Source organism: Micromonospora sp. MGP-C2 (genome assembly GCF_057766525.1).
Window position 1 is genome coordinate 1132777 of the sequence record NZ_JBYMEN010000002.1, and the last position, 54994, is coordinate 1187770.

The 54994-nt window shown below is 72.2% G+C and carries 56 protein-coding genes and 2 pseudogenes (2 of these 58 running past the window's edge); 20 read left to right on the forward strand and 38 right to left on the reverse strand.

Going from position 1 to position 54994, the window contains the following annotated elements:
• Positions 1–255, forward strand: partial view of a cytidylate kinase family protein gene (locus AC3CF1_RS04890; RefSeq protein ID WP_488449656.1) — the 3' end only. Its footprint begins 420 nt before the window's first position; 255 of the gene's 675 nt are visible here — the last part of the coding sequence; its start codon lies off the left edge, out of view; its stop codon occupies positions 253–255.
• Positions 256–323: 68 nt separating this feature from the next.
• Here AC3CF1_RS04890 and AC3CF1_RS04895 read toward each other — a convergent pair whose 3' ends face one another.
• The 4 genes from AC3CF1_RS04895 to AC3CF1_RS04910 form a co-directional block, all read right to left on the reverse strand.
• Positions 324–737 (reverse strand): type II toxin-antitoxin system Phd/YefM family antitoxin, encoded by a 414-nt coding sequence (locus tag AC3CF1_RS04895; protein WP_354983749.1) that lies wholly within the window; start codon positions 735–737, stop codon positions 324–326.
• Between the two features lie 39 nt (positions 738–776).
• On the reverse strand, positions 777–1349 hold the full coding sequence (locus AC3CF1_RS04900) for a GNAT family N-acetyltransferase (RefSeq protein WP_488449657.1): 573 nt from the start codon (positions 1347–1349) through the stop codon (positions 777–779).
• A gap of 80 nt (positions 1350–1429) precedes the next feature.
• Positions 1430–1870, reverse strand: a complete 441-nt coding sequence (locus tag AC3CF1_RS04905; protein WP_330466906.1) for an EVE domain-containing protein — start codon at positions 1868–1870, stop codon at positions 1430–1432.
• A 33-nt stretch (positions 1871–1903) separates the two neighbouring features.
• Positions 1904–3130 carry a hypothetical protein gene (locus AC3CF1_RS04910; RefSeq protein WP_488449658.1) on the reverse strand — a complete coding sequence of 409 codons (1227 nt, stop codon included), beginning with the start codon at positions 3128–3130 and terminating at the stop codon, positions 1904–1906.
• Between the two features lie 181 nt (positions 3131–3311).
• Between AC3CF1_RS04910 and AC3CF1_RS04915 the strand changes: the two genes are divergently transcribed.
• The gene (locus AC3CF1_RS04915; protein WP_488449659.1) at positions 3312–4871 is read left to right on the forward strand and encodes an NAD(P)/FAD-dependent oxidoreductase; all 1560 of its coding nucleotides are present in this window, start codon (positions 3312–3314) and stop codon (positions 4869–4871) included.
• 49 nt (positions 4872–4920) lie between these two features.
• Here the strand turns inward: AC3CF1_RS04915 and AC3CF1_RS04920 are convergent, their stop codons facing one another.
• Entirely contained in the window at positions 4921–5418 is a 498-nt protein-coding gene (locus tag AC3CF1_RS04920; protein ID WP_328374307.1) for a YcxB family protein, read from the reverse strand.
• 132 nt (positions 5419–5550) lie between these two features.
• Between AC3CF1_RS04920 and AC3CF1_RS04925 the strand changes: the two genes are divergently transcribed.
• The gene (locus tag AC3CF1_RS04925) at positions 5551–6084 is read left to right on the forward strand and encodes a DUF6817 domain-containing protein (RefSeq protein ID WP_488449660.1); all 534 of its coding nucleotides are present in this window, start codon (positions 5551–5553) and stop codon (positions 6082–6084) included.
• A gap of 83 nt (positions 6085–6167) precedes the next feature.
• The gene (locus AC3CF1_RS04930; protein WP_488449661.1) at positions 6168–6536 is read left to right on the forward strand and encodes a pantetheine-phosphate adenylyltransferase; all 369 of its coding nucleotides are present in this window, start codon (positions 6168–6170) and stop codon (positions 6534–6536) included.
• 28 nt (positions 6537–6564) lie between these two features.
• Here the strand turns inward: AC3CF1_RS04930 and AC3CF1_RS04935 are convergent, their stop codons facing one another.
• Positions 6565–7380, reverse strand: a complete 816-nt coding sequence (locus tag AC3CF1_RS04935; protein WP_488449662.1) for a hypothetical protein — start codon at positions 7378–7380, stop codon at positions 6565–6567.
• Between the two features lie 257 nt (positions 7381–7637).
• Here AC3CF1_RS04935 and AC3CF1_RS04940 point away from each other — a divergent pair, with 257 nt between their 5' ends.
• Complete coding sequence (locus AC3CF1_RS04940; protein WP_354983758.1) at positions 7638–8390, forward strand: GNAT family N-acetyltransferase; 753 nt, start codon at positions 7638–7640, stop codon at positions 8388–8390.
• Positions 8391–8469: 79 nt separating this feature from the next.
• On the opposite strand, the gene AC3CF1_RS04945 is transcribed toward AC3CF1_RS04940, so the two are convergent.
• Positions 8470–9315 carry an SAM-dependent methyltransferase gene (locus AC3CF1_RS04945; protein ID WP_354983759.1) on the reverse strand — a complete coding sequence of 282 codons (846 nt, stop codon included), beginning with the start codon at positions 9313–9315 and terminating at the stop codon, positions 8470–8472.
• 238 nt (positions 9316–9553) lie between these two features.
• Here AC3CF1_RS04945 and AC3CF1_RS04950 point away from each other — a divergent pair.
• The 3 genes and pseudogenes from AC3CF1_RS04950 to AC3CF1_RS04960 form a co-directional block, all read left to right on the forward strand.
• Positions 9554–10720 (forward strand): annotated as a pseudogene (locus AC3CF1_RS04950) (ThuA domain-containing protein); the annotation flags it as partial.
• 1 nt (position 10721) lies between these two features.
• On the forward strand, positions 10722–13019 hold the full coding sequence (locus tag AC3CF1_RS04955) for a PKD domain-containing protein (protein WP_488449663.1): 2298 nt from the start codon (positions 10722–10724) through the stop codon (positions 13017–13019).
• Positions 13020–13322: 303 nt separating this feature from the next.
• The gene (locus AC3CF1_RS04960; RefSeq protein ID WP_354983763.1) at positions 13323–13667 is read left to right on the forward strand and encodes a cupin domain-containing protein; all 345 of its coding nucleotides are present in this window, start codon (positions 13323–13325) and stop codon (positions 13665–13667) included.
• Between the two features lie 121 nt (positions 13668–13788).
• Here AC3CF1_RS04960 and AC3CF1_RS04965 read toward each other — a convergent pair.
• Positions 13789–13941 (reverse strand): annotated as a pseudogene (locus AC3CF1_RS04965) (GNAT family N-acetyltransferase); the annotation flags it as partial.
• 100 nt (positions 13942–14041) lie between these two features.
• On the opposite strand from AC3CF1_RS04965, the gene AC3CF1_RS04970 reads away from it, so the two are divergent.
• Positions 14042–14479, forward strand: coding sequence for a MarR family transcriptional regulator (locus tag AC3CF1_RS04970; protein WP_099854151.1), 438 nt, complete (start codon positions 14042–14044; stop codon positions 14477–14479).
• Positions 14466–14987, forward strand: coding sequence for a hypothetical protein (locus AC3CF1_RS04975; RefSeq protein WP_488449664.1), 522 nt, complete (start codon positions 14466–14468; stop codon positions 14985–14987). Before AC3CF1_RS04970 ends, AC3CF1_RS04975 begins: the two co-directional genes overlap by 14 nt.
• Here the strand turns inward: AC3CF1_RS04975 and AC3CF1_RS04980 are convergent.
• The 8 genes from AC3CF1_RS04980 to AC3CF1_RS05015 form a co-directional block, all read right to left on the reverse strand.
• Positions 14984–16168: a purine-cytosine permease family protein gene (locus AC3CF1_RS04980; RefSeq protein WP_488449665.1), complete on the reverse strand. Its 1185-nt coding sequence runs from the start codon at positions 16166–16168 to the stop codon at positions 14984–14986. The two genes, AC3CF1_RS04975 and AC3CF1_RS04980, sit on opposite strands and share 4 nt — an antisense overlap.
• Complete coding sequence (locus AC3CF1_RS04985; protein ID WP_488452041.1) at positions 16161–16997, reverse strand: sugar phosphate isomerase/epimerase family protein; 837 nt, start codon at positions 16995–16997, stop codon at positions 16161–16163. The genes AC3CF1_RS04980 and AC3CF1_RS04985 overlap by 8 nt, the downstream gene beginning before the upstream one ends.
• A gap of 20 nt (positions 16998–17017) precedes the next feature.
• Positions 17018–18169, reverse strand: a complete 1152-nt coding sequence (locus AC3CF1_RS04990) for a dihydrodipicolinate synthase family protein (RefSeq protein ID WP_488449666.1) — start codon at positions 18167–18169, stop codon at positions 17018–17020.
• On the reverse strand, positions 18166–19317 hold the full coding sequence (locus AC3CF1_RS04995; RefSeq protein WP_488449667.1) for a Gfo/Idh/MocA family protein: 1152 nt from the start codon (positions 19315–19317) through the stop codon (positions 18166–18168). The genes AC3CF1_RS04990 and AC3CF1_RS04995 overlap by 4 nt, the downstream gene beginning before the upstream one ends.
• 38 nt (positions 19318–19355) lie before the next feature.
• Positions 19356–20111 (reverse strand): ABC transporter ATP-binding protein, encoded by a 756-nt coding sequence (locus AC3CF1_RS05000; RefSeq protein ID WP_488452042.1) that lies wholly within the window; start codon positions 20109–20111, stop codon positions 19356–19358.
• Positions 20112–20154: 43 nt separating this feature from the next.
• Complete coding sequence (locus AC3CF1_RS05005) at positions 20155–21159, reverse strand: ABC transporter substrate-binding protein (protein ID WP_488449668.1); 1005 nt, start codon at positions 21157–21159, stop codon at positions 20155–20157.
• Positions 21160–21182: 23 nt separating this feature from the next.
• Positions 21183–22154, reverse strand: a complete 972-nt coding sequence (locus tag AC3CF1_RS05010) for an ABC transporter permease (RefSeq protein ID WP_488449669.1) — start codon at positions 22152–22154, stop codon at positions 21183–21185.
• A 165-nt stretch (positions 22155–22319) separates the two neighbouring features.
• On the reverse strand, positions 22320–23036 hold the full coding sequence (locus AC3CF1_RS05015; RefSeq protein ID WP_488449670.1) for a cupin domain-containing protein: 717 nt from the start codon (positions 23034–23036) through the stop codon (positions 22320–22322).
• A 124-nt stretch (positions 23037–23160) separates the two neighbouring features.
• On the opposite strand from AC3CF1_RS05015, the gene AC3CF1_RS05020 reads away from it, so the two are divergent.
• Both AC3CF1_RS05020 and AC3CF1_RS05025 read left to right on the forward strand, forming a co-directional pair.
• Positions 23161–24234 carry a LacI family DNA-binding transcriptional regulator gene (locus tag AC3CF1_RS05020; protein WP_328374276.1) on the forward strand — a complete coding sequence of 358 codons (1074 nt, stop codon included), beginning with the start codon at positions 23161–23163 and terminating at the stop codon, positions 24232–24234.
• Positions 24231–25244, forward strand: a complete 1014-nt coding sequence (locus AC3CF1_RS05025) for a phosphotransferase family protein (protein ID WP_488449671.1) — start codon at positions 24231–24233, stop codon at positions 25242–25244. Before AC3CF1_RS05020 ends, AC3CF1_RS05025 begins: the two co-directional genes overlap by 4 nt.
• Positions 25245–25295: 51 nt before the next feature.
• On the opposite strand, the gene AC3CF1_RS05030 is transcribed toward AC3CF1_RS05025, so the two are convergent.
• The gene (locus AC3CF1_RS05030; RefSeq protein ID WP_488449672.1) at positions 25296–25958 is read right to left on the reverse strand and encodes a fasciclin domain-containing protein; all 663 of its coding nucleotides are present in this window, start codon (positions 25956–25958) and stop codon (positions 25296–25298) included.
• A gap of 132 nt (positions 25959–26090) precedes the next feature.
• On the opposite strand from AC3CF1_RS05030, the gene AC3CF1_RS05035 reads away from it, so the two are divergent.
• A complete protein-coding gene (locus tag AC3CF1_RS05035; protein ID WP_088948515.1) occupies positions 26091–26576 on the forward strand; it encodes a GNAT family N-acetyltransferase in 486 nt (161 codons plus the stop codon).
• 53 nt (positions 26577–26629) lie between these two features.
• Here AC3CF1_RS05035 and AC3CF1_RS05040 read toward each other — a convergent pair whose 3' ends face one another.
• The gene (locus AC3CF1_RS05040) at positions 26630–27919 is read right to left on the reverse strand and encodes an MFS transporter (RefSeq protein ID WP_488449673.1); all 1290 of its coding nucleotides are present in this window, start codon (positions 27917–27919) and stop codon (positions 26630–26632) included.
• 105 nt (positions 27920–28024) lie between these two features.
• A complete protein-coding gene (locus AC3CF1_RS05045) occupies positions 28025–28585 on the reverse strand; it encodes an NADPH-dependent FMN reductase (RefSeq protein WP_088948517.1) in 561 nt (186 codons plus the stop codon).
• Between the two features lie 138 nt (positions 28586–28723).
• Between AC3CF1_RS05045 and AC3CF1_RS05050 the strand changes: the two genes are divergently transcribed.
• Positions 28724–29197 carry a MarR family winged helix-turn-helix transcriptional regulator gene (locus tag AC3CF1_RS05050; RefSeq protein WP_328374265.1) on the forward strand — a complete coding sequence of 158 codons (474 nt, stop codon included), beginning with the start codon at positions 28724–28726 and terminating at the stop codon, positions 29195–29197.
• Between the two features lie 10 nt (positions 29198–29207).
• Here AC3CF1_RS05050 and AC3CF1_RS05055 read toward each other — a convergent pair whose 3' ends face one another.
• From AC3CF1_RS05055 to AC3CF1_RS05080, 6 genes are all read right to left on the reverse strand, one after another.
• Positions 29208–31052 carry an IucA/IucC family protein gene (locus AC3CF1_RS05055; RefSeq protein WP_488449674.1) on the reverse strand — a complete coding sequence of 615 codons (1845 nt, stop codon included), beginning with the start codon at positions 31050–31052 and terminating at the stop codon, positions 29208–29210.
• The gene (locus tag AC3CF1_RS05060; protein WP_328374261.1) at positions 31049–31639 is read right to left on the reverse strand and encodes a GNAT family N-acetyltransferase; all 591 of its coding nucleotides are present in this window, start codon (positions 31637–31639) and stop codon (positions 31049–31051) included. Before AC3CF1_RS05060 ends, AC3CF1_RS05055 begins: the two co-directional genes overlap by 4 nt.
• Positions 31636–32913, reverse strand: a complete 1278-nt coding sequence (locus AC3CF1_RS05065; protein ID WP_328384003.1) for a lysine N(6)-hydroxylase/L-ornithine N(5)-oxygenase family protein — start codon at positions 32911–32913, stop codon at positions 31636–31638. Before AC3CF1_RS05065 ends, AC3CF1_RS05060 begins: the two co-directional genes overlap by 4 nt.
• Before the next feature lie 62 nt (positions 32914–32975).
• Positions 32976–34514 (reverse strand): pyridoxal phosphate-dependent decarboxylase family protein, encoded by a 1539-nt coding sequence (locus AC3CF1_RS05070; RefSeq protein ID WP_488449675.1) that lies wholly within the window; start codon positions 34512–34514, stop codon positions 32976–32978.
• 174 nt (positions 34515–34688) lie between these two features.
• The gene (locus AC3CF1_RS05075; protein WP_210923223.1) at positions 34689–34841 is read right to left on the reverse strand and encodes a hypothetical protein; all 153 of its coding nucleotides are present in this window, start codon (positions 34839–34841) and stop codon (positions 34689–34691) included.
• A 4-nt stretch (positions 34842–34845) separates the two neighbouring features.
• Positions 34846–35877 carry an ABC transporter substrate-binding protein gene (locus AC3CF1_RS05080; protein ID WP_088948521.1) on the reverse strand — a complete coding sequence of 344 codons (1032 nt, stop codon included), beginning with the start codon at positions 35875–35877 and terminating at the stop codon, positions 34846–34848.
• 236 nt (positions 35878–36113) lie between these two features.
• On the opposite strand from AC3CF1_RS05080, the gene AC3CF1_RS05085 reads away from it, so the two are divergent.
• Genes AC3CF1_RS05085 through AC3CF1_RS05100 form a run of 4 tightly spaced genes read left to right on the forward strand, consistent with a single transcriptional unit; the run spans position 36114 to position 41087 of the window.
• Positions 36114–37064: a FecCD family ABC transporter permease gene (locus AC3CF1_RS05085; RefSeq protein ID WP_088948522.1), complete on the forward strand. Its 951-nt coding sequence runs from the start codon at positions 36114–36116 to the stop codon at positions 37062–37064.
• Positions 37061–38089: a FecCD family ABC transporter permease gene (locus AC3CF1_RS05090; RefSeq protein ID WP_099854189.1), complete on the forward strand. Its 1029-nt coding sequence runs from the start codon at positions 37061–37063 to the stop codon at positions 38087–38089. The genes AC3CF1_RS05085 and AC3CF1_RS05090 overlap by 4 nt, the downstream gene beginning before the upstream one ends.
• A gap of 29 nt (positions 38090–38118) precedes the next feature.
• Positions 38119–38943 carry an ABC transporter ATP-binding protein gene (locus AC3CF1_RS05095; protein WP_141909701.1) on the forward strand — a complete coding sequence of 275 codons (825 nt, stop codon included), beginning with the start codon at positions 38119–38121 and terminating at the stop codon, positions 38941–38943.
• Positions 38940–41087: a penicillin acylase family protein gene (locus tag AC3CF1_RS05100; RefSeq protein WP_488449676.1), complete on the forward strand. Its 2148-nt coding sequence runs from the start codon at positions 38940–38942 to the stop codon at positions 41085–41087. The genes AC3CF1_RS05095 and AC3CF1_RS05100 overlap by 4 nt, the downstream gene beginning before the upstream one ends.
• A gap of 33 nt (positions 41088–41120) precedes the next feature.
• On the opposite strand, the gene AC3CF1_RS05105 is transcribed toward AC3CF1_RS05100, so the two are convergent.
• From AC3CF1_RS05105 to AC3CF1_RS05115, 3 genes are all read right to left on the reverse strand, one after another.
• Positions 41121–41738: a bifunctional 4-hydroxy-2-oxoglutarate aldolase/2-dehydro-3-deoxy-phosphogluconate aldolase gene (locus AC3CF1_RS05105; RefSeq protein ID WP_327644393.1), complete on the reverse strand. Its 618-nt coding sequence runs from the start codon at positions 41736–41738 to the stop codon at positions 41121–41123.
• A 63-nt stretch (positions 41739–41801) separates the two neighbouring features.
• Complete coding sequence (locus tag AC3CF1_RS05110; protein WP_488449677.1) at positions 41802–42827, reverse strand: sugar kinase; 1026 nt, start codon at positions 42825–42827, stop codon at positions 41802–41804.
• 85 nt (positions 42828–42912) lie between these two features.
• Complete coding sequence (locus tag AC3CF1_RS05115; RefSeq protein WP_488449678.1) at positions 42913–43776, reverse strand: S1 family peptidase; 864 nt, start codon at positions 43774–43776, stop codon at positions 42913–42915.
• A gap of 169 nt (positions 43777–43945) precedes the next feature.
• On the opposite strand from AC3CF1_RS05115, the gene AC3CF1_RS05120 reads away from it, so the two are divergent.
• The gene (locus AC3CF1_RS05120) at positions 43946–45130 is read left to right on the forward strand and encodes a low temperature requirement protein A (RefSeq protein WP_210923234.1); all 1185 of its coding nucleotides are present in this window, start codon (positions 43946–43948) and stop codon (positions 45128–45130) included.
• Between the two features lie 11 nt (positions 45131–45141).
• Here AC3CF1_RS05120 and AC3CF1_RS05125 read toward each other — a convergent pair whose 3' ends face one another.
• Entirely contained in the window at positions 45142–45714 is a 573-nt protein-coding gene (locus AC3CF1_RS05125) for a nucleosidase (protein ID WP_088948530.1), read from the reverse strand.
• Positions 45715–45865: 151 nt separating this feature from the next.
• Here AC3CF1_RS05125 and AC3CF1_RS05130 point away from each other — a divergent pair, with 151 nt between their 5' ends.
• Entirely contained in the window at positions 45866–46300 is a 435-nt protein-coding gene (locus tag AC3CF1_RS05130; protein ID WP_308159329.1) for a Rieske (2Fe-2S) protein, read from the forward strand.
• A 7-nt stretch (positions 46301–46307) separates the two neighbouring features.
• On the opposite strand, the gene AC3CF1_RS05135 is transcribed toward AC3CF1_RS05130, so the two are convergent.
• The 9 genes from AC3CF1_RS05135 to AC3CF1_RS05175 form a co-directional block, all read right to left on the reverse strand.
• The gene (locus tag AC3CF1_RS05135; protein ID WP_488449679.1) at positions 46308–49013 is read right to left on the reverse strand and encodes an Hsp70 family protein; all 2706 of its coding nucleotides are present in this window, start codon (positions 49011–49013) and stop codon (positions 46308–46310) included.
• A 104-nt stretch (positions 49014–49117) separates the two neighbouring features.
• Positions 49118–49576 (reverse strand): GNAT family N-acetyltransferase, encoded by a 459-nt coding sequence (locus AC3CF1_RS05140; RefSeq protein WP_488449680.1) that lies wholly within the window; start codon positions 49574–49576, stop codon positions 49118–49120.
• Between the two features lie 10 nt (positions 49577–49586).
• A complete protein-coding gene (locus tag AC3CF1_RS05145) occupies positions 49587–50138 on the reverse strand; it encodes a DinB family protein (RefSeq protein ID WP_355163573.1) in 552 nt (183 codons plus the stop codon).
• 146 nt (positions 50139–50284) lie between these two features.
• Positions 50285–50995: a RibD family protein gene (locus AC3CF1_RS05150; protein ID WP_210923241.1), complete on the reverse strand. Its 711-nt coding sequence runs from the start codon at positions 50993–50995 to the stop codon at positions 50285–50287.
• A complete protein-coding gene (locus AC3CF1_RS05155) occupies positions 50992–51675 on the reverse strand; it encodes a GTP cyclohydrolase II (protein ID WP_141909708.1) in 684 nt (227 codons plus the stop codon). The genes AC3CF1_RS05150 and AC3CF1_RS05155 overlap by 4 nt, the downstream gene beginning before the upstream one ends.
• A gap of 57 nt (positions 51676–51732) precedes the next feature.
• Positions 51733–52671, reverse strand: coding sequence for a lysylphosphatidylglycerol synthase transmembrane domain-containing protein (locus tag AC3CF1_RS05160; protein ID WP_141909709.1), 939 nt, complete (start codon positions 52669–52671; stop codon positions 51733–51735).
• 66 nt (positions 52672–52737) lie between these two features.
• Positions 52738–53556, reverse strand: coding sequence for a class I SAM-dependent methyltransferase (locus tag AC3CF1_RS05165; RefSeq protein ID WP_488449681.1), 819 nt, complete (start codon positions 53554–53556; stop codon positions 52738–52740).
• Positions 53553–54635: a glycosyltransferase family 4 protein gene (locus AC3CF1_RS05170; protein ID WP_488449682.1), complete on the reverse strand. Its 1083-nt coding sequence runs from the start codon at positions 54633–54635 to the stop codon at positions 53553–53555. Before AC3CF1_RS05170 ends, AC3CF1_RS05165 begins: the two co-directional genes overlap by 4 nt.
• Positions 54632–54994, reverse strand: partial view of a 6-pyruvoyl trahydropterin synthase family protein gene (locus AC3CF1_RS05175; protein WP_088948537.1) — the 3' portion only. 36 nt of this gene lie beyond the right edge of the window; only the last 363 of its 399 coding nucleotides appear in the window; its start codon lies off the right edge, out of view; it ends in the stop codon at positions 54632–54634. The genes AC3CF1_RS05170 and AC3CF1_RS05175 overlap by 4 nt, the downstream gene beginning before the upstream one ends.

Consider the following 54994-nt stretch of genomic DNA (forward strand, 5'->3'; position numbering starts at 1 on the left):
CTCATGCGCCCGGAACTGATCGACCGGTGGGACCTGCGCGTCTTCGTGTCGACCGCGCTCGAATCGACAGTGGAACGTGCCGTGATCCGGGAGCGTCGGGTGTCGTCACAGGTCGACGTCGAGCGGCGCTGGCGGGAGCGTTACATCCCCGCCCAGCAGCTCTATTTCGCCACCGTCCGTCCGACCGATCACGCCGACATCATCGTGCACAACGACGAGCCCCGACGGCCGCTCTGGGAGACCCGGACACGCTGACCGTGCTCCGGGTCCGGATGCCTGGAGACGCCGAACTGCCCGCCGTCAACCGGGCGGAGCGGAGGCGGTCAGTCGGCGAGCAGGTCGTGGTGTGCGGCGCGCAGCCGGGCCAGCGCCGGGTCGCTGCCGGGGACGACCCGGCGATCCAGCTCGGCCCACACCTCGGCCAGCGCCACGCGGACCGCACTCAGCTCGGCGGCGTGCCGCTGGCTGCTGCGTCGGTGCTGCTCGTCGAGGCGCCGGGCCCAGCCGGCGGTGACCGCGGCGAGCCGGTCGGCGTCGGCGCGGGCCTGCGCGGCGCTGCGGGCGGCCGAGGCGGGGACGATCGCGGCGACCGGGCGGGGATCGCCGTCGCGGGTGACGACGGTGACCGCGTCGGTCAGCTCGGCCAGCGCGACGAGCTGGCTGAACCGGGTGCGCGCCTCACGCAGCGGCACGGAACGCGGCGGGTCGGGATGAGGGGTGAGCGCGGGGACGGCCATGGATGCATGGTGTCGCCCGGGTACGACAGATTTGCGTCGTCAGTGGACGGTGGTCGGCGATCCGCTCGCTCCGGCCAGCCACTCGTCGGCCAGCACCGACCAGACTTCGAGGTCGATTCGCCCCTGCGGGCCGGGGATGACCTGGCGCAGCGTGCCGTCCAGGCGCAGGCCGAGTCGACGGGCGAGTGCCTTGCTGCGGGTGTTGTCGGCGTTGGTCCGCCACTCCACCCGCTGGATGCCGCGCTCGCGCACCGCCCAGTCGACGATCCGGCGGACCGCCGGCGCCACCATGCCCTTTCCCTCGGCTGCCGGCTCCACCCAGCAGCCGACCTCGCAGACACCCCGGGTCACGTCGAACGACACGAGCATGACCCCGCCGACCAGCGTGCCGCGCCGCCACATCCCCCAGATGCCGCCACTGTCGCTGGCCCACCGGTCGGCGTACCGCTGCAACACCGCACGGGCCGACGCCAGGTCGGTGGCCACGAAGGTCGGCGACACCCAGGGCTGGATGTGCTCCCGGGCCCGGTCGAGGTTGGCGAGGAACTCCTCGGCAAGCCAAGGGTCCAGCGGGCGCAGCTCGACCTCCTCGGTCAGCGGCAGGGCGAACACCGGGCCTCCCCGAAGGTGCGCTGGCAACGACGGGTAGCAGACTCGCACAGGGCCGCAGGCCGGCTGCGGGCCGGGGCCGCTCACTCCGGCAGATGGGTACGCAGGGCGGCGAACTGGGCCACTGTCAGGTAGGAGGGGTTGGCGGCCTGCGGTTGACGGAACACCTCCAGGTCGGCGAGTCGGTCATCGGCGCGCAACACCGTGCGGGGCACCCGGTCGCCGGCGGCGAGGATGGGCAGGTCCAGTGGCACCGACCAGGGCTGGCCGCCAGCGCCTGGCTCGGGCGCCCCGGTGACCCGTCCGACACCCCACACCCCGTACGGCAGTCGGGCACGGCTGCCGCTGGCCCAGAAGACCACCGGCTGCCCGGCGCGCATGAGCCGCGCCCGATAGCCGGGGCGTACGCACCAGCTCGTCACCAGTGGCTCGGCGGCGAACCGGGCGGTGAGGTCGACCAGGTCGGCGTTGCCCTTGATCAGCCAGGCACCCAGGTCGTCGAGTCGCACCCGTGGCTCGGTCATCCGCTCATCCTGCCCGGCAGACGGCCACCCCAATCAGATGATCATGTGGGTCCAGTAGCTGAGCCAGAGCACGAACAGGGCGCCCTGCACGACGGCGAGCGTCGCGGTCAGCCACACGTCGACGCTCGCGCGGCGGGCCCAGCGCGCCAGCACCAGCGCCACCGGGAAGGCGGCGAGCAGGTAGCGCAGCAGACTCTTGTACACCGCCGGGCCCATCGACAGGGGCACCAGCACCATGAGTACGCCGTACACCAGGTAGGGCAGCTCCCGGCGGCGGAACCCGGCGACCAGCACCGCCAACACGGCCACCGCGAACCACAGCCGCGCGGCGTCGCGTGGTTCCCCGGCTAGCCCGTGCAGCAGCACCGGCACCGGGTTCTGCACCCTGATTCCCCAGCCGGTCTCCTGGGCGTGCTGGTAGGCGAACCAGTCCCCGCCGCGCCACCGGCAGTACGCCATGAAGGTGAACCACCCGGCGGGCAGCAGCAGCAACGGCCAGCCGATCCGCAGATAGCCGAGCAGGGCGCGCGGCCCGAGCCGCCAGTCGTGCTGGCGGAGCAGCACCAGGGCCAGCGGCAGCGCCACGAGCAGCCCGACGGAGCGGCTCATCGCCAGGAAGTAGCCGAGCACGCCGACCAGCAACCAGCGGCGCCGCTCGGCGTAGTAGAACGCGGCCAGCGCGAGACAGACGAACAGCGACTCGGTCAGCGCCGCCTGGAACAGGAAGGCGGTCGGCAGCAGCACCAGGTACCGGGTGAACCGGCGGGCCGCGGCCGCGTCGCCGAGCAGGAGTTCGGCCAGCCGGTAGCCGTACCAGAGCGCCAGCAGGAACGCCACGTTGCTGATCACCAGCAGGGCCAGCGCGTTGTCGCCGCCGAGCACCGCGCCAAGGGGCCGGGCCAGGAACGGGTACAGCAGCGGGAACCCGAAGTCCCGCCACGCCCCGGTCAGCGGCAGCTCGCTCAGCCGCAGGTAGAGCAGAGCGTCCCAGGCGAACCAGAAGGAGATCCACCGGTGCCCGGAGATCTCCCGCTGTTGCGCCCACATCAGCGCCTCGTCCGGCGGTGGTGCCCCGGGAATGCCGTCCCATGCGTGCAGGGCCAGCAGCCCGAGCAGGGTCAGCACCACCTTCGCGCCGAGGAACAGACCGATGACGTACGCCCAGGGCTCCGGCACCCGGCGAGCCAGGCGGGCCGCGCCGCGGCCGGCCGTGGCCGTGCGGGCGGCCAGCGCCGCCGCGCCGCTGCGCCACCGGTGCATCCGCCCCCGCTCCCCCACCTCCGTCGGCCCGCCCGCCGCCGACGCGGGGTGTCGCCCTTCTCGTTGTACGCCGCCGCACGCCGCACCGGAGCGAAAATGAACCACCATCAAGGGTGACATTACGCGCAGAACGGGTACGCGCCGCGCCTCAACCATCACGGTGGGCAGGGAGCGCGGCAGCATGAGTGAGCAGCACGGCACGGTGATCATCGGTGCGGGGCCGGCAGGGCTCACTGCGGCGTACGAGCTGCTGAGACACGGCCTGCCGGTGCAGGTGTTCGAGGCGGACGAGGTGGTCGGCGGGATCAGCCGGACCGTGGAGCGCGACGGGTGGCGGTTCGACATCGGCGGGCACCGGTTCTTCACGAAGGTGCCCCGGGTGGAGTCGTTCTGGCACGAGATCCTGCCCGACGAGGACTTCCTGACCCGACCCCGGATGAGCCGGATTTTCTACCGGGGCGCGCTGTTCAACTACCCGCTCAGCGCCATGAACGCCCTGCGCAACCTGGGGCTGCCCGAGGCGGCCCGCTGCCTCGGCTCGTACGCCCGGGCCCGCCTGCGCCCACCGAAAGATCAGTCGCACTTCGAGGGCTGGGTGTCGGCCCGATTCGGCTGGCGGCTGTACTCGATCTTCTTCAAGACGTACACCGAGAAGGTGTGGGGAATGCCGGCCGACCGGTTGCAGGCCGACTGGGCCGCGCAGCGGATCAAGAACCTGTCGCTGGCCACGGCGATCCGCAACGCGCTGCTGCCCAGCCGCCGACGCACGGACGTGACCAGCCTGATCGAGGAGTTCCAGTACCCGAAGTACGGGCCGGGGATGATGTGGGAACGCTGCGCCGAGCAGGTCCGCAAGCGTGGCGGACAGCTGTCGACCGGCACCTGGGTGACCGCCGTGCACCGCGACCCGAAGCGACGGCGGGCGATCAGCGTGACGGTCGACGGCGCGGGCGGGCAGCGTACCCAACCGGCCGACGACGTGATCTCGTCGATGCCGATCTCGGAGCTGGTGGCCGCGCTGCGTCCGCCGGCACCGCCGGAGGTGCTGGCCTGCGCCGCCGACCTGCGTTACCGCGACTTCCTGACGGTCGCGCTGGTGGTGCCGGCGGAGTTCTCGTTCCCCGACAACTGGATCTACGTGCACGACCCGGGAGTGCGGGTGGGCCGGATCCAGAACTTCGGCTCCTGGTCGCCGTACCTCGTCAAGGACGGGCGCACCTGCCTCGGGCTGGAGTACTTCGTGTTCGAGGACGACGAGATGTGGCGTACCCCGGATGCCGACCTCGTGGCGTTGGCGACCGCGGAGCTGGAGCGGTTGGGGTTGGTCCGACCCGGTGTGGTGGAGGCCGGCTACGTCGTGCGCATGCCGAAGGCCTACCCGGTGTACGACGAGCGCTACCAGCACAACGTGGACGTCATCCGTGCCTGGCTGGCCGAGGCGGTGCCGAACGTGCACCCGGTGGGCCGCAACGGCATGCACCGCTACAACAACCAGGACCACTCGATGCTGACCGCGATGCTCACGGCCGAGAACATCGCCACTGGCAGTACCCATGACGTCTGGTCGGTCAACGTCGAGCAGGACTACCACGAGGAGTCCTCCGGCGGCGACGGTCGACGGGGCACGGGCCGGGACGCGCCGGTGGTGCCCAGCCGGATCATCGCGGGTCCGATCAATGCGCCCGAGGGTGTCGGCGCCGCGGGGAGTGGCGATCGACCCAGGCAGGTGCCGCTGGGCTGACGCCGCCGGACCCTGCGCCGCGCCACACATCGGCGATCCCGACGGCAGTTCAGCGATGGTGAAGCAGGCCTCGCTCGGCCATGTGGGCTCGCAACGTCTCGGCATCCTCGGCCGACATCAACCAGCGTGGGATCACGGTGGCCGGCATCCGGCCGACGTACACGATCCAGAAGTCCGGAGTGTCCCTGACCTGGGCGACCCCGTCCCAGGCGATGCCGCCGGACTCCGAGCCGCTACGCATCATGATGTTGGCATCGGTGATGTCGTAGGCGCCCTCGACGGCATAGCCACTGGAACGGCGTCGGGCGCGCAACCGCACCCAGGGCCAGTAGAGCATCGACAGCACGCCACCCACGATCAGCGTCACCCACAGCGGCGAGATCTGCTCGCCCCACGAGAACCCCCGCGACAGTGCCAGACCGATCGCTCCGACCGCCGCCAGCGTCGCACCGATGTAGCTGAACCTGCGCAGCCGAACACTGGCGAGCGCAGCGGCCACCCGGCCCGGGTAGGCGGGATCGGCGGGGACGTCGAATCGGATGTGCACGTCAGAACGATAGTGCCCCGAACCACGTGTGGGCCTGGCGGACACCGAACCGCCGGTGCTGGCCGGGATGCTGTGACATATCGCCCAGCCCAGAGGCCACCGAAGCAGCAAGCCGATACCTACAGTCGGGCCATGAGCACCGACGAAGCCGCGCGGGCCTGGCTCCGCCGGCACGGAGCGGAGCAGATCGCCCATCCCGGTGGCAACCTGTACGACCACCTGTGTCGGGTCAGCGAACGACTCGCCGTGCTCGGCTGCGGCAGCGACGTGCAGGTCGCGGGCCTCACGCACGCCGTCTACGGCACCGACGGGTTCGACCTCGCCCTGCTCGATCGCGCCGATCGCGCGGTGCTGCGGGACCTCGTCGGCGCCGACGCGGAAGAGCTTGTCTACCTGTACGGCGCCTGCGACCGTGAACGCAGCTGGCGAAAGCTGGCACAGACCGGCCAGGTGTTCGACCGCTTCGTACATCAGGTGCGGACGCCGGATGCGGCTCAACTGCGGTCGCTCGTGGACCTGAGCATCGTCAACGAACTGGACGTCATTGAGCAGGATCCTGCGGTGGCGGACCGGCACGGCCCCTACTTCCGCGACCTGTTCGCCTCCTGGGCCCCACTGGCCTCCGAGGAGGTCATCCGCGATGCGCAGCGGGTCCTGCGGCCGTGACATCGACGGCACACACCCGCGTACCTGTCCGCGCCGTCTACCCCGGCAGCTTTGATCCCTTCACTCCCGGGCATGCGAACGTGGTGAACCGGGCACGGGGCCTGTTCGACGAGGTGGTAGTGCTCGTCGCGGTCAACGGCACCAAGCATCCGACGATCAACGAGGAGGAGCGAGCGGCCGCTGTTCGGGCCATCCTGCCGGTGGAGTGGACCTCCGTCACCGTTGTGGCCTGGAGTGGATTGACCTCCGCCTACTGCCGAAGCCACGACGTGGGGGTGATCGTCCGCGGCGTGCGCAACACCACCGACCTTCAGGCCGAGTGTCAGCTCGCCGCGATGAACCAGTCGCTGGGCGTCCCCACGGTATTTCTGCCCACGCGGCCCGAACTGGCCGGGGTGTCCTCCACCGCGGTGCGGGCGCTGGGGACGTTGCCCCCGTCCACGCAGCCGTAGGACGCGAGACATCGGCGGACCCCAGGCATCACGGCAGGCGCGTGCAGTGTGCCACCGTGGCGTCGTCCGGGGCCTGAGCGGCAACGGCACCGAGGCCGTCGGCTTCGGCCTGCCGGACGCGGCGGATGACACCGGATGGACCGTCGGCGGCGAGCAGTGCCAGGACGCCCGGCCAGTCGGTGAGGCCGTACGGGCTGACGATACGGCTGGCACCGTTGCTGAGCAGCGCGGCGCCGTTCAGGTCGGCGAGGGACCGGCTGCCGGTCACCGCCTCCCGGGCCGCGCGCGGGTCGTCCTTGGCGATCCAGTAGCCGCCGACCTGGTTCCGGCGGGCCCGCAGCGCCTCCGCGCAGGAGTCGCGGACACGGTCGTACTCCAGGGTTCCCGGTGCAATGCCGTCCAGGGGCGCCGAGCAGTCACGCCGGGCGGTGACCTCACGGTCGTCGGTGATCACCTGAGGGCCGCCGTGGGCCGGGTCGAGGATGAGGAACGAGTCCGCGAGCAGCAGATAGTCAAGGCGGCCCCGGTACGTGCGCAGCACCGCGACGGTGGCCTGCGGGCTGCGCGGGTCCCCGATGTCGCAGGTGTCGCCGTGCTCGGCGGCCACCTCGTCGATGGCGGTGGCGAGGACGGCCGTGAGGTCCTGCCCGTCGTCGCGCGACAGGTGGCCGAGCAGTGCTCCGCCGAGGCGCTGCGTGTACCAGGCGACCCCGTGGAGGCAGAGCGATTCGGCCCCGGGGATGCCGGCACCGTCGAGCAGGACGACAGCGCCGGGAACGGCGCCGACGAAGTCCTCGTTCGACCGACCGGCCCGACCGGCGCTCGTCGCCAGGCTGACGTGCACGTGTGCGCTCCTTCTCTGGGTGAGAGCAGTAATCGAGGTTGACAAGCTCAAGCCAGCTGCGGCAACCTTGCGGTCCACCACGCGAATGGCGTGGCCACTCTGCATGAAGGAATGACGCCTGTGATCCGGGTAGGCCGAGCGACCGCCTGAGTGTTGACCACGCGACGAATGGTCGTCGCGCTGTTCTCCACGGTGAGCGGTCCAACGCTTCCTTCGCCCATCGCAGCTTCTCCCATGCATCGAGGTTCACGTTGACCATGGATGTCCGCATCCAGCAGTCCGTCGTCGCCAATCTGTCCAACCGACCCGCACCCGTAGAGGTGGGGCCATTCGTGATCGGGATGGATCCGACAACGGCCAGTCCCCACATCAACTACGCGACTCCGCATCCCGGTGCTGTCATCACCGCAGCTGACGTCACCGCCCTGGTCGCGGCCTTCCGCGCAGCTGATCGCAAACCGCGCCTGGAGTACGTCATCAGCTGCGCCTCCGGTCTGGAGGCACTCCTGGTCGCTGCCGGCTTCATCGTGGAAGCGCGGCACACCTACCTGGTCTGTGTGCCGGGCGCATTGACGACACCACCCACGCTCGACCACCTCAAGCTGCACGAACCCGGCACCGATGCTGAACGCGCCGCACTGATCGGTGCCCAGAACGAAGCCTTCGGGGGCGATCCGGTGGCCTCCAGTGCTGACGTGGCTCGGCTCCGGCGCCAACAGGAGGCGGGCGGCGTGATCGTCATGGCCGTCACTGACGACGGCACCTGCGCCGGAGGCGGTGGAGCGGCCCCGCCCACCGACGCGGTGAGCGAGGTCGCCGGCATCGCCGTTCGCGCGCCCTACCGCCGTCGGGGACTGGCTGGCGCGATCACCGCCGAGATCACCCGGCGGCTGTTCACCACGGGCACGGAGATCACCTGGTTGGAGGCCTCCAGCGAGGATTCGTGGCGGATATACGAGCGCGTCGGTTACCGACCCGCCGGTGAACGGCTCTACATCGGTTTGGGCTGAGGTCCGAAACAGGCCCCGGGCCGAGGTCCACCGACCAGGGCCCGGGGTTGCCTCTCCGGCACACGACGAAACACCCCGATCAGGGTTTGCGGGCGACCGCGCCGTAGATCGAGGCGTCGGCCAGGGCTGGCCGCTGCTCCGGCGGCACCTGCGGGCGCCACTCGGTGACCGGCACGATGCCGGGCTCGGCCAGCTCCAGGCCGGTGAAGAAGCGGGCGAACTCGGCACGGTCGCGGGGCACGGCATCCTGCTTCATCCGGCCGGAGGCGAACTCGGCGTACATCCGCTCGACGATCTGGTTGGGGATGTGGTCGGTGGTGAAGTGGGTCAGCGTTAGCCAACTGCCTGACGGCAGCGCGTCGAGCAGCCGGGCGACGTGCTCGTGTGGGCGGTCGTCGTCGGTCAGGAAGTGCGTCACGGCGATCAGCACCAGGCCCACCGGCTGGGACAGGTCCAGTGTGGTGTGCAGTTGCGGGTCGGCGAGGATCTTCTCCGGATCGCGCAGGTCGGCGTCGAGGTAGGCGGTGGCACCGGCAGGGTCGCTGGTCAACAGCGCCCGAGCGTGGACCAGCACCATCGGGTCGTTGTCGACGTAGACCACCCGGGACCCGGGCGCGACGGACTGCGCAGCCTCGTGGGTGTTGTCGGCGCTCGGGATGCCGGTGCCGATGTCGAGGAACTGCCGAATGCCGGCCTCCTGGGCGAGGAACCGGACGGCCCGGCCGAGGAAGGCCCGGTTCTCCCGGGCGAGGGTGCGTACTCCCGGATAGACGGCCGCGATCTGGTCCCCGGACTCCCGGTCGACAGCGAAGTTGTCCTTGCCGCCGAGCCAGTAGTTGTAGCGGCGAGCCGGATGCACCACAGTGGTGTCGATTCGGTCGGCACCCCGACCCTCGGGTGATTCCGACGTGGATGGCACCGTCACGAGACCTCCCCAGGTCACCCGGCTGCGTCGCCGTCTGGCACGACGCACGATCTGACCATGGTAGGTGCTGGGCGTGGGACCGCGGGGCCCGTCCGGGCCTCGCCGACCCGGCGGCGACACCGCAGGAAACCGCTTACCAGTACGCTATTGACGGTCGTCACTGGCTGTCAGTACCGTGATGCGGGCAGCAAGAAAGCGCTTTCCGACCCTCACCGTCCAACAGGGAGCGAGCGCCCCCATGCCCCGACACCTCCGCGCGTTCTGCCTCATCCTGCTCACCATCGCCGCCGTGGTGAGCACCACCACCGCCCTGCCCGCCGAAGCCGCCCCACGCTTCCGGGTGCTGGTCTTCTCCAAGATCACCAACTTCTACCACGACTCGATCCCGGCCGGCATCGCCGCGATCCAGCAGCTCGGCGCCGCCCACAACTTCGAGGTCGTCGCCACCACCGACGCCGCCGCGTTCACCGACGCCAACCTCGCCACGTTCGACGCCCTGGTCTTCAACAACACCAACTCGCTCCCGACCTCGGGCGACCTGCTCAACGCCAGCCAGCGGGCCGCGCTGCAGACGTTCATCCGCAACGGCGGCGGCTGGGCCGGCCTGCACGCCGCCTCGGCCAGCGAGCGTGACTGGTCCTGGTACGAGGGCCTGGTCGGCACGATCTTCGACTACCACCCCGACTTCTCCTCCACCGGCGGCACCTTCCCCGGCCGGGTGAAGGTGCTCGACCGGGCGCACCCCTCCACCCGCAACCTGCCGGAGCTCTGGGAGCAGAGCGAGGAGTGGTACAACTGGCGGACCAACCCGACCGGCAACGTGCACACCCTCGCGCAGATCAAGGTGCGCGACGGGATCAACGGGCTGGACGAGGGCGTCGACCACGCGTACTCCTGGTGTCAGCGCTACGACGGCGGCCGGTCCTGGTTCACCGCCGGCGGGCACGCCAGCTCCCAGTTCAGCAGCGCGACGTTCCTGGAGCACCTGCGCTACGGCATCGAGTGGGCGGCCGGCGCTGTCGCCAGCGACTGCTCGGCCACCAGGACCAGCAACTTCGAGCGGGTGGGGCTGGTCACCGAGAACCTGGCCGACCCCTTCGAGTTGGCCGTCGGCCCGGACCGGAAGGTCTACTACATCCAGCGCACCGGCGCGCTGAAGGTGGTCAACTCCGACACCCTCCAGGTCACCACACTGCTGGACTTCGCGTACACCTCGGCGATGACCGACCAGTCCGACGGGCTGCTCGGGATGACCCTCGACCGCAACTTCGCCAGCAACGGCTGGATCTACCTGCTCTGGTCGGACAAGACCCTCAAACAGCTCAACCTGTCCCGGTTCACTGTCGCCAACAACAGCGTCGCGCTCTCCTCGGAGAAGCGCCTGCTGACCGTCCCCACCTACCGGGGTGAGGGTCGGGCCAACTCGCACATGGGCGGTTCGCTGGCCATGGACGCGGCCGGGGCGGCTCTACGCGGCGATCGGCGACAACACCGACCCGTTCGCCTCCAGCGGCTACACGCCCGTCGACGAGCGGGCCGGCCGCGCCGCCTGGGACGCCCAGGGCACCGCCGGCAACACCAACGACCTTCGCGGCAAGATCCTGCGGATCACCCCACAGGCCGACGGTACGTACACAGTGCCGAGCGGAAACCTCTTCCCGGCCGGCACCGCGAAGACCCGCCCGGAGGTCTACGCGATGGGCATGCGCAACCCGTTCCGGATCACCGTCGAGCCGCAGACCAACGCAGTGCTGGTGGCCGACTACGGCCCGGACGCCCGCGCCGCCGATCCCAACCGTGGCCCGGAGGGCACTGTCGAGTTCAACCGGATCACCGGTGCCGGCAACTACGGCTGGCCGTACTGCGTGGGCAACGACATCCCGTTCAACGACTACAACTTCGCCACCAGCACCTCCGGGGCGAAGTTCAACTGCGCCGCGCCGGTCAACAACTCGCCCAACAACACCGGCCTGACCACCCTGCCGGCGTCGAAGTCCGCGCTGGTCTGGTACGCGTACTCGGCCTCCACCCAGTTCCCCGAGGTGGGCACCGGCGGCGGCGGGCCAATGAGCGGCCCGGTCTACGACTACGACCCGGCCAACACCCGCACCACGAAGTTCCCCGAGTACTTCGAAGGCAAGTGGATCACCTATGAGCTGACCCGCAAATGGTTCAAGACGCTGTCGATCCACAAGACAGCGCAGACCTTCAGCAACGCGCGCTTCGGCCCCACCGCCGTGGGTGACCTCCAGTCGATCAACGGGATCTTCGGCAACATGAGCTGGATCCAGCCCTTCGAAGCGGAGTTCGGGCCGGACGGCTCGCTCTACGTCATCGACTTCGGCGAGGGCACCGGCAGCGGTCGCGGCGGCAGCAACGCCGGCGCGGGCATCTACCGCATCGACTACGTCGCCAACGGGCGGCCACCGGCCGTGAAGATCGCCGCCACCCCGGACAGCGGGCGCACCCCACTCGCGGTGTCGTTCTCCTCGGCCGGGTCGTCCGCCGGTGACGGTTCGGCGCTCAGCTACGCCTGGGACTTCACCAACGACGGCAGCACCGACTCCACAGCGGCCAACCCGAGCCACACCTACTCGACAGCCGGCAGGCACACCGCCCGGCTGACCGTCCGCAACAGCGGCAACGGGCTGACCGCCACCGCGGTCACCGAGGTGGTGGTCGGCAACACCCGGCCCACGGTGACCATCACCGTGCCCGACGGGGGCTTCTTCGACTTCGGCGACAAGATCCCGTACACGGTGACGGTCACCGACCCGGAGGAGACCACCATCGACTGCTCCAAGGTCACCGTGCAGACGCAGCTCGGTCACGACTCGCACGCCCATCCGCTGGACGTCTACACCGGCTGCTCGGGGCTGCTCGCCACCGAGGCCGACGCCGGTGACGGGCACGGGCCGGGGCAGAACCTCTACACCGTGGTCACCGCGCAGTACACCGACGGCGGCGCGGCCGGCGGCGTACCGGCACTGACCGGCTCGACCCGGGCCCAGTTGCAGCCCAAGAGCAAGGAGGCCGAGCACTTCACCGCCCAGTCCGGCATCATCGTGAACGACCGGGCGACCGCCCGCGCCGGCAAGCGGCTCGGCGAGGTCGACCACAACGACTGGGTGGCGTACGGGCCGGTCGACCTGCGCAACGTCGGCTCGGTGACGCTCGGGGTGACCAACGGCGGGCTCGGCGGCACCATCGAGCTGCGGACCGGCTCCCCCACCGGCACCCTGGTCGGCGCGGCCACCATCGGTTCGACCGGCGGATGGGACAACCTGGTGTCGCCCACCGTCACGCTCACCAACAAACCAGCCGGCACCACCACCCTGTACGCGAAGTTCGTCAACGCCGCCCAGGTCGGTGGCACCCCGGACCTGCTGTCGCTGGACTGGTTGCGGTTCAACGGCGCCGGGGTCAAACAGGAACCGGGCGGGACGCTCTCCCTCGCGGCCAACCCGGCCAGCGGCACCGCGCCGCTGGCCACCACGCTCACCGCCACCGCGACAGCGCCGTCCGGGCAGAGCATCACCGACTACGCGTGGGACTTCGGTGACAACAGCGCCATCACACACGGGGCGACGCTGCGGTCGACCGCCCACAGCTATCCCCGCAAGGGGACCTTCACCGCCCGGGTGACGACCACCTACACCAGCGGAGAGACCCGCTCGGCCAACCTGACCATCACGGTCAACTGATGATCGAGCGGTGGCGGGCAGGGATCGACCTGTCCGCCACCGCTCGGCCGCCGAGACGTCCAGAGGGGCGTGCTTCGGATGGCAGCGTCGACCGTTTGACGATGTTGCGGCCAGAAGATCCATTCCAGGGCCCGACCGCGCCAGCGACGCCGGCCGGGGCTTGGGCGGGAGCTGGCAGCGTAGATCTTGGACACTTACCGTTCAGGCCGAACGAAACTGTCCAAGATTGTCAGCTGTGGTCCGCCGGCGTACGTCACCACAGCAGGAAACCGGCGTTTGTCGATGCCGTACTAGGCTCCCTTCATGCTGATCATCGAAGGCGCGGGCCGGTGGACCGCACCCGCCGGGGCCGCCAACGACTGGGTCGAACAGCTGAGAGTGCCAGACCTGTCGGTGGGGACGTACTGCATCCCGGCGGGCGGTCTCGACGAGCAGAGCCCGCACACCGAGGACGAGATCTATGTGGTCACCGCGGGGCGGGCCCGGATCGTGACCCCGGACGGCGCGGCCCAGGTGGGCCCGGGTTCGGTGATCTTCGTGCCGGCTGGCGAGGAGCACCGGTTCGACGAGGTGACCGAGGACCTGGCGCTGCTGGTGGTGTTCGGCCCGGCGTACGGCTCGCGCGCTCCGGGTCCGCGAGCCGAGTAGGGCGGACGGGCCGCCAGCCCGGAGGGTCGACGTCCGTCGTTGGTGGACCGCCGAGCGGTGGGGTGGCCACCCGAGGGCGAGCAGGTAGATGTCCAGGCGTCGGGCCTGGCAGCCGCCCCGGTCAGTTGCGGGGCCAGACCTGAACCGGCACGTGCGGGAAGGCCACGGTCAGGAACTGTTCCGTGCGGCGGTCGCGCAACACGCAGTCCGGCCAGGTGTCCAGCACCTCCGGCAGGGTGCGGTGTCCGGGGGCCAGCTGGAGCAGGGCACCCGGTCGCTCGCCATTGTCGTGCCGTGTCTCCCGTGGGGCTCAGATACGGGTTCGCCCTCCACAATGGTTGCACGCTCGAACCATCTGGTTGTAGCGTCGAACCATGCAGCCTGGCGAGATCGACGCGGCGCAGGAGGCCCTGATGCGGTTCGTCCGCAACTTCGGCCTCCACCAGCCCGACCGGACTCCGTGCGGGCAGCCGCTGCCGGTCTCGGAGGCGCACGCCATGGTGGAGATCGCCCGGGAGGGGCAGATCCGGCAGGTGGAGCTGGCTCGCAGGCTGCGCCTGGAGAAGAGCACCGTCAGCCGCCTGGTCACCAACCTGGTCAACAGGGGCTGGTTGCACCGGGAGACAGCCGAGGGTGACGGTCGTGGCGTTCTGCTTCTGCTGACGGCTGCCGGCACCACCGCCGCCGCCCGGCAGGCCGACGCCCGCCGGGACCGGCTCACCACCCTGCTCGATCGCGTCCCCGACGACCAGCGCGCGGCAGTGGTGCGTGCGCTCCAGACCCTCGCGGAGGCCACCAATGAACCGTCCTGACCGCCCTCGTGCCCATCGCGCGCTGCTCCTGGCGGCCGTCGCTGCCACCGCGCTCAGCTTCGGCTGCGCCGACGACCCCGCACCGTCGACACCGACGGCCAGCTCCAGCCGACAGGCCGACGTCGCCGAGCGAGGCGCGTCCGTCATGCCGTTCGACCTGGATCGCACCACGCACCGCTTCACCAAGACCGACACCGGTGGCGTGCAGACCGTGGTCGCCGACGACCGCCAGGACACCACCCAGATCACTCTTGTCCAGCAGCATCTGACCGCTGAGGTCGAGCGGTTCCGGCGTGGCGACTTCGGCGATCCCGCCCGCATCCACGGCACCGAAATGCCCGGCCTGGCAGCGCTTCAGGCACACGACGGGCGGATCACCATCGAGTACGCGACCACACCCGACGGCGCACAGGCCACCTACACCACCGACGACGCCGCGCTCCGCGATGCCCTGCACCACTGGTTCGACGCCCAGGTCAGCGACCACGGCGAGCACGCCACCCGCTAGGCGCCACCATCGGCCGCCCGGGCCGCGTGTCCTTGCCGCCGCCAGAGCACGGTGCACGCCCCGGCCAGGGCCAGCCCGAGCAGCGGCGCGACGCCGACCCCGGCGAGCGTGCAGGCCACCGCCAGCAACGCGGCCGGCACCCAACACCAGGCGGGCACGGTCCGCGGCGCACGACCGCGTCGACGGGCCGCGGCTTCCACGGCCATCGGCACCACCAGCACCGGCAGCGCGGCGGCCAGGAGCGTCAACCACTGCAGCACGAGGCGGTCGAAACGCGCCACCGCCAGCACCCCGCCGAGGACCGCGACGACCAGCATCGCTGTACGAGCCGGCACGCGGGGTGCCAGGCCACGGATCGCCAGCGCCCCGGAGTACGTGGTGGTCAACGCGGCGGCGAAGACCGCCACAGCGACGAACAGATTCGCGTACGCGGCCAGGCCCGAGCCGGCGGCCAGCAGCGCGACCACGTCGGCCGAGCCGGTCCGCAGCCACAGGCCGGCGCCGGCGATCACCCCGAGCAGCGCGGGCCCGATCAGCAGCCCCACGCACCAGGCCAGGTCCCGCCGCCGGGCGAGGCCGACGCTGAAGTCCGGCGCGCGCAGCGCGAACACCGCCGCGTAGCCGATCAGCGCGGCGGCGTCGGCGAGCCCACCGGTGGCGAGGCGAACCGGCGCACCGGGTGGCGGCAGCACCGTCAGGCACCAGCCGACCAGGACCACCGCGCTGAGCGTGGTGAGCACGGCGACGCGGTTGCCGAGCCGGGCCGGCCCCCAGGAGACGGCCAGCACCGCCACCTCCAGCAGGACCGGCCCGGCCCAGCCCGGCAGGTCCGTCAGGGCGGCCAGGGAGGCCCCGCCGAGCCCGACGTTGAACCCGTTCCAGCCGACCATCGACACGGCCAGCACCGCCGCCAGCAGCAGCCGTGACGTGTTGCCCAGGTAGGCGGGCAGCACCGCGGTCAGCGTTCCGCCGTCGCCGAGCGGCCGGCGCAGGCCGATCCGGCCCTGCCCCCAGAGCAGCGCCGCCATCAGCACCCCGCCGACCAGCAGCCCGGCGACCGGCACCGCGCCGCCGTGCCGGGCCGCCATCGCCGCACCGAGCACCAGCGTGGCGGGCGCGGTGCCGATGCCCAACCACGCGCCGACCGCCGCCGGCCAGCGCCGCTCGGCAGTCTCAGACAACGTGGCGCAGGTAGCCGGCTATCGCCGCGTCCAGCACCTCCGCGCCCGGCCGCGCCCACACCTCGGCGGAGAAGACCTCCACCTCGATCGGGCCGCCGTAGCCGGCCGCGTCGACCGCCTCGCGCAACCGGCGCAGTTCGATGCACCCGTCGCCGGGCAGCGCCCGGCCGAGCAGCACCCCCTCCGGCAGCGGTGTCACCCAGTCGCAGACCTGGAACGCGGCGATCCGGGAGCCCGCCCGCGCGATCTGCGCGTACACCGTGTCGTCCCACCAGACGTGGTACGCGTCCACGACCACGCCGACCACCGTCGGGTCGAACCGCTCGGCGATGTCCAGGGCCTGACCGAGGCTGGCGATCACGCAGCGGTCGGCGGCGAACATCGGGTGCAGCGGCTCGATCGCCAGGCGTACGCCGGCGGCCTCGGCGTGCGGGGCCAGCTCACCGATCGCGTCCGCGACCCGCTGCCGGGCGCCGTCGATGTCCCTGCTGCCCGGCGGCAGCCCACCGGACACCAGCACCAGCTCCGGGGCACCCAGTGTGGCCGCCTCCTCGATGGCCAGCAGGTTCTGCGCGCGCCAGTCGTCGGTGGAGAAGAAGCCGCCCCGGCACAGCGAGGTGACGGTGAGACCGGCGTCGCGGACCAGCTTCGCGGATCGGGCCAGCCCATGATCGGCGACCGGCTCCCGCCACAGCCCGACGCCCGGCACCCCGGCGGCCACGCAGCCGGCCACCACGTCGGGCAGTGGCCACCGCTGGGCGGTCGCCTGGTTGAACGAGAAGCGCGCGAGGCTCTGTGGGCTTGCCGTTCGCGACTGCGGGGCTCGCAGGACCGGCTCACTCCTCGCGCTCACTGCTCCACCCCCGCCACCGTGAACAGCGCTCGGGCGCGGGAGGCGGCCAGGTCGGCGTCCGGCAACAACCCCGCCGCGTCGGCCAGGGTGAGCAGCGTGGCCAGATGTGCCGGGGATCGCCCGGACTGCGCGCCGCCGACCATGGTGAAGTGGTCCTGGTGCCCGGCAAGCCAGGCCAGGAAGACGATCCCTGTCTTGTAGTGCCAGGTCGGGGCCGCGAACAGGTGCCGGGCCAGCGGCACGGTCGGCGCGAAGATCTCGTCGTACGCCGCCAGGTCCCCCCGGTCCAGGGCGGCCAGCGCGGCGGCGGCGGCCGGTGTGATGGCCGCGAACACCCCGAGCAGCGCGTCCGAGTGCCCCACCTCATCGCCCCGGATCAGCTCCGGGTAGTGGAAGTCGTCACCGGTGTAGAGGCGTACCCCGGCGGGCAGTCTGCGACGCAGCGCGACCTCCCGGCCGGCGTCGAGCAGCGACACCTTGATGCCGTCCACCTTCGACTGGTGTGCCTTGATCAGCTCGACGACCGTGTCGGCGGCCAGGTCCAGGTCGACCGCACCCCAGTAGCCGGTCAACGCCGGGTCGAACATCGGGCCCAGCCAGTGCAGCACCACCGGCTCGTCGGCGGCGCTCAGCAGCTCGTCGTACACCCGGAGGTAGTCCTCCGGCCCGCGCGCCGCGGCGGCCAGGTGTCGGCTGCACATCAGCACCGGCCGGGCGCCGGCAGCGCGTACGTCGTCGAGCTGCCCCAGGTACGCGGCGGTGACCGCCGCCAGGGTGGCCGGGCCAGCGGGCAGCTGATCCGTGCCGACCCCCGCGACGATCAACCCGCCCGCCGCGCGGGCCTCGGCGGCACTGCGGCGGATCAGCTCCCGGGTCGCCGGGTAGTCCAGCCCCATCCCCCGCTGGGCGGTGTCCATCGCCTCGGCGACCCCCAGCCCGTACGACCACAGGTGCCGCCGGAAGGCGAGGGTGGTGTCCCAGTCCACCGTCGCCGGGGCGCCCGGCACGTTCTCCGCGGTCGGGTCGGCGACGACGTGCGCTGCCGCGTACGCGATCCGGCTGGTCGCCGGCCCGGCCGGACGGGCGAAGCCGCTCCCCCCGGCCAGCCGGTGCCGTCGCCCGCCCGGCAACACCACCTCGGCGGTCATGAGCGCAGCTCCGGCACCTCGATGCGACCACCCTCGCGGGCGGAGCGCAGCCCCAGCTCGGCGAGCTGCACACCGCGCGCGCCGGCCAGGAAGTCCCACCGGAACGGCTCACCGGCCACGACGTGCCGCAGGTACGCCTCCCACTGCACCTTGAAACCGTTGTCGAACTCCTCGTTGTCGGGCACCTCGACCCACTGGGCCCGGAAGTCCTCGGTGGCCGGCAGGTCCGGGTTCCACACCGGCTTCGGGGTGACCGCCCGGTGCTGCACCCGACAGTTGCGCAGGCCGGCGATGGCGCTGCCCTCGGTGCCGTCGACCTGGAACTCCACCAGCTCGTCGCGGTACACCCGCACGGCCCAGGACGAGTTGATCTGCGCGATGATGCCGCCGTCGAGTTCGAAGATCCCGTACGCGGCGTCGTCGGCGGTCGCCTGGTAGACCTGACCGGTCTCGTCGACCCGTTGTGGCACGTGGGTGGCGGTCACGCAGGACACGGCGGTGACCCGGCCGAACAGCTCCTCCAGCACGTAGTGCCAGTGCGGGAACATGTCGACCACGATGCCGCCGCCGTCCTCGGTCCGGTAGTTCCACGACGGACGCTGAGCGGGCTGCCAGTCGCCCTCGAAGACCCAGTAGCCGAACTCACCGCGCACCGAGAGGATCCGGCCGAAGAAGCCGCCGTCGATGAGGCGCTTGAGCTTGCGCAGGCCGGGCAGGAAGAGCTTGTCCTGCACGACACCGGTGCGTACGCCGGCCGCGTCCGCCGCCCGGGCCAGGTCGAGCGCGGCGGCGGTGTCCTCGGCCAGCGGCTTCTCCGTGTAGATGTGCTTGCCTGCCTCGATGGCCTGCCGGATCGCCTTCTCCCGCTGCTGGGTCACCTGGGCGTCGAAGTAGATCTCGACGTCGTCGCGGGCCAGCGCCGAGGTCAGGTCGGTGGTCCAGTCGGTCAGGCCGTGCCGCTCGGCGAGCTCCCGGAGTTTCGTCTCGTTGCGCCCGACCAGGACTGGTTCCGGCCAGATGGTCGTGCCGTCGGCCAGCGCCACGCCGCCGGATTCGCGGATGGCCAGCAGCGAGCGGACGAGGTGCTGGCGGTAGCCCATCCTTCCGGTCACTCCGTTGACGATGATGCCGATCGACCTGCGGGTCATGGTTTTCCTTCCGTCGTGCTGGTCGTGCCGATCCGCGCTCAGTGGTTGGCGGCCGCGCTGCCGAGCAACCCACGCAGGTCGGTGGCGAGGCGGTCGAAACGGCGGTCCGACATCACCTGCGCGTAGTCGCGGTGCGCCGGCAGCTCGACCGGAAAGGTGCGGATGATCCGGCCGGGCCGGGCGCTCATCACCACGACCCGGGTGCCGAGGAAGACCGCCTCGGCGATGGAGTGGGTGACCAGCACGACGGTGGTGTCGGTCTCCCGCCAGATCCGGTGCAGCTCGGCATTCATCTGCTCGCGGGTCAGCGCGTCCAGGGCGCCGAACGGCTCGTCCATCAGCAGCACCGGCGGGGAGTGCAGCAACGCACGGCAGAGCGCCACCCGCTGCTGCATGCCGCCCGACAACTCGTGCGGCAGGGCCTTCTCGAAGCCGGTCAGGCCGGTCATCTCGATCAGCTCGTCGGCCCGACGGGACGCCTGGGCCCGGTCCATGCCGCGCATCTCGGCCTGGAGCAGGATGTTGGCCCGCGCGCCGCGCCACTCCAGCAGCGCGGCCTTCTGGAAGACGAAACCGATCTCCTTCTGTGGGCCGCGTACCGGGCGCTGCAACAGCGACACCGCACCGCTGGTCGGCTTGACCAACCCCGCGACGATCTTCAGCAGGGTGGACTTGCCGCAGCCGGAGGGACCGACGATCGTCACGAACTCCCCGGGCTCGATGTCCAGTGAGACGTCGTCCAGCGCGGTGGTCTGCGACCGTCGGGAGGTGAACCGTACGGTCACCCCGGACATCCCGATTGCGGTGCCGGTGGCTGCCGGCGCGGCGGTCACGGCGTCACCCCTGCGCCGCGTACGAGGAGTCCCAGTACGCGTTGGGCGCGCCCGGGTCCTTCAGCTCCGCGTAACGGGACATCAGGTCGATGGTCTCGGTCCACTGGGCCTCGGTGTTCACTCCGGGCGGGCCTTCGGAGCCGAGCAGCGGCAGGTTGAGGGTGAGCTGCTTGGTGAGCACCTCGGGGGCGGGCTCGTTCTCGGCGAGGGCGACCATCGCGCTGACCGCTCCGGCCGGGTCACGTGCGGCGTCGGCCCAGGACTTCTGGGTGGCACGGACGAACTTGCGGGCCAGATCCGGGTCCTTCTGCAGGGTCTGGGTGTTGGCGATCAGCCCGGTGCCGAGCAGGTTCATGCCGTAGTCGGCGAAGAGCAGCACGTCGACCTTCTTGCCGGTCTTGCTCTCGATGGTCGGCGCCTGGTCGTGGAAGAAGCCCATGATGGCGTCGACCTTGCCCTCGGCCAGGGCGGCGATCTTGCCGGCGGCGTCCACGTTCACGACCTTGACCTCGTCCTTCTTGACGCCGTTCTTCTCCAGCCAGGCCGGGAATGTGGCGTAGAGGGCGTCGCCGGGCGTGCCGCCCACGGTCTTGCCCTTGAGGTCGGCCGGGGTCTTGATGTTCTCCTCGGTGAAGAACTCCACCGAGGACGGGCCCTTCTCCAGGTACGCGCCGAGGCTGCGCACCGGCATCCCACTGGCCACCGACTTGAGCAGCACCGGGCTGTCCGCCCAGCCGAAGTCGGTCTGCTTCTGGGCGACCTGCTTGACCGTGTTGCCCGAGCCGTTGCCGGGCAGGATCTTCAGGTCGATGCCCTCGGCGGAGTAGTAGCCCTTCTGCAGGCCGTAGTAGAACGGCGCGTGCTCGCCGTAGGGCACCCAATTGAGGGTGAGGGTGACCTGTTTGCTGCCGTCGGCGCCGGTCTTGCCGGCGGAGTCGTCCCCACCGCAGCCGGTGGCGGCGAGGAGCAGGGCTGCGGTGGCCAGGATGGTGGTGGCGGTGCGTTTCATCGGTGCCTCCGTGATGGGGTCGGTCAGGAGGTGGTGAGGGACACGCCGGCGCGGCGGCTGGCATGCCACGGGATGAGCAGTGCCTCGGCGATCTCGACCAGGACGAACAGGACGATGCCGATGGCGGACATCAGGATCAGGTCGGCGAACAGCAGCGGGGCGTCGAGGTTGCCGTTGGCCAGCAACAGGACGTAGCCGAGCCCTTCGCTGGCGCCCACGAACTCACCGACCACGGCGCCGACCACCGCGAGGGTGACGGCCACCTTCAGGCCGGCCATCAGGTGCGGCAACGCGTTCGGGAAGCGGATCTTGCGGAAGGTGCGCCACGGCCCCGCGCCCATCGTGGCGGCGAGGTCGAGCAGCTCCGGGTCGGTGGAGCGCAGCCCGGCCACGCCGGAGATGACCACCGGGAAGAACGCGATGAGCACCGCCAGGATGATCTTCGGGGTGAGGCCGAGGCCGAACCAGACCACCAGGAGTGGCGCGATGGCGATCTTCGGGATGACCTGTGCGAACAGGACGATCGGATAGAGCGCCTTGTCGAGGGTGCGGGAGTAGGCGATGGCCACTGCGGTGGCCAGACCCAGCGCGGCGGCCAGCACGAAGCCGAGCACCGTCTCGTAGAGGGTGACGAGGGTGTGTCGGGCCAGCTCGGACCACTGACCGGTCATCGTCTCCCAGACCTGGGCGGGTGTGGGCACCAGGTAGTTCGGGACGTACTCCTGCGCGGCCACGAACCACCACGCGGCGAAGACGACGGCGAGCACCAGCGCCGGACGCCAGAGCGAGTCGGCGAAGGCCGCCGCCCGGCGACCGAGCGTCGGTCGGGGTGGCCGGCCGCCGGTTCCGGGCGGTCGGCCAGCCACTGTGGACCGGCCCGGATCCTCGGCGGGTGTCGACGTTGCGGAGGCGAGCGAGGCCGCAGCCGCCGGATCACCGCCCGCCGCCTCGGCGGCGGCCTGCCGGCCCGCCGTGTCCAGAGAGTTCTCGGTCACGCGGAACCTCCTCGGGGCCCGGCACGGCACCCGTGGAGGGGGCCGTTCGGCGGATCAGGCAAACGCTTTCCTGGAGCGTAGGCGGCACCCTCACGCCGGGCAAGGCCTTTCCTCGATCTGTTTCCACCGATGCCTGGTGACCCACCGGCTGTCCCGAAGGGACGGTCAGACGGCCGCCGGGTAGGTGTCCAGCAGGCCGCACATGCCGAGCCGACCCCGCTCGACCGGCTCGTCCACCGCGTACACCCCGGCCTCGGCCAGGTGACGGGGGTCGCCTCGCTCCAGGGCGTCGAGCTGGCTGCCGGTGCTGGCGGCGGCCCGGCCCGCGCCGGCCTCCCATCGCTGCCGCCACCCCGCCAGCAGTGGCTGGCGCAGGGCGACCGCGGCGGCGTGGAAGGCAGCCAGCGCCGCCGGACCGCCGGACCGCAGCGCCTGGAAGCCGGTCACCGCGAGGTCACGTCGACGGTACGCGGCCCGCACGTCCGCGCCCGGCGCTCCCCCGTCGGGCAGCTCGGCCGCCGCGGCATACACGCCCGGATCGGCCAGCACGTCGGGAGGGAAGGTCAGCACCGCGTCGCCGGCCTCGGGCAGGCCGCTGTTCTGCATGAGCACCACGATGCCCAGCCCGCCGGTGTTGACCAGGCGGTGCACGGTGCCCGGCTCGAACCAGACCACCACCCCCGGCCGCAGGGCTGTCTCCCGGAAGCCGGCGGTCGTCAGGGTCTGCACCGCGCCCTGGCCGTCGGTCACCACGTACCCCTCGGTGCAGCACAGGTGCACGTGCGGCGTGCCGCCGACCAGGCCATCCGGGGCGACGGTGTCGTAGACACGCAGCCGAGAGAGCCCGACCCCGCCGGGCAGCGGGGCCGGCCCGTCAGGCATCGAAGCACTCGTCGGCGAAGCGATCGGACATGGCCGGGCCTCCCTGCGGGAAAGGGCTTTCTCTGCGGTACCGTGACGCTAGCCGGCACGGCGAAATGCCGTCAACAGACCAAGGGGGCGGGCCATGGCGACTCTGTCCGATGTGGCACGTCGCGCGGGCGTGTCCCCCGCCACCGCCTCCCGCGTCATCAACGGCAGCAGCAAGCCGGTCACCGACGAGCTGCGTGAGCGGGTGCTCGCCGCCGTCGCCGAGTTGCAGTACGTGCCGAACGCCCATGCCCAGCTGCTCGCCCGCTCGCACCGCAGCGCCGTGGGTGTGATCGTGCACGACGTCTCCGACCCGTACTTCGCCGAGATCACCCGTGGGCTGCAACGCGTCGCCACCGACCAGGGGCGGCTGCTGATGATCTGCAACAGCTACCGGGACCCGGACCGTGAGCTGGAGTACGTGGAGCTGCTGCGCGGTCACCAGGTGGCGGCACTGATCCTGGCCGGCTCCGGCTACCACGACGAGGCGTTCACCCGGCAGCTCAACGAGAAGCTCGCCGCGTACGAGGCCACCGGCGGGCGGGTGGCGGTGATCGGCCGGCACGAGCACTCCGGCGACGCGGTGATGCCGGACAACCGGACCGGCGGCTACCTCGCCGGGCGGGAGCTGTGCGGGCTGGGGCACCGGGCGATCGGGGTGGTCGCCGGCCCGCGGATCCTGACCACCACGACCGACCGGCTGGCCGGCCTCCGGCAGGCCCTCGCCGAGCAGGGCCGCGAGCTGCCGGAACGGCGCATCCGGTACGCGGAGTTCGACCGCGACGGCGGCGCGGAGGCCACTGCCCGACTGCTCGACGCCGACCCGGAGCTGACCGCGATCGTGGCGCTCAACGACTCGATGGCCATTGGCGCGCTCGCCGCCCTCCGCGCGCGCGGGCTGGCCGTGCCGCAGCAGATTTCCGTGGTGGGCTTCGACGACATGCCGATCGCCCGGGATGTGACCCCGGCGCTGACCACCGTGCGACTGCCGCTGGTCGACATGGGGGTGCGCGCGATGTCCCTGGTGCTGGGTGCCGGAGCGCCGGAACCACGGGTCGAGGTGCTGCCCGCCGAGCTGGTTCGCCGCGACACCGCCGGTCCCGCGCCGCGTTCCTCCCCCGCCACCGCCGCGTCGGCGCCGCGTGCCCGACGGGGTGACGCGGGGCCGTGACCGGAGCCAGCCCCACCCAGCGTGCCCTCCGGCCGGACGAGGTGGCGTACCTGCTCCGCGCGTCGCTCGGGTCGCACGTCCAGGTCAGGGACTCCGGTCCACTGGACGGCGGCGGGTACGCGACCGTCTGGTGGGCGTTGCTCGACGACGACCGCCGGGTGGTGCTGAAGCTGGCCCCGCCGACCGGGACGCCGCTGCTGCGCTACGAGCGCGGGCTCTGCGCGGCCGAGGCCCGCTACTTCCACCTCGTCGCCGACCGTGCGCCGCAGGTGCCGGTGCCCGAGGTGCTGCACCACGGCACCGACCCGGCGTACGGCGAGTGGTTGGTCACCGCGATGCTGCCCGGCCGGTCGCTGGTCGACCTGGCCGAGGGTGGTGTCGACGACGGCCCGGCGCGATACGACCTCGGGGTTGCCCTCGCCGCGTTGCACCAGGTCACCGGCGACCGGTTCGGGTACGACGACGACCGTCCCGGCGCGTCGACCTGGCGTGCCGCGTTCACGGCGATGCTCGATGCGTTGCTCGCCGACGCGACCGACTGGAACGTCCGGCTGCCGGTCACCCCGGAACGACTGCACGCGCTGGTGCAGCGGCACGCCGCCGTGCTGGACGAGGTGCGCCGGCCGGCGTTGCTGCACTTCGACTGCTGGGACGGCAACGTGCTGGCCGCGCCCGACCCGGACGGCCGGTGGCGGCTGCGTGGCCTGGTGGACGGCGAACGGTTCCTCTATGGCGATCCACTGCTGGACCTGGTCTCGCCACTGCTCTTCCGGCGTGTGGAGGAGGAACCGGAGCATCCCCTGCTGCGTGGCTACCAGGCCAACGCCGCCGAGCCGCTGCTGCTGGACGCCTCCGCGCGCCGCCGGTTGGGTCTCTACCGGCTGCACCTGTACCTGCTGATGACTGTGGAGATGCCCAGCCGCGGCATGACCGTTCGCACCCACGCTGGGCGGCATGCCCGGCTGGCAGGTCTGCTCGACGAGGAGCTCGCCGCGCTCGCCTCGGCCTGACGGCCGGCGCGGGTGGCGCCCGACGCGTGGTCGGACGCCACCCGCTCTCGGTCAGGGCAGGTCGATCGGGCGCAGCACCCGGTCCACCGAGTGCGCGATCTGCCGGTTGCCCTTGTTGACGTCGAAGGTGACGACGCGGGCGTCCCGGTCGTTGGTGTCGGCGTCGATCAGGCGCACCTGGCGGAAGAAGTACAGGTAGGTGCGCACGTCGACCTCGACGGTCGAGCCGAGCGCGGTGCTCAGGTCTGTGCCGTCGGCCCGGACCGCCGTCCTGCGATCGATGGTGGCGCCCGGGACCACGTGGTAGAGCAGCACCGATTCGACGGTGTCGATGCCCAGCCCGGCGACGGCGGAGAAGGCCGCGCTCTCGCTCGGCAGCTTCTTCGCCTCCGTGATCTCGCGTACCAACTGCTGGAAGGCCGCGTCGGTGGGGATGAACGCGGTCAGTGCGACAGTGCCGTCGGTGAGCACCTTGACCGGCGAGTTCGGCTTGGCCTCCAGCACGGCCAGCACGGCCGCGGTCAGCACGTCGAAGTCCCGCGAGTTGCGGTCGAAGCCGCTGGTGTCCTTCGTGAGCACAGCGGCGAGTGAGGTCGTGCCGAGCGGCTTGGCCTTGCCGGTCGCCTGAGCGGCCGGCACAGCGATGGCCGTGGTGGCCAGCGCGGTGGCCATGGCGCCCACCGCCATCCTGGCGGCGAGTCGTGCGATCTTCATCAGCGGGCCTTTCGTCGAAGCGTCGGATCCGTGACGTCTCGTCACGACCCATGCTTCGCACCGGGACCGCCACTCGGATGCACCCGGGGATAACCGATTGTCCGGGGCACGTCGCGGGCTTAACCTCCCCCGGTGCTGATTAGGGAGTTCGTCGACCAGGACTGGTCGCAGGTGTGGCCGATCATCGAGGGGGTGATCGGGGCACAGGAGACCTTCACCTACGACCCGGCGATGACCGCCGAGCAGTCGTACGGCATGTGGGTCGAGGTGGCACCAGGTCGGACGGTCGTGGCGGTCGACGGCGAGCGGGTGCTCGGCACCGCGAAGATGGGCACCAACCGGCCCGGGCCGGGCGCGCACGTGTCGACCGCGAGCTTCATGGTCGCCGCCGACGCGCGGGGCCGGGGCGTGGGCACCGCGCTGTGCCGCGATGCGCTGACCTGGGCCCGCGAGCAGGGGTACGCCGGCATGCAGTTCAACGCAGTGGCGGAGAGCAACCGGTCGGCGGTGGAGTTGTACCGGCGGGAGGGCTTCGCGGTGGTCGGCACGGTGCCGGGCGCGTTCCGCCATCCCGCCCTCGGCCGGGTCGGGCTGCACGTCATGTACCAGGAGTTCTGAGCGGCCGAGTCTCGCGGACGCCCGAACGCGGCTGGCGGATGGGGTGCGGCGTCTCACCCGCCGACCGTGCCGCCGGCCGGGGCGGCGCGGAGTCCCACCTGCGCAGCGGCTGGCTCGGAGCCGGCGCGGCGGACCGGGCTGAAGAGGCCACCAACGGCTACCAGCAGGCACCCCGCTCCGGCCGCGAGCGTGACGGCCGCGACGCCGAACCGGGCGGCGGCCCAGGTCAGCACGACTGCGCCAGCCGGACCGAGCGCGTAGTGCGTGCTCCAGAACGCCGACGTGACCCGGCCGAGCAGGTGGTCAGGGGTGATCTCCTGGCGCAGCGACATCGAGCAGATGCCGCCGACGCTGAGGCAGCACAGGTACACGGCGGTCAGCGCGGTGACAGCGGGCACGCTCGTCGCGATGCCGACGCCCGCCACCGCGAACCCGCAGACCGCGTGGGCGCCGATCCACGTCGCGCCGAATCCGCGCCGTCGACGCAGCGGGGCCACCAGCAGCGCACCGGCGACCGTGCCCAGCGCCGCCAGGCCGAGCACCGTGCCGACGGTGCCCTCGGAGCCGCCGAGGTCGTGGGTGACGTGGTAGATCAGCACGTCGACGAAGCCGTAGGTCAGGAAGATGAACACCGACAGCAGGATGGTCAGCGCGCGTAGGACGGGCTGTCGCCACAGGAACCGCGCCCCGGCCAGGAACTCGGCCAGCGGCCGCTCCCGGGTCACCGTCGCGGCGCCGTCGGCCGGTGCGGGCCGTAGTCGGATCATCCACAGTCCCGCCGCGGAGAGCGCGAAACTCGCCGCGTTGACGGCGATGGCGGTCGACGGGCCGAAGCGGGCCGACACCACGCCGGCGAGCAGCGGCCCGAGGACGGCCGCCGCCGCGTACGTCGCCTGCAATCGACCGTTGGCCTCGGTGAGCCGATCACGATCGACGAGGTTGCGGACCGCGGTGACGGCGGCGACCTGGAAGACCATGCCGGCGGCCTCGCAGATCGGCAGCACGACGAAGAGCAGCCACACCTGTGGGCCGGCCAGCCACGCCAGCGGCACCAGGCCGTAGAGCAACAGGCGGGTCAGGTCCGCCACGATCATCAGCGTGCGGCGGTCGTACCGGTCGACCAGCACCCCGCCGAAGATCCCGGCGGCGACGGACGCCGCGCCCGCGACGGCGGTGAGCAGGCCCATCTGCGCCACCGACCCGGTCGCCTGGAGCACCAGCAGCGGCACCGCCAGGTACGCGAACGAGTCGCCGGCCGCCGAGAGCGACTGCGCGACCCAGTACGTGCCGAAGGTGCGATCCCGCCACAGGGGAGGCCGGTCTGCGCCGGCAGGTCGGCTCATGCGGCCGAGGGTAGTACGCGTCGCCGATCCGGTTGGCCCGCACATGCGGGCACGGCGGCGGCCGCGGGAAGGATCCCGCGGCCGCCGCCGGAAAGCCCGAAACGGTCAGCCCTTGCGCAGCGGAGCGAGCGCGGAGCTCCAGGCGACCACCTGATCGAGCGTGGTGGTCAGCGCGTCCTGCTGGAACTGGTTGGGCTTGAAGGTGCTGAAGTTCTCGAAGTCGGTGAAGAGCGACAGCGCGACCTGCGAACGCACGTCGGCCATCTGGAGCTCACCGGAGATCAGACGCAGGTGCTCCACGGCACGCGCCCCGCCGACCGAGCCGTAGCTGACGAAGCCGACGGCCTTGTTGTTCCACTCGGCGTAGAGGAAGTCGATCGCGTTCTTCAGGGCGCCCGAGGTGGAGTGGTTGTATTCGGGGGTGACGATGATGAACCCGTCGTACGAGGCGATCGTCTCGGCCCAGCGCAGCGTGTGCGGCTGGGAGTACTGACCCATCGAGGGCGGGTACGCCTCGTCGAGGTGCGGCAGCTGGTAGTCGAGCAGGTCGATCAGCTCGTACTCCGCGTCGGAGCGCTGCTTGGCGATCTCCAGCACCCAGCGGGCGACGGCTTCCCCGTTACGCCCCGGACGGGTGCTTCCGAGGATGATCCCGATCCTGGTCATGTGTGGTGCCCTTCCAGAGGTCCTTGCCTGACGGCCAGAACGCTAACCGGTGCTTGATTGGTCAAGCAAATACTCTGGTTATGGTCGTAGTCACACGGAGAATAACCATTTGCTCAGTCAAACAAGTATGATATGAGGATGTCCAACCCCTCCGCGCCGACGCCGCAACCCCTCAACCCCGACGAGGAGGCCCTGGTCCGCGCTCTGGGCCAGGTGATGCACGTGTTGCCCCGTGCGATCGACGCAGACATGGTCGGTGACCGTCAGTTACCACTCACCGAGTACACCGCCCTGATGAACCTGTCGGAGGCACCGGACCGGCGGATGCGCATGCACGAGCTCGCGGCGCTGTGCCACCTCTCGCTCAGCGGCATGACCCGCACGATCATCCGGTTGGAGACGCAGGGCCTGGTCAAGCGGGAACGGTGCGAGGAGGACGCCCGCGGCTGGAACGCCGTCCTCACCGACGCCGGCTTCGCCCGCCTCGAGGAGTCCTGGCCCAGTCACCTGGCCGCCGTACGCCGCCGGTTCCTCCAGCACTTCGAGGGCTTCGACCTGACCGAGCTGGCCCGTGCGTTCCAGCGGGCCGGCACGGCGGAGCCGACCCGCTGAGAGTCCGTGGTCAGCGGGTCGGCGCGTGGGCCGCCAGCGGGTTGACGAGGGTGCCGACGAACTGGAGAGCCGCCGACGGGTCGGCCAGATCGATCATCTGCTGGTTGTTGCGGAGCTGGAGCCGGTTGAGGCAGGACAACGTGAACTCCGGGGCGAACAGGTCGTAGTGGCGGGCCCGCTCGGCCAGGTGCGGCACCCGGTCGAAGTAGTCGGCCGCGCAGGCCGCGACCGTACGCCAGAAGTCGTCCTCGGCGAGCACGTCGGCCTCGACCAGGACCGCGTTGAGGTGACGCAGGAAGCAGTCCACCACGTCGGTGAAGATGGTCAGCAGCTTGGTGTCGTCGGGCACGTCGACCCGGATCCGCTCCACCTCGGCGGGCAGCTCGACGTCGGCGCTCATCACCGCGATCTCCTCGGCGATGTCCTTGAAGATCACCCGCTCGACCGTGTCGTGCTCGTCGAGAACCAGGATGACGTTCTCGCCGTGCGGCATGAACGCCAGGTCGTGAGCGTAGAAACTGTGCAGCAGCGGGGTCAGGTAGGCGTCCAGGTAGCGACTCAGCCAGACCTCGGGCGCCAACCCGGACCGGGCGATCAGCGCCGCGGCCAGCGAGCCGCCGTCGTTGTCCACGTGCAGCAGCGCGGCCATGGTGGACAGTCGCTGCCCCGGCGCCAGGTCGGGCACCGGGCTCTCGCGCCACAGGGCGGCCAACATCTTCCGGTACGGGGAGGTGCGGTCGGTCGCCGCCTCGTACTGCCGGTGCCGGTAACCCACAGCGGCCCGTTCCCGGATCACGGTCAGGCCGGTGCCGGTCAGCACCTCGTCGTGCGCGATCAGGTCGGCCAGCCAGTCGTTGATCGCCGGGGTGGCCGCCATGTACGCGGCCGACAACCCCCGCATGAAGCCCATGTTCAGCACCGACAGCGCGGTCTTCACGTAGTGCCGGCTCGGCTCGCTCACGTTGAAGAAGGTGCGGATGGACTGCTGGGCGAGGTACGCGTCCGGCCCGGGGCCGAGGTGCACCAGCCGACGTTCGGCCAGCTCCCCGGCGAAGGTGACCGCCAGCTTGTTCCACCACTGCCACGGGTGCGCGGGGATCAGGTGGTAGTCGTCGAGGTCGAGGCCCAGGTCGGCCATCGTGGCCGCGAACCGGGCCCGGGTCTGCGCGTCCAGCTCGCTCTCGATCAGCGCGTCGTAGTCGAGGTCGGCGGCGCTGCTGAACGTCGAGTGGTCCCGGTGCGCGGCGAGCCACTCCAGGCGTACCGCCTCGGCGGTCTCCGGGGCGTAGCGGTGGTACTCGTCGACGCCGAAGCCGAGGCGGCCGTTGTTGGCCACGAAGCAGGGGTGACCCTCGGTCATCGACGTCTCGATGGTCTGGAAGTCCGCAGTGGCCAGCTCGGCGGCGCTGGGCGCGGCCTTGGCCAGCTTGTACGCGGTGCCCGCCAACGTCGAGGTGATCTCCTCCAGGTAGACCGGGAGCACCCGCGCGGAGAGCCCGAGGGTGCCGCGCAGCTCGACGATGAAATCCACCGCGTCGGGTGGCAGCGGCGTGCCGTCGCGGTGCCGGGTAATGCTGTCGGCGTCGATCTGCCAGTGCGCCAGGGCGAGCACCCGCGCGGCGAAGCGGTAGGTGACAGTGCCGTCGTCGCTGCGGACCTCGTAGAACTGCCGGTCGTCGGGGCCCGGCACGGGCTCCGGTGCGAGCAGTCGTTCGTGGGTGAACTCGGCGAGCGCCTTGCGGACCAGCAGCCGGTTGGCCCGGGCCCAGCGCTGCGGGGTGAGGTGCCCGACCGGGTCTCCGGAAGCGGCGTGCCCGGCGGCGGGCGTCTGGGTGGGAACGGCGGTGGCGGTCACGCCGGGGCTCCTTCGGTTCGGGCGGCGGCGGGGCGGTCAGCGGCCTGGAACTGGGCTCGGGTGCAGACGCTGAGCAGCGCGTCCTTCTCGGGCTTGGCGATCGGGCCGACGACCTCGAAGCCGACGGCGGCGTTCAGCGCGTGCACGGCCGTGTTGCGGACGTCCGGCTCGACCACGACCCGTCTGGTCGCGGGGTCGTCGAAGAGCCACGCCATGACGGTGCCGAGGACCGCCCGGGTGAAGCCGTGCACCGGAGTGCCGACGGGCGCGCAGAGGAAGTGCATGCCCACGTCACCGGGTTGGTGGTCGTAGAGGCCGGCCAGCTCGACGTGGGCCGGGTCGTAGCGCTCGGCGAGGAAGGCGGGACTCCCCCGCCACAGCCCGAGGTACGCGTCGTGGTGCGGGTGTTCGGCGATCCGCTGGTACTCCTCGGTCACCCGGGCCAGGTCGGCGTCCTGCATCAGCCAGAACGCCGCCTTCGGGTGGGTCACCCAGGTGTGCAGCAGCGCGGCGTCGGTGTCCAGATCGAGCGTACGCAGGGCGAACTCGCCGAGCCGATCGTCGGAGCGGGCGAAGACGACGCTCACGACGTCACCCCGAACTCCTGGAAGGTGATGCTCTTCTCGATCGGGTAGTACTCCCGGCCGAGCAGCTCACGGATGATCCAGGAGTTGCGGTAGGGGCCCATGCCCAGGTCCGGTGAGGTGATGCTGTGCGTGTGGGTGCCCGCGTTCTGCAGGAAGATGCCCCGCCCGCTGTGGTCGATGCTGTAGTTGCGGGCCACGTCGAACCGGCCGTGCCCGTCCCAGCGAATCCGGTCACGCACCGGCGCGAGGAACTCCGGCACCCGGTAGTGGTAGCCGGTCGCCAGCACCAACCCCTCGGTACGCACTGTGAAGTCCCGCTCCTGCTCCACCTGACGCAGTCCGAGCGTGTACACCCCGTCCTGGTGGTCGGCCCCGACCAGCTCGGTGTTGGTGAGCAGGCGGGTGTTCACCGGTCCGTCGACGGTGTGCGCGTACAGCAGGTCGAAGATCTCGTTGATCAGATCCGCGTTGATCCCCTTGAACAGGCTTTTCTGCTCGGTCTCCAGCCGGTAGCGGGTCGCCTCGGGCAGCGCGTGGAAGTAGTCCACGTAGTCCGGTGAGGTCATCTCCAGCGTCAGCTTGGTGTATTCGAGCGGGAAGAACCGCGGCGAACGGGTCACCCAGTTGAGCTGGTAGCCGTACCGGTCGATGTCACCGAGCAGGTCGTGGTAGATCTCAGCGGCGCTCTGCCCACTGCCCACCACCGTGATGCTGCGCTTGGTGCGCAGCGCCGCCCGGTGCTCCAGGTAACGGGAGTTGTGCACGGCGTCCCCGGGCAGCGCGGCGACGGCGTCGGGCAGGTACGGCGGGGTGCCGGTGCCGAGCACAAGGTGCCGGGCCGCGTACTCGACGGTCTCTCCGGTGCCGGTGCTGGCCCGCACCACGTACCGGTCGTCGGCGGAGTCGTACTCCACAGTGGTCACGGTCTGACCGAAGCGCACGTTCGGCAGCTTCGCCGCCGCCCACCGGCAGTACGCGTCGTACTCGCTGCGCAGCGGGTAGAAGCTCTCCCGGATGTAGAACGGGTAGAGCCGGCCGATCTCCTTGAGGTAGTTGAGGAAGGAGTACGGCGACGTCGGGTCGGCGAGGCTGACCAGGTCGGCGATGAACGGGGTCTGCAGCCGCGCCGACTCCAGCAGCATGCCGGGGTGCCAGGCGAGGCTCGGGCGGGCCTCCAGGAACACCCCGTCCAGCTCGTCGATCGGCGCGGTGAGGCAGGCCAGGCCCAGGTTGTACGGGCCCAGCCCGATGGCGATGAAGTCGTGGGTGGACATCCGGCCCTCCTGGCCCAGATTGGAGTTCATCGGCATCAGCCGACGTGGCAGATTGATCGGCATCAGCCGACGTGGCAGGTGAGGTCGGCGGTGACGTGGTCGTGCACGTACCGACCGGCGTGGGTGGCGATCAGGTCGAGGACGTAACCGACGTCTTCGACTGTGGTCGCCGGGTTGAGCAGGGTGAACTTCAAGAAGTGCCGGCCGTCGACCCGGGTCCCGGCGACCACGGCGAGGCCGGACGCCGCAAGGGCCTCCCGGGCGTGCAGGTTGGCCGCGTCGGCCAGGTCCCGGCCGGGGCCGGTGGGCAGGTAGCGGAAGACCACGGTGCTCAGTTCGGAGCGGGTCACCACCTCGAAGCGGGGGTCCTCGCTGACCAACTGCCAGGCGTCGGCGGCCCGGTCGACCACCTCGTCGAAGAGCGCGCCGAGCGCGTGCGGGCCCATCACCCGCAGTGTCAGCCAGAGCTTCAGCGCGTCGAAGCGGCGGGTGGTCTGCAGGCTCTTGTCGACCTGGTTGGGAATGCGCTGCTCCACCATGCGGGCCGGGTTGAGGTAGTCGGCGTGGTAGGTGGCGTGCCGCAGCACCCCCCGGTCGCGGACCAGCAGCGCGCTGGAGCTGACCGGCTGGAAGAACGACTTGTGGAAGTCCACTGTCACCGAGTCCGCCCGTTCGATGCCGTCGAGCAGGTGCCGGCGCGTCGGCGAGATCAGCAGACCGCAGCCGTACGCGGCGTCCACGTGCAGCCAGACATCGGTCGCCGCGCAGATCCCGGCGAGCTCCGTCAACGGGTCGATGGAGCCGAAGTCGGTGGTGCCGGCGGTGGCGACGACCGCCATCACCACCAGCCCGGCCTGCCGGCAGCGCTCGATCTCCTCGCGGACGGCGGACGCCCGGACCCGTCGCCGGGCGTCGGTGGGCACCGCGATCACGGCGTCCGGGGCGAGGCCGAGCAGCTTGGCCGACTTCTGCACGCTGAAGTGACCGGCCGCGGAGGTGAGCACCCGCAGTCGGGGCAGCAGCTCCGCGCGGGCCGCCGGGCCGACCGCGTCGACGCACGCCTCCTCGCGGGCCAGCAGCAGCGCCTGCAGGTTGGACTGGCTGCCGCCGCTGGTGAAGACGCCGTCCGCGCTGGGGCCGAGGCCGATCCGCTCGGCGGTCCAGTCGATCAGGCGCCGCTCGATGAGGGTCGCCCCGGCGCTCTGGTCCCAGGTGTCCAGGGACGAGTTCACGGCTGTGAGCACCGCCTCGCCGAGCAGCGCCGGGATGGCCACCGGGCAGTTGAGGTGGGCGAGGTAGCGGGGGTGGTGGAACCAGACGGCGTCGCGCAGGTAGACGTCCTCCAGCTCGTCCAGCGCGGCTCCGGCGTCGCCCAACGGCCGGTCCAGGTCCACCCGGTCGACCAGGGGGGCCAGCTCGGCAGGCGTGATCCCGGTGACGGGACGGTCCACGGTGGCCACCCGGCGGGCGACGCGGTCGACGCCGTCGGCGATCGCCCGCCGGTACTGCTCGACCGAGCCGTCGTGCAACAGTTGGGCCCGCGCGGCGGCGGGCGCCGGTGACGGCGCGGTGTTCTCGACGGGGTACGTCGGCACGGTCACTCGAAGTCCTTCCACGTTCTGGACGAGGGCAGCCGGAACCACCCCCGGCGCGGCGGTGCGCCTCGGGGTGGTGCTGCCTTTCTGATGGGTTCGCCACTCAGGCCGTGGCGCCGACCAGCGCCTCGGCGCGCAGGTCCTCCTCGGAGAGCCCACAGCGCCAGTAGCCGGCGAAGGTCACCCGCCGACGGTCGAAGCCGCGCTCGCCGTCAGGTCCGCACCGCCGAAGGTCACCCGCACCAGCGAGGCGCCGACCCGACGGGCCCGTACGACGTGCGCGGCGAAGAAGCGGTACTGGAGGGCGATCGGTTCGACGGTGCTCGTACTCATGGCGTCAGCTGACCTTCTTCGCGTTCCGGATGGCGGTGGCGAGGTTTTCCAGCAGCGGCGCGGAGCCGGCGTACGAGAAGCGGGGCACCGCGTCCCAGGCGGTGACCTGGTTGGCCTTGACCGCCGGCAGTTGCTGCCAGGTCGGCTTGGCGGTGAGGTCCTTGGGCTGGAGGGCAGTGCTGCGGTTGTCCAGCAGGATCAGGTCGGCCGGGAACTTGCCGGTGTTCTCCCAGCTCAGCGCCTCGAAGTAGTCGCCGGATTCGAGCTTGTTGGGCACCACGATGTCGACGCCCAGCTCGGCGAAGTACATCAGGTCGGTGCTGACCTTCGGGTTGGAGACGTAGAACAGGTCGGGGCTGCCGGAGCAGGCCATCACCTTGATGCCGGGGTTGGCCTTGACCGCCTGCCGGACCGCCTCGGCGGCGGCGTCGAAGCGGGTCTTCGCGTCGGTGACCTTCTTCGCGGACAGGTCCGCGCCGAGCGACTCGGCCAGCGCGGCGTAGCGCTCGATCGGCTTGGTCATCGGCACCCGGGCGGTGGTGATCGCCACACTGGGCGCGAGCGGGAGGATCTTGCTCTTGCTCTCGTCCGGCACGTACCAGAGGGCGTCCGGGTCGTACATGTGGGTGACCAGCAGCTCGGGGCGCAGCGCCGCGTACTTCTCCAGGCTGAACTCGCCCCACACGTTGCCGAGGATCTCGACGCTCTCGACGTTCAGGTCGCCAGCCTGGGGGTCGGCACTGCCGTCGGCCCGCTTGGTTTCACCGAACACTCCGACGAGCTGCTTGTCGAGACCGAAATCGATCAGTGCCGCCGCCACGCCGGTGAAGGCCACGACACGGGTTGGGCGGGCTGCGGCATCGACCTTCGTACCGCGGTCGTCGGTGAACGACCAAGGACCACTTCCGTTGCCGGCGGCGGGCTTCGCGGTGTCGTCCTTGCCGCAGGCGGCGAGCAGGGTGGCCAGCGTGGCGGCACCACCGGCGGCCAGCAGGCCACGGCGGGAGAGGCGACGTGCGGACAGGGCATCGGTCATGGTGTTGTCTTTCGATCAAGGGTCTGGCCGGGCTCGACCAGGGCAGCGGGGTTAGGTTAGCCTAACCTCGGTCATTGTCAACAGCGGTCCGCCGTGCCACCACAACTCCGGAGCCCACACTGGACGCCACAGCTACCGTCACCGAGGCGACACCGTCGGTGACGGACAGGAAATCGGCCGGGCCCCCGGCTCGGCGCGGCGCGCGGACGGCCCGCGCCGCCGGCCTGGTCGCCGCCGTGGCGCTGCTCGGGGTGATCGTGGTGCTCAGCATCGCGGTCGGAGCGAAATCCCTACCGCTCGCCGACGTCTGGTCCGGGTTGCTGCACCGCGACGCCACCGAGTACGCCGTGGTGCACCGGATGCGCCTGCCGCGTACCCTGCTCGGGTTGCTTGCCGGCGCCGCGCTCGGCGTGGCCGGCGCGGTCATGCAGGCCCTCACCCGCAACCCCCTCGCCGACCCCGGGCTGCTCGGCATCAACGCCGGCGCGTCCGCGGCCGTCGCCACCGCCGCCGCGTTCCTGGGTGTCACCGCCATCGGCGGGTACGTCTGGTTCGCGTTGTTCGGCGCGGCGGTGGTGACCGCACTCGTCTACGCCGTCGGCGGCGGGCGCGGCGCCACCCCGGCCCGCCTCGCGCTGGCCGGCGCGGCGCTCAACGCCACCCTCTACTCGTACGTGAGCGCCGTGATGCTGCTGGACACGGCCTCGCTGGACCGCCTGCGGTTCTGGACGGTCGGTTCGCTGGCCAGCGCGGACTCCGCGACGGTGACCCGGGTGCTGCCGTTCATCCTGGTCGGCCTCCTGGTCGCGCTCGGCGCCGCCCGACCGCTGAACGCCCTCGCGCTCGGCGACGACGCCGCACGGGCCCTGGGTGCCCGACCGGGGCTGATCCGCGCCGCCGTGATCGTGGCGGTCACGCTGCTCTGCGGCGCGGCGACCGCCGCCTGCGGCCCGATCGTCTTCGTCGGGCTGCTGGTGCCACACCTGGTACGCGCCCTGACCGGCCCGGACCTGCGCTGGCTGCTGCCGTACTGCGCGGTGCTCGCGCCTGCCCTGCTGCTCGGCGCGGACGTGCTCGGCCGGGTGCTGGGCCGGCCCGGAGAACTCCAGGTCGGCATGGTGACCGCCGTGCTGGGCGGCCCGCTCTTCCTGTGGCTGGTCACCCGCGCGAAGGTGGCCCACCCGTGACTGTTCTTCGTACGCCCGGTGGGTTGTCGGTGCGGTTCCGTCCCCGCGCGATGGCCATCGGTCTCGGTGCGGCAGTGCTCGCGGCCGGGTTGGGCCTGGTCGCCCTGGGCAGTGGCGACTATCCGATGGGCCCGACCGACGTGCTGCGCACCCTCGTGGGCGGCGGCACGCCGGCGGAGCAGTTCATCGTGCACGAGCTGCGACTGCCCCGACTGGTCACCGCCCTGCTGGTCGGGGCGGCGCTGTCGCTGGCCGGCACGGTGTTCCAGTCGCTGGTCCGTAACCCGCTGGGCAGCCCGGACATCCTCGGCTTCACCCAGGGCGCGTCGGCCGGCGCGCTGGTCGTGATCGTGCTCGGTGGCAGCAGCCTGGCGCTGGCCGGCGCCGCGGTCGTCGGTGGCCTCGCCACCGGCCTGGTGATCTACGCGCTCGCCTGGCGACGCGGGGTGCACGGGTTCCGGCTCATCCTGGTCGGCATCGGCATTTCCGCGATCCTGACCGGCGTCAACGGCTACCTGCTGACCCGGGCACCGCTGATGGATGCCGCGCGCGCGGTGCTCTGGCTCACCGGCAGCCTGGACGGGCGGGGCTGGGCCAACGCCGGGCCGCTGCTCGTCGTCCTGGTCGTGCTGGCGCCCGTGGTGCTCATCGGATGCGGCACGGCGCTGCGGATGATGGAGTTGGGTGACGACACGGCCAGTGCCCTGGGCGTGCCGGTGCGCCGGCTGCGCCTGGTGCTGCTCGCGGCGGCTGTGCTGCTGGTCTCGTTCGCGGCGGCCGCCGCCGGGCCGGTGTCGTTCGTGGCGCTGGTCGCGCCGCACGTGACGAAGCGGCTGACCCGGGCGCCCGGCCCGAATCTGCTGCCGTCGATGGCCGTCGGCGCGGCGCTGCTGGTCGGCGCCGACCTGGTGGCCCAGCGCGCGTTTCCCGGGCACCAGCTTCCGGTCGGTGTGGTGACCGGAGTGATCGGCGGCGGCTATCTGGTCTGGCTGCTGGCGATGGAACGCCGGGCGGGCCGGCTGTGAACACCCGCGACGCCCTCGAAGGAGCACCCATGCACCCCGGCAGTTCCCGGCTCGGCGGCACCGCGCTGACCCTCGCCTACGACCAACGCACCATCACCGAGAACCTGACCGTCGCGGTACCCGACAACTCGTTCACGGTGATCATCGGGCCGAACGCGTGCGGCAAGTCGACGCTGCTGCGCGCGCTGTCCCGGATGCTGCGCCCGAGCGCCGGCACCGTGCTGCTCGACGGGCGGGACATCCACGACCTGCCGGCCCGCAAGGTGGCCCGCACTCTCGGTCTGCTCCCCCAGTCGTCGATCGCGCCGGACGGGATCACCGCCGCCGAGTTGGTCGCCCGGGGTCGCTACCCCCACCAGGGGCTGCTGCGGCAGTGGTCGCGCGAGGACGAACGGGTGGTCGAGGAGTCGATGGCCGCGACCGGTGTCGACGACCTCGCCGACCGGTCGGTGGACGAGTTGTCCGGCGGGCAACGGCAGCGGGTGTGGATCGCCATGGCGCTGGCCCAGCAGACCCCGCTGCTGCTGCTCGACGAGCCAACCACGTACCTCGACATCGCCCACCAGATCGAGATCCTGGACCTCTGCGCCCGGTTGCACGAGGAGCAGGGGCGCACGCTGGTCGCGGTGCTGCACGATCTGAACCACGCGGCCCGCTACGCCACGCACCTGATCGCCATGCGCGACGGGCGCGTGGTGGCCGCCGGGGAACCGTCGTCGGTGGTCACCGCCGACCTGGTGGCGGAGGTGTTCGGGCTGCCCTGCCGGGTCATCGACGACCCGGAGACCGGCACCCCGCTGGTCGTGCCGGCGGCCCGGCGGCGCGCCACCACCCTCGCCCCGGAGCCGGCGTGAGCGAGCGCAGCGAGCGCGGCGGCGCCCGGCGTTTCCGTGACCCGTGGGGCGTGCCGCACCTGCGTGCCGGCGACCCGCTCGCGTTGGCGGCGGCGCAGGGCCGGGTGACCGCGTACGACCGGGCCTGGCAGATCGAGGTGGAACGGCACCGCGCCCAGGGCACCAGCGCCGCATTCCTCGGCGTCGACGCGCTCGACTGGGACCGGTTCGCCCGGCAGGTCCGGCTCGACGACACCGCACGCCGCTGCCATGCGGCGCTCGACCCGGCGACCGCCGAGTGGGTGAGCGCGTACGTGGCCGGGGTCAACGACGGTCTCGCCGCCGGGGCGGCCCGCGCGCCGGAGTTCGCCGCCACCGGGCTGACACCGGGCCGGTGGGAGCCGTGGACGCCGCTCGGGGTCTGGTTGGGCCACCACATCCTGTTCGCGGGCTTCCCCGGCAAGCTCTGGCGGGAGCACGTGGCGCAGCACCTCGGCCCGGAGGCGGTGGACGTGTTCGCCACCGACGGGCCGTCCGTCGCCGGCAGCAACGGTTGGCTGCTCGCCGCCGAACGCACCGGCACCGGCGCCGCGCTGCTCGCCGGGGATCCGCACCGGTTCTTTGAGGATCCGGGCGTCTACCAGCAGATCCGGCTGGCCTGCCCGGAGTACGACGTGGTCGGGCTGGCGGTGCCCGGTGTGCCGGGCATCGCGCACTTCGGGCACACCGGGGCGGTGGCCTGGGCGATCACCAACGCCATGGCCGACTACCAGGACCTGTACGCCGAGCGGCTGCGCCGGGACGGCGACCAGGTGCAGGCCCTCGGCCCGGACGGTTGGCGGCCCGCGCACTCCCACCTGGAGACGATCGAGGTGGCCGGGGCGGACCCGGTCGAGGTCGAGGTGGTGGAGACCGACCGAGGTCCGGTGATCGTCGGCGGGCCGGACGACGAGACGGCCATCAGCCTGCGCTACCCGCCCCGGGTCCGCGCGGAGCTGGGCTTCGCGACGCTGCCGGAGTTGCTGCGCGCCCGCACCGTGACCGATGTGGACGACGCGCTGCGGCACTGGGTGGAGCCGGTCAACGTGGTGCAGGCCGCGGACACCGCCGGAGGGCTGTTGCACCGGGTCGCCGGGGCGGTGCCGGTGCGGCATCCGGACAACGGTCGACGGGTGGTCCCCGGGTGGGACGCCGAGCACGCCTGGCAGGGCTGGTACGCGCCGATGCCACGGGCCACGGTGGTCGGCCGGGCAGTGATGGCCAACGAGCGAGGGTTGGCGGCACCGCTCGGGGTCGAGTTCGCCCCGCCGCACCGGGCGCACCGGATCGCCGAGCTGCTCGACGCCGGTCACGACTGGACGGCCGACGGGCTGGCCGAGGTGCACACCGACACGTACCTGGGCTCGGCCGAGCCCCTGCTGGCGGTGCTGGAAGGGCTGACCGGGCTCGACCCGGCCACCACCGCACTGCGTGAACGGCTGCGACGCTGGGACCGGCGGATGACCGCCGAAAGCACCGACGCGGCGCGGTTCGCCGTCCTGCGTGCCGCTGTCGTACGTCGGATCGCCGCCCATCCGGCGCTGGCCGCGTTGGCCGAGCCGCCCGCGTACCCGGAGGTGTTCGCGCCCTGGTTGGCGCTGACGCCGCGCGTCGGTTACGCGCTGGAGCACCTGCTCGGCGCGGCGCCGCTGCCCGGCGTGGACGTGGCAGCGCTGGTGCGTGCGGCGGCCGAGGAGGTCGCCGGCGCGGCGGAAGACCCGGTGCGCTGGGGCGATCTGCACCGGCTGGCGGCGTGGCGGGCGTTGCCCGACCCGGACCCCGGGCCGGGCCCCCGACTCGACGGCGATCACGACTGTGTGCTGGCCACCTCCAGCGTGCCCGGGGTCACCCACTGGTGCTTCCGGGGGCCGACGGCGCGCTTCGTCTGGGACCTCGCCCGACGAGAGGACAGCCGTTGGGTGGTCCCGCTGGGCACCTGTGGGGTGCCCGGCGACGCACACCACGACGACCAGAGTGCCGCCTGGCTGTCCGGGGAGCTGCTGCCGGTGATCACCGAATGGGATCAGCTCGCCGAGGAGCGGGACGCCCACGATCGGAACGCGGACCGGCCGCCGCCCGGAATGCGCCAGGCAGCGGCCGATCTCGGTGGCGTCAGCGCAGGCTGAACACTGCCATGGCGCGAACCCGCCATCGCCGGCTCACCTCGCGGGCACGCCGAGGGTGGTCAGCTCGGCCAACCGGTCCAGCTGCTCCGGGTCGGACAGGGCGGAACCGACCGCCACCACCCGTACGCCGGCTTGCAGGAACGCGCCGGCGTTGCCCGCGTCCAGGCCGCCGGTCGCGACGAACCGCAGCTGCGGCAGCGGACCGGCGACGGCCTTGAACCAGGCGGGCCCGAGAGAGATCGCGGGAAACGCCTTGAGCCAGGTGAGGCCGTGCCGCAGCGCCTGCTGGGCCTCGGTGGGGGTGGCCACACCGGGCAGGTGCGGGAGGCCACGCGCGGCGGCGGCGTCGGCGACCGCGAGGTCCAGGCCGGGCGCGACGGTGAAGGCGGCACCCGCGTCGGCTGAGGCGGCGACCTGCTCGACGTCGAGCACGGTGCCCGCGCCGACGATCCGCCCGCGCTCGGTGCCCGCCTGGACGGCGGCGCGCAGAGCCGGCACCGCCTCGGGGGTGGCCACCGGAACCTCCACCACGTCGATGCCGAGGTCCCAGGCCCGCTCAGCGAGCCGCACCGTCTCGGCGACCGGCAGGCCGCGCAGGATGGCCATCACCCGGGCGCCGCCGAAGATGTGGTCGAAATCCGCTGTGGTCATGGTCCACTCCATCCGAGATCGCGATGAGTCTGTTGGCTGCTGGCCCGATCGGAAACCGACCACTCAGAACCGCGCTGGCGCGCCGGTCAGATCGAGCGGCGACCAGGCCTCGTCGGGGGCGGCGAGCAGCCTCTCGAACCAGGCCCACGGCGGGACCGGGGCGTTGTCGCCGCTGCTGGTCAACGCCTGCGCCGCGACCAGGTGGCCGAGGCGCAACCGCCGCACGGGATCCAGGTCGCGCAGCAGCCCGGCCAGGTAGCCGGCGGCGAAGGCGTCGCCGGCGCCGACCGGCTCCACCACGGCCACCCGGGGAGCGGGCACGAAGACCGGCTCGGCGTCACGGCACATCGCTGTGGCACCGACCGCGCCGTCCTTGACCACCAGCGTCTCCGGGTCGGGCAACAACCGGCGCACGGCCAGCGGGTCGGTGGTGCCCCACAAGGTTTCCGCCTCGTCCTGGCCCACGAAGACCAGGTCGCAGCGGTTGGCGAGGCCACGCAGCACCGGCGCGGCCTGCTCGGCGGGCCACAGCCGGGACCGGTGGTTGACGTCGAAGCTGACCAGCGACCCCGCCAGCGGGCGGGCGGTCACCGCGTGCTCGACCAACGCCCGGCAGGACGCGGAGAGCGCCGGGGTGATGCCGGACAGGTGCAGCACACGGGCGCCGGCCAGCCTCGGGTCGGCCAGCGTCTCCGGGGCCATCCGGGAGGCCGCCGACCCGGCCCGGTAGTAGTGCACGGCGGTGCCCTCCGGGCCCGGGTCCTTGACGTACAGGCCGGTGGGGGCGGCCGGGTCCACGACGACCTGGTCGACCCGGACGCCGGCGGCGGCGACGTGCCGGACGACGGCCCGGCCGAAGGGGTCGTCGCCGACCCGGCTCACCCAGGTCGCCCGGTGCCCCAGTCGGGCCAGGTAACCGGCCACGTTGGACTCCGCGCCGCCCACCGAGACGGCGACCCGTTCGGCGTGCTCCAGCGGCTCACCCGGCGCGGGGCAGAGCACCACCATCGTCTCGCCGACCGCGACCACCTCGACCGGCGCAAGGCCGCCCGGGACGGACGCCAGGTCAACTCGGTGGTCGGTCGGCATGGGCGCACACGTCCTCGCGGCGGGAGTCCTGGGCGCCGCCGAGCCTATGGTGTCCCGCGTGAGCCGGGCAACCCGGTGCCGAGGGTCAGGGCAACGTCAGCCCGTACGCGGCCAGCACCTCCGCGATCGGCTGGTAGTAGGTGGTGCCGCCGGAGGTGCAGTTGCCGCTGCCGCCGGAGAGGATGCCGAGGATGGCACCGGTGGAGGCCACGTAGAGCGGTCCGCCGCTGTCCCCCGGCTCGGCGCAGATGTTGGTGCGGATCAGGCCGTAGATCACCCCGTTGGAGTAGTTGACGGTCTGGTTCAGACCGGTGACGGTGCCGCACCGCACCCCGGTGGTCACACCGCTGCGACACACCGCCTGACCGACGTACGCGTTGCCGGGACCGTTGATGGGCAGCAGTCCGGGGTAGGTGTAGACCGCGCTCGGATGCGCGATCCGGCCGGTGTAGCGGATCAGCCCGTAGTCGTTGCCGGGGAAGCTGGTGGCGGTGCGGGTGCCCAGCACTGTGGTCTGGGCGCTGTCGGCGTACCAGGTGCTGGCGGTGGTGGTGCAGTGCCCGGCGGTGATGACGTAGTAGGTGCTGCCGCTGCGCACGTTGGCGCCGAGCGAGCAGCGACCGCCGCCACCGCCGTAGATGCCCTGCCCGGCGGCGATCAGGGTGCGCAGGGTTCCGGGTTCGCGGCGCAGCAGCGCGCCGGCCCGGTCGGCCGTCGCCCGCAGCGCCGTCAACTCGGCGGTGGTCACGGTGTCGTCGACGGTGAGGGTCATCCGGCCGGTGGCGGGGTCGACGCCCCAGGCGGTGCCGGCGGTGCGTACCCCGGCCAACACGGCCGCCGGATCGGCGGCGGGCGCGGCGGCCCGGTCGGGGACGGCGGCCTGCGCCGCGCCGGGTGCGACGAGCAGGAGGACGGTCAGGACGAGGGCGACGAGCGGGGAGCGGCGCATCCAGGCCTCCGCAGAGATCGAGATAGATGGATGCCGTTCAGCATCGCCCGGCGTCCGACGCGGTGGCAACCTTCGGCCGTCCCCTTCCCCGACCCGCGAGAATCGCCGATCCGGGGACGGGTCGCGCCGACGCCGCCGATAATCCTCGGGAGACGGCGGGAGGCCGGGCATGACCACCGGAGGCACCGCGGCACTGGTACGCCGGCCGGACGGGTCGACCCGGGCCACGCTGCTGGAGTTGCTCTTCGACGTGGTCTTCGTGGCCTCGCTCGCGCTGACCTCGACGCTGCTGGCGGGACACCACTCCTGGTCGCGCGCGGCGATGGTGCTGCTGATGTTGACGGCGATCTGGTGGACCTGGTCGGTCACCTCGACCACGACCGAGTTCTACGACCCGCAGCAGCGGCCGATCCAGCTCATCCTGATGGTCGCCATGGTCGGGTCGGTGGGGATGGCGGCGTCGCTGCCGATGGTCTCCGACGGGCACGCGATGGTCTTCGCGATCTCGTACGTCGGCACGCACGTGATTCGCGGCATCGTCCTGGTCACGTCGTTGCACCGGCAACGACACCGGTCGGCCATGATCCGGGCCACCCGGTTCCTGTTCTGGTTCGTGGTGTCCGGCGTCTTCTGGATCACCGGCGCGGTGTCCGGCACGGTCAACTGGGGCCTCTGGGCCATCGCCATCACGATCGACCTGGTCTCCGCAGCGGCCCGCTACCCGACTCCCCGGGTCGGTCGGGTGCCTCTCGACCAGTACGAGCGCACCACCGGGCACCTGGGCGAGCGGTACCAGCAGTTCGTCATCCTGGCCCTCGGCGACATCATCCTGGTGCCCACGCTGCAGGTCAGCAAGGGCGAGCTGGCCGGTCTGCGCGTCACCGCACTGTTCGGCGCATTCGCCATGATGCTGCTGCTCTGGCAGGTCTACGTCTTCCGGGCCGGCGAGTTGTTGGAGGCCGGGGCCGGGCCGAAGTCGGGCCGGCCAGCCCGGGTGGCTCCGTACACCCATCTGGTGATGCTGGTCGGCGTGGTCGGCACGGCGGCCTCGTTCGACCTGGTCGTCACCCGGCCGACCGGCACGACGCCGGTGGGGTGGCTCTTACTGATCATGGGTGGCCCGGCGCTGTTCGTGATCGGGCGCATCCTGTTCACCCTGCTGATATCAATGGTCGTGCCGTGGCGGCGAATGTTCTGGCTGCCCCTCCCGCTGCTGGCGCTGCCATGGGCCGGGAGTTGGCCACCGCTGCTGGTCACCGCGGCCGTGGCGCTCGGGCTCGCCGGTCACGTCCTGACTCCCGGAGCGGTCCGGGAGACCACACCGGGCCTGCGGATGCGGCGATCCGACGACTGACCTCCGCCGGGTCAGGCGATGTGTCGGCCGGCCCACTCGGCGAGGTCCCGGGCACACGCGTCCACCGACTCCTTCCAGGTCCGGGCCGCGCCCTCCCCCGCCTCGTCGCTGACCTGCTTGACCACTCGGCACGGCACACCGGCCTGCGCGGCGGCCCACGCCACCGCGTACCCCTCCATGTCGACCAGGTCGGCGCGCTGCGCCAACCGGTCCCGGGCGTCGTCGTCGGCCACGAACGTGTCACCGGTGGCCAGCACCGCGCCCTCGGTGGCCAGCGACAGTGGCGCCCCGTAGGTCTCGCCGGTGAGCGTCCGCAGCAGGTCGGTGTCCAGGTCGTGCTGGAGCACTGTGGCGACCTCGTGGATGCCGGCCCACCCGGGACGCAAAGCCCCGGCCGTGCCCAGGTTGAGCAGCAGGCGCGGTCGTGGCCCGGCGGCCAGCACCGCCGCCACCGCGCTGGCGGCGTTCACCTTGCCCATGCCGGTGAGCAGCACCGGCAGGTCGGGCGGCAGGTAGCGGGCCTCCTCCCCGACGGCGAGCACCACCAGCGGACGATCGGCGCGGACCGTACCCCGAAGATTCACCGGAGCATCGTACGAGCCGGCTCCTCGACCACCAACCGCACCCAGCCACCGCTCAGCGGGGACGCATCGCGCGTTCAGCCGGGTGCGGCAGGCTGAACCGGCGAGCAACCGGGCGACGGCGGTCCGGTCCGCCGACGGAGAGGTGACGACGGTGTACGACGGACAGGAGTTCCTCCGTGACAACCGCTGGTGCCTGAGCCGGCGCGGTCTGCTGACCGGGGCGGGCGCCCTCGGTGCCGCCGGGCTGCTGAGCGCCTGCGGCGCCGGTGACAGCCCGACGGGCGGTACGGCGTCCACTGCGCCCGGCACGGTGCTGGCCCGCACCGGGGACGTTCCGGTCGGTGGCGGCACGGTCGCCGGGGGCCTGCTGGTCGTCCAGCCGGAGGCCGGCACCTTCAAGGCCTACGACGCGACCTGCCCGCACCAGGGCGTCCGCGTCGGCGCACCCCGCGACGGGGTGATCACCTGCCCCGCGCACAACTCGACCTTCTCCGCCGGCGACGGTGCCCGACTGGGCGGCCCCGCCACGAAGGGCCTGACGGAGATCCCGGTCCGCGTCGACGGCACGAGCATCGTGCGCGCCTGACGTTCGGTCAGTCTTCAGCGAAGCGGTAGAGCACGAAGTCCTTCTCCGCGCCGCAGGCGATCACGTGGGTGTTCCACGAACAGGACGCGCTGCGGACGTCCTTCAGCTCGCCCAACTCGTCCACCTCACCGGACTCGGCCCACACACCGGCCAGTACGCGGTTGTCCGCGACCACGCTGGGTGCCTTGGCGAAGACCAGCAGGTTGCCCTCGTCCAGCCGGACCGCCACACCGCCCCGGTCGGACAGCACCGGCTTGCCGGAGGCGTCGAAGAGGGTGACGGTCGGGTCCGGGTACTCCCGTTGGGCGAGCAGCCGCTCACCCAACGGGACCAGGTCGGTCACGCCCGGCGCCGACCAGCGGATCGCGGGCTCACCCTCGGTCGCCGCCACCACCTCGGTGCGCGCGGTGTCGTTGTTCGGCACCTGCAACAGGCAGGCCCGCCGCTCGCCGCAGGCCACCAGTCCCTTCGGGCGGTAGTCGTCGTTGCCCGCCCGGTGCAGCACCACCGGCGCCGCGTCGGAACCCAGGTCGTACGACAGCAGCTGGTATCCGCCGTCGTTGCCGGCCACATACAGGCGGTCCTCGTGCGCGACCACCAGGTCGTCCAGGTCGGCGACACTGCCCCAGCGGCGCAGCACCTTGCCGGACGCCATGTCGAGCAGCCGCACCGACCGGTCCGCGCCGACCTGGATGAGCTGCCGCCCCTTGCCCGTCCACGAGTTGCGGGGCGTGCCGTCGAGGAAGGCCGGGCCGCCCGCCGCCTTCGCGGTGCCCACCGGGCGGACCACTGTGCGGCTGCCGTCGAACTGGTCGCGGGGGGTGGGCTGGGCCCACTTCTGGGTGCCGTTGCTCAGGCGCAGGCCGACCAGTTGGGCCGCGGTCCGGTCCACGAGAACCGCCGTGTCGTCGGCGAAGTAGACGTTGTCGTCACCACGGACCGACCGCTGCCAGCGCTGTTCGCCCGTACGCGCGTCGAGCACGGCCAGCGGGCGCAGGGTGCTGTCGCCCGACGCGTCGGCGAGAACCGCGACCGCCCCCGGGACGGCGATGATCGCCTCCCAGTCGTCGGCCCGCGCGTCGGTCTGCTCGCGCCACAGCTCGTCGCCGGTTGCGGTGTCGACGGCCACCACCTCCAGCCGGTCGTCCGGCAGCGGGAACCCGAGGTAGGCCCGGTCGCCGAGCATCGCCGTCCACATGCCGGCCGGCCGCTCGGTCCCGGCCTTGGGCCGGGACAGTTCACGCAGCGACCCGAACTCCAGATCCGGGTAGCGGTCACGGGTCAGGTAGATCGTCGCCGCGGCGCCCACCCCGACCAGGGCCAGCACCGCGCCGAGCACCACCCAGCGCGCCCGCCGCCAGCGCGGCCCACCCGCCGGCAGGGTCGGGGCCGCTCCGGCCCAACCCGGCCCGGGAGGCGGGCCCGCCGGCGGGGTCGACCCCGGCCAGGGCTGCGACGGTACGACCGGCGCGGCGGCTCCGGCCGGTGCGGGCGGGCTAACGGGGCCCGGCGCGGGCGGGCTCACAGGGCCCGGCGCGGGCGGTGGTCCCGCGTACGCCGGGGCGGGCAGCGGCTTGCGCAGCGGCAGGTCGGTCAGTGCGCCCTCGGCCACCGGCAGCTCCGGCTGGTCCAGCACGGTTGGGGCGACCCCCAGCTCGGCGTGCAGCATCCGGGCCACCAGCGGGATCCGTGACGAGCCGCCGACGAGGAACAGCCCGGCGAGCTGGTCGGGGCTGAGACCGGCCGCGGCGATCACCTCCCGGGCCCGCTCCACCGCCCGACGCAGCAACGGCGTGGCCGCCCGCTCGACGTCCGCCCGGGTCAGCTGGACCGTATCGGCCACCCCCGGCACGGCGACCGGCGCGACAGTGGAGCGGGACAACGTCTCCTTCGCACCCCGTACCTCGTCCCAGAACCGCACCTGGTCGCGGCGCTGCGCCGGGTCCGCCGGCCGGGTCAACCGGGCCCACTGCGCGGCGTGCCGTTCACCGACCAGCTCACCGACCCGCCGCACCAGGGCCGCGTCGAGGTCCAGACCGCCCAGGTCGGGCAGGCCACCGTCGGCGACCACGCTGAAGCCGGAGTCACCCCACGGGTCGGCGCCCTCGTTGCGCAGCACCGCGACGTCGAGCGTGCCGCCACCGAAGTCGAACACCGCGATCGCGCCGCCGACCGGCACCGGACGATGCAGCACCTGCGTGTAGTAGCGGGCGGCGGCCACCGGCTCCCGCAGCAGCCGGGTGCCCGGCGGCGTCGGCCCGGCCAGGGTGTGCTCGGCCACCTGCGGCCACCCCGCCAGCAGCAGGGCGTCGGCGAGCACCTGCCGTCGCGTCGCGTCCCAGGCGGCCGGGCAGGTGAGAACGGCCGGGGGCAGGAAGCCGACGGTGCCCACTGCGGCCCGCGCGACCGACGCCAGCACCGCGGCGAGCAGGTCGGCCGGCGGGTACGAGCGGTCGCCGAGCACAATGGTCGGCTCGTCCACCCGGCGCTTCGGGTTCGCCTCGAACCGGGCCGGGTCCGCCTGCGCCAACCGCCGGGCGTCCCACCCGGTGTGCAGGGTGCCGTCCGGGTCGGCGTACACCGCGGAGGGGCTGAGCGGTTGACCGTCCATCAACAGCGGACGGGTGCGCCCGTCGGGCCAGCGCAGCACTGCGACGGTGTTGGACGTACCAAGGTCGACGCCGAGGGCGAAACCCTCGTGCTGGCCTGCCATCTGCCCGATACCTCCGCCGCGACGAGGGGAACCCGACCCCGCATCGTACGCAGGCCCCGCCGCCGGGCTGATCACTCGGTCAGGGGACGGTCGGGATCGTCCGCTCAGTGCGTGGAACGTTCGCCGACGACTTCGCCTCCGCTGCTCTCCCCGGTGGGGCGAAAGCCGAGCTTCAGGTAGAACTGCTCCGGGCCGTCCGCCCCCGGATGCCACGTCGTGAAGACGCGGTCGTGCCCGCGCTCACGCGCCTCCGCACGGACGGCGTCCACCGCGAAGCGGCCGTACCCGCTGCCCTGGTGCTCGGCGGCGATGTTCAGCCGCCACAGGCCCGAGCGCAGGTCGTCCGGTCGGGCCGGGTCCCACACGATGTCGAAGAAGCCCATCATGAAGCCGACGATCTCGTCACCCTCGACGATCAGACGTGGCCACGCGACCTCGGGCTGCGCGTACGCCTCGGCGAGGGACCAGGCGACCGGGGACGAGAACTTCTCCTGGTCCGGCCGCACACTCACCCGGCATGCGGCTTCGACGTTGTCCGGGGTGATCTGCACGAGTCGCGGCACGCCGGCCACCCTATCCACCGACCCTCTCGTTGGTCGTTTGCACGTCGACCGCTCGCAGGAGCCGGAGTTGACCGATCTCCGCGACGTTCTTCATCAGCTCGGCGTTGACCCAGCCGATCGTGTGCGTGACCGTGTGGTCGGTTTCGCCCGGCCAGGGGAACGTCGCGTTGCCGTCGAGGTCGGCGTCGCTGAGGTGGTCGAGCAGGCCCAGCCATTCGGTGCGCAGGCCACGCAGCCACGCGACGCTCGGCTCGCCCGCGCCGGGCCAGACCACGGCCGTGCGCTGGCGCGGTGGCGCACCCCGGAGATGATCCATCGTCACCGTCCACCACCAGCCGATATGCCAGGTGAGCCAGCCGATCGTCGGCACCGGGACCGGGTCGGGTTCGGTGTCGGCCCAGTCCGGGGTCCAGGTGCCGTCGGCGCTTCGCCGGACCGACCAGCAGTGCGGGGTCGGCTCCCAGAGGAAGTCGTCGGCTTCGAGTCGTTCGAGGTGGTACTCGAACAGCGCCCACGTCAGGTCGAACTGCCAGCGCAGGAGGGCAACGGACGGTACGGACATCCGAGGATTCTGTCGGGGCACCGGCGTCGCCGTCGACAGATTAAGCAGCCACCGGCCCGTGCGGGTGATGACTGTGCGGCATCAAGATGCCGCACAGTCATCACGCTCGCAGCGAGTACCCCGCCGGCGCGGGCCCAACGCGACGATCAGGAGTCGGCGGCGCAGCGCGCGGAGAGGGCGTAGCGGAGCAGGACCACGTCGCCGATCTGGCGGGCCTCGGCCAGCCGGGCGCGGCGGCCCGGGTGCCAGGGGAAACGACCCTCGCCGACGAACCGGGGCGCCCGCCCGTCGCCGACGAAGAACGGGGCGACCACCAGGTGCAGCTCGTCGGCGAGACCGGCGGCGAGGAACTGGGCGTGCACCGTCCCGCCGCCCTCCACCATCAGCCGCTGCACACCCCGCGCGGCCAGGTCGGTCAACAGCCATCCAGGGTCGACCGGCTCGCCCGCGTCGATGACGGTGGCCAGGCGACCGAGGCGCTCCCGGGTCTTCTCGACCGCGTCCGTGGCGCAGTAGACGAGCCGGGTCGAATCACCGGCGGTGAAGAAGCGGGCGGTCGGGTCGAGATCACCCTGGGCGGTCAGCGTGACCTTGGTGGGTGATTCGGGTCGGCCCGACGCGGCCCGCTCCGCCCGCCGACTCGGCGAGCGCACCAGCAGCCGCGGGTCGTCGCGGCGGACGGTGCCGGCGCCGACCAGGATCGCGTCGCAACTGGCCCGGACCGCGTCGACCCGGTCCAGGTCGTCGTCGTTGGACAGCAGCAGGCGTTGCTCGGAGGCGTCGTCGATGTAGCCGTCGATCGAGGCCGCGCAGCTGAGCAGCACGTACGGTCGCGGAGGCTCCGGCTGGCAGCTCATCGGGGGCCAGCCCGGTCGGAGGTGCCACTCGTGAGCGCTTCCGCCGCCTCGGCCTCCGCCGCCTTGGCCGCCTTCGCCGCCAGGTAGTCGGCGTTGGCCGGGGAGAGGAACACGCTGGTGGGCACCCGCTCGGCGACGTCCACGCCCAGCCTCGTCAGCTGCTCGGCCTTGTCCGGGTTGCTGCTGAGCAGTCGGATCCGCGGCACGTCCAGCGTGGCCAGCATCTGTGCGGCGGCGGTGTAGTCCCGCTCGTCCTCGCCCCGGCCCAGCGCCACGTTGGCCTGGTAGGTGTCCAGCCCGGCGTCCTGCAACGCGTACGCGTCGAGTTTGGCGTACAGGCCGATGCCGCGACCCTCCTGGCGCAGGTAGAGCAGGAAACCGCCAGCTTCGGTGATCCGCTGCACCGCCTCGCGCAACTGCGGCCCGCAGTCGCAGCGTTGGCTGCCGAACACGTCGCCGGTCAGGCACTCGCTGTGCGGGCGGACCAACGGGGGCTCTCCCCCGGCGGCGAGCCGGTCCAGAGCGCCCGCCCAGTCGCCGAGACCGAGTGCGAGGTGCTCCCGGCCGTCCACCAGGCCCTTGAACGAGAACACCCGGACCGTCGTGGAGTAGCCGTCGGGAAACGTCAATGGCACCGTGACCTGCGTACGGATCGTGGCGACCGGCAATGCTTCGGGCATGGGACTCCTCTGTCCGGCGCCGCCGACGCGCGGCGACGCGTACGTCTCACAACCGACTCAACAGCCGCCGACGGGGGCGGCTTCCCGGGCGGCGGCCGGAACTCGATTGCGCCGGGCCAGCAGCACGGCCGCTCCGGGCAGGCTGGCGACCAGGATCAGTGCACCGTAGACGGTGGCGGTGGCGACGCCCTCGGCCGCGCTGAGGCCGGCCGCGCCGAACACCCACGCGGCCACCCCCTCGCGCGGGCCGAAGCCGGCGACGTTCAACGGCAGGCCCATGGCGAGCAGGGCGAGCAGCGTCAACGGCAGCAGTCGTGACAGCGGGGCGTCCGATCCGGCGGTACGTGCCGCCACCAGGAAGGTGGCCAGGTGACCGGCGACCATCACCGCGGAGGCGATCAGCACGCCGAGCCAGGTGCGCCGGGCCAGCAACCCGGACCGCACGTCCGCCACGGCGGTACGCATCGCCCGCGCCCAGCGCGAGGGGCCGGCGTTCGGCACGGCCCGGGCCAGCAGCACGGTGACCAGCCCGCCCGCGAGCAGCAGCCCGGCGGCGACCGGCAGGTACGGCCGCACCGGGGACGGGAAGGCCGCGAGCACCACCAGCGCGACGCCGACCAGCACCACCTGCCCGGCGGTGCGTTCCCAGACCACCGCGCGGATGCCCCGGCTGACGTCACCGGCGTCCCGGCCGTGGCGGACCGCCCGGTGCACGTCGCCGAGCACACCGCCGGGAAGGGTGGCGTTGAGGAACACGGCCCGGTAGCAGTGCGCCACGGCGGTCGCCAGCGGCAGCCGCACGCCCAGGCCACCGGCGACCAGGCTCCACCGCCACGCCGCGCAGACAGTGGTGAGCACCCCGATGACCAGCGCCGCAGCCAGCGCCGGCGCGTCGATCAGTCGCACCCCGGCGAGGAACGGGCCGGTGCCCACCTGCCACAACAGGACGGCGAGCAGACCCACCCCACCGACCACTCGTGCCCAGGCCCAGAACATCGGCGTCGGCCCTCCCCTTGAAGATCGTCCACTTGCCCTAGTCCACGTACCCAGGGTGAGAACGGTTCATCCGTCGGCGAGGAGGTCACTGTGGTCGACCAGGACGGTGAGCCGCCCGGCCGCCGCGTCGGCCAGCCGACGCCGGGCGTACGCCTCGGCCGGGCCGGCCAGGTCGGGACGCTCTTCGCAGGCCGCGCCCAGCCAGCCCCGGAACCACTCGGCGGCCAGGTCGGCGTGCTCCGGGCCCAGCCGCCACGGGCTGGGCCGTTCCCGCACGTGCACGCCCCGCCGGGCGAACGCGGCGACGGTGGTGGCGGCGGCGTCCGGGCCGAGCAGCCGCCGGCCGTCGACCGTACGCCGTTGGTGGTCGTTGAACGCGGCCTCGACCACCGCGTCCAGTGGATCGGCCGGGGTGAACCGGACCCGCCCGGTCACCGAGAGGGCGAAGAGGGTCGGCCGGCCCACGCAGGCGGCCACCACCCGCTCGATCTCCTCGACGCTGAGCATGTCCAGCAGCGCGGACGCGGTGAACAGCGAAGCGTCGGCCAGGTCGGCGGCGCTCAGCCGGGTGAGGTCACCGCAGCGGGTGCTCACGGTGACCGGGGCGCCGTCGGAGGCGGTCACCCCGGTCATGCCCTCGGCGGCGCGGGCCAGCAGGTCGGCGTCCCGGTCGTGCAGCACCCAGTGCTGCGGGCCGGGCAGGCGGGGTGCCACCCAGCGGCTCATCGAGCCGGTGCCGCTGCCCAGGTCGTGGATCACCGTCGGGGCGTCACCGGCCAGTCGGGGGCGAACGGCGTCCAGCAGGTCCTCGGCACGCGCCGTCGCGTCGGCCGGCTCCCGCAGTCGCAGCCAGTCGGCGAACGGCAGGGTCTCCTCGACGGTCATCCCGCCACCTCCTCCAGCGCGGCGGCCAGCAACTCGGTGGTCACCGGCCAGTCGGTCAGGGTGTCGCGCCGGGCCAGAGCGGCACGCCGCAGTCGGGCCCGCAGCGGGTCGTCGGTCAGCCAGCGGGTCAACGCGTTGGCCAGCGCGGCGGGGTCGTCCGGGGCGACGAGCAGGCCCGGCCTGTCACCGCCGGGCGCGTGGCCGAGCGCCTCCGGCAACCCGCCGACCTCGGTGGCGAGCACCGGCAGGCCACGCGCCAGCGCCTCGGTGACGACCATGCCGTACGTCTCGCCCCGCGACGGCAGGACCAGCAGGTCGGCGTCGGCGTACGCGGCGTCCAGCGCCGCTGCGGTCAGCGGACCGACGAGGCGCACCCGCTCGGTGAGACCGGCGCCCGTGAGCCGCTCCCGCAGCCGCCGCACGAGGTCCGGCTCCCGGGTCAGGGTGCCCGCGCACACCATCGTCCAGCGCAGCCCGACCAGCGTGGACAACGCGTCGACCAGCACGTCGTGCCCCTTGTGGTGGGTGACGGCCGCGACGCAGAGCAGCCGGTCGCCGGTGATCGAGCCGGGTGCAGGCGGTGCCGGCCGCACCCCGGGAGGGGCCGCCCGGATCCGGTCGGCGAGCGCCGGATGGCGCGCCACCAGGTGACGGCGGGTCCACTCGCTGGTGGTGACGACGGCCCGGGCGGTGGTCAGCGCCCGGGCCTCCGCCTCGTCGTCGAACGGCAGGTGCACGAGGACGACCAGGCGCAGCCGGCGGGCATGCGGCACGAGCAGGTCCGGCACTGCCGAGGCGATCAGGCCGTCGAGCAGCACCACGGCGTCGTCGGGCGTGGCGTCGAGCAGCTCGGTCAGCTTCGCCCGGTCGACCGGGTCGGGGTCCGGCCACGCGCCGGGCACCGGGTGCTCACGCACCGACCAGCCGCGCTCACCGAGCCCCGCGCAGACCCGCCGGTCGTATGTGTTGCCACCGCTGGGAGTGGCCACGTCGTCGATGTCACCGGGCAGGACGACGTGCACCGTGCGGAAGGTCGTGTCCGACCCGCCGGTGGACGCCGTCCGACCGGCATCGATCACAGCGAACGCTCGTAGCTCGCCCAGGCGATGTGCGACTCGTGCAGCGTGACGGTGATGCCGGTGAGGTCACGCGCCCCCGCGCCCAGGTCACCGGCGTGGACCCGCTCGACCAGCCGGTCCGCGATGGTGCGGGCCAGCACCTCGGTGGTGGTGTTCACCCCGGCGAAGGCCGGCTCGTCGTCGAGGTTGCGGTAGGTCAGCTCGCCCAGCACGGCCCGCAGCTGCTCGGTGGCCAGGCCGATGTCGACCACGATTCCGTCGGCGTCCAGGTCGGGCCTGCGGAACGTCGCGTCCACCACGAAGGTGGCCCCGTGCAGACGCTGGGCCGGGCCGAACACGTCGCCCCGGAAACTGTGGGC

What these genes read in the sequence shown, in the direction of transcription:
- AC3CF1_RS04895 (WP_354983749.1), bottom strand. Translation starts at nt 737, where the DNA reads ATGGCCGTCCCCGCGCTCACCCCTCATCCCGACCCGCCGCGTTCCGTG.
- AC3CF1_RS04905 (WP_330466906.1), bottom strand. Translation starts at nt 1,870, where the DNA reads ATGACCGAGCCACGGGTGCGACTCGACGACCTGGGTGCCTGGCTGATC.
- AC3CF1_RS04910 (WP_488449658.1), bottom strand. Translation starts at nt 3,130, where the DNA reads ATGCACCGGTGGCGCAGCGGCGCGGCGGCGCTGGCCGCCCGCACGGCC.
- AC3CF1_RS04915 (WP_488449659.1), top strand. Translation starts at nt 3,312, where the DNA reads ATGAGTGAGCAGCACGGCACGGTGATCATCGGTGCGGGGCCGGCAGGG.
- AC3CF1_RS04925 (WP_488449660.1), top strand. Translation starts at nt 5,551, where the DNA reads ATGAGCACCGACGAAGCCGCGCGGGCCTGGCTCCGCCGGCACGGAGCG.
- AC3CF1_RS04940 (WP_354983758.1), top strand. Translation starts at nt 7,638, where the DNA reads ATGGATGTCCGCATCCAGCAGTCCGTCGTCGCCAATCTGTCCAACCGA.
- AC3CF1_RS04960 (WP_354983763.1), top strand. Translation starts at nt 13,323, where the DNA reads ATGCTGATCATCGAAGGCGCGGGCCGGTGGACCGCACCCGCCGGGGCC.
- AC3CF1_RS04970 (WP_099854151.1), top strand. Translation starts at nt 14,042, where the DNA reads ATGCAGCCTGGCGAGATCGACGCGGCGCAGGAGGCCCTGATGCGGTTC.
- AC3CF1_RS04975 (WP_488449664.1), top strand. Translation starts at nt 14,466, where the DNA reads ATGAACCGTCCTGACCGCCCTCGTGCCCATCGCGCGCTGCTCCTGGCG.
- AC3CF1_RS04990 (WP_488449666.1), bottom strand. Translation starts at nt 18,169, where the DNA reads ATGACCGCCGAGGTGGTGTTGCCGGGCGGGCGACGGCACCGGCTGGCC.
- AC3CF1_RS04995 (WP_488449667.1), bottom strand. Translation starts at nt 19,317, where the DNA reads ATGACCCGCAGGTCGATCGGCATCATCGTCAACGGAGTGACCGGAAGG.
- AC3CF1_RS05000 (WP_488452042.1), bottom strand. Translation starts at nt 20,111, where the DNA reads ATGTCCGGGGTGACCGTACGGTTCACCTCCCGACGGTCGCAGACCACC.
- AC3CF1_RS05005 (WP_488449668.1), bottom strand. Translation starts at nt 21,159, where the DNA reads ATGAAACGCACCGCCACCACCATCCTGGCCACCGCAGCCCTGCTCCTC.
- AC3CF1_RS05015 (WP_488449670.1), bottom strand. Translation starts at nt 23,036, where the DNA reads ATGCCTGACGGGCCGGCCCCGCTGCCCGGCGGGGTCGGGCTCTCTCGG.
- AC3CF1_RS05020 (WP_328374276.1), top strand. Translation starts at nt 23,161, where the DNA reads ATGGCGACTCTGTCCGATGTGGCACGTCGCGCGGGCGTGTCCCCCGCC.
- AC3CF1_RS05030 (WP_488449672.1), bottom strand. Translation starts at nt 25,958, where the DNA reads ATGAAGATCGCACGACTCGCCGCCAGGATGGCGGTGGGCGCCATGGCC.
- AC3CF1_RS05040 (WP_488449673.1), bottom strand. Translation starts at nt 27,919, where the DNA reads ATGAGCCGACCTGCCGGCGCAGACCGGCCTCCCCTGTGGCGGGATCGC.
- AC3CF1_RS05045 (WP_088948517.1), bottom strand. Translation starts at nt 28,585, where the DNA reads ATGACCAGGATCGGGATCATCCTCGGAAGCACCCGTCCGGGGCGTAAC.
- AC3CF1_RS05050 (WP_328374265.1), top strand. Translation starts at nt 28,724, where the DNA reads ATGTCCAACCCCTCCGCGCCGACGCCGCAACCCCTCAACCCCGACGAG.
- AC3CF1_RS05065 (WP_328384003.1), bottom strand. Translation starts at nt 32,913, where the DNA reads ATGTCCACCCACGACTTCATCGCCATCGGGCTGGGCCCGTACAACCTG.
- AC3CF1_RS05075 (WP_210923223.1), bottom strand. Translation starts at nt 34,841, where the DNA reads ATGAGTACGAGCACCGTCGAACCGATCGCCCTCCAGTACCGCTTCTTC.
- AC3CF1_RS05080 (WP_088948521.1), bottom strand. Translation starts at nt 35,877, where the DNA reads ATGACCGATGCCCTGTCCGCACGTCGCCTCTCCCGCCGTGGCCTGCTG.
- AC3CF1_RS05095 (WP_141909701.1), top strand. Translation starts at nt 38,119, where the DNA reads ATGCACCCCGGCAGTTCCCGGCTCGGCGGCACCGCGCTGACCCTCGCC.
- AC3CF1_RS05105 (WP_327644393.1), bottom strand. Translation starts at nt 41,738, where the DNA reads ATGACCACAGCGGATTTCGACCACATCTTCGGCGGCGCCCGGGTGATG.
- AC3CF1_RS05110 (WP_488449677.1), bottom strand. Translation starts at nt 42,827, where the DNA reads ATGCCGACCGACCACCGAGTTGACCTGGCGTCCGTCCCGGGCGGCCTT.
- AC3CF1_RS05115 (WP_488449678.1), bottom strand. Translation starts at nt 43,776, where the DNA reads ATGCGCCGCTCCCCGCTCGTCGCCCTCGTCCTGACCGTCCTCCTGCTC.
- AC3CF1_RS05120 (WP_210923234.1), top strand. Translation starts at nt 43,946, where the DNA reads ATGACCACCGGAGGCACCGCGGCACTGGTACGCCGGCCGGACGGGTCG.
- AC3CF1_RS05135 (WP_488449679.1), bottom strand. Translation starts at nt 49,013, where the DNA reads ATGGCAGGCCAGCACGAGGGTTTCGCCCTCGGCGTCGACCTTGGTACG.
- AC3CF1_RS05145 (WP_355163573.1), bottom strand. Translation starts at nt 50,138, where the DNA reads ATGTCCGTACCGTCCGTTGCCCTCCTGCGCTGGCAGTTCGACCTGACG.
- AC3CF1_RS05150 (WP_210923241.1), bottom strand. Translation starts at nt 50,995, where the DNA reads ATGAGCTGCCAGCCGGAGCCTCCGCGACCGTACGTGCTGCTCAGCTGC.
- AC3CF1_RS05155 (WP_141909708.1), bottom strand. Translation starts at nt 51,675, where the DNA reads ATGCCCGAAGCATTGCCGGTCGCCACGATCCGTACGCAGGTCACGGTG.
- AC3CF1_RS05160 (WP_141909709.1), bottom strand. Translation starts at nt 52,671, where the DNA reads ATGTTCTGGGCCTGGGCACGAGTGGTCGGTGGGGTGGGTCTGCTCGCC.
- AC3CF1_RS05165 (WP_488449681.1), bottom strand. Translation starts at nt 53,556, where the DNA reads ATGACCGTCGAGGAGACCCTGCCGTTCGCCGACTGGCTGCGACTGCGG.